Genomic DNA, 57,116 nt, shown 5'->3' on the forward strand with positions numbered 1-57,116 from the left:
GGACCCCCGAGTTCAACATTCGCGCACCCCTCCGGCCACGGCCCCGGGTACCTGAGCGTTGAACTCGGGGGTCCTGAGCGTTCGACACGGCGGTTCTGAACGTACGACTCGCGATGCCGGAGTGGAGGACACGTGATGCCTGAGCGGAGGACACGCGAGGGGCGGGGAGGGGGTGCGGGTAGGGTGCAGGGCCGTTCGGGGATGGGACTGCGGATCAGCCATACGGGTGACCAGTCAGCTTGCGTCGCTGGGGGCCAAGGCATAGGTTTACCCCTACATCTAGTGGTTGCACCGACGTAGTTAGTCCACAGGTTGGGTTATTCCCCCTCCCCAGGGCTAACGCGCTGAGTGCTGCGCTCAGGCAGGTTCGAGCAGGGGAGATCAGTCGTGCGGTGCCCGTTCTGCCGGAACTCGGACTCGCGCGTGGTCGACTCCCGCGAGGTGGACGAGGGCCAGGTGATCCGCCGCAGGCGGTCCTGCTCCAGCTGCGGCCGCCGGTTCACCACCGTCGAGGAGGCCGTGCTCGCGGTGGTGAAGCGCTCCGGCGTCACCGAGCCCTTCAGCCGTGACAAGGTCGTCAACGGCGTCCGCCGCGCCTGCCAGGGCCGCCCCGTCGACGAGGACGCCCTCCAGCACCTCGCGCACCGCGTGGAGGAGTCGATCCGCTCCGGCGGCGTCGCCGAGATCCCCAGCCACGAGGTGGGGCTCGCGATCCTCGGCCCGCTGCGCGAGCTGGACGAGGTCGCCTACCTGCGCTTCGCCAGCGTGTACCGCTCCTTCTCGTCCGTCGAGGACTTCGAGAAGGAGATCGCCGATCTCCGCGACGCCCAGCGCGACGACTAGCGCGACGACCGGCACGACGGACCGGCACGACGACCGGCGCCCGCCGCCGCGACCAGAACGCCGCGGCCCAGTACAGCCGCGACCAGAACACCACAGCGACCGCCTCGGACGGGGAGCCCGGACGTGGTCGCGCCACCACACACCTGATCGAGAGGGAACCCGGATGACCGAGACCGTCGGTGGCTCAGGGAAGAAGACCGCCACCCGCAACGGCGCGGGCGCCAAGAACGCCAAGCTGAAGGTGGAGCGCGTCCACACCACCGAAGGCGTGCACCCGTACGACGAGGTCACCTGGGAGCACCGGGACGTCGTGATGACGAACTGGCGCGACGGCTCGGTGAACTTCGAGCAGCGCGGCGTGGAGTTCCCCGACTTCTGGTCCGTCAACGCCACCAACATCGTGACCAGCAAGTACTTCCGCGGCGCGGTGGGCACGCCGCAGCGCGAGCACAGCCTCCGCCAGCTCATCGACCGCGTGGTGCTCACCTACGTCAAGGCGGGTGTCGAGCACGGCTACTTCGGCACCGACGCCGACGCCGAGCTCTTCGAGCACGAGCTGACGTGGATGCTGCTGCACCAGGTGTTCAGCTTCAACTCGCCGGTGTGGTTCAACGTCGGCACGAGCTCCCCGCAGCAGGTCAGCGCCTGCTTCATCCTGTCGGTCGACGACACGATGGAGTCGATCCTCAACTGGTACCGCGAGGAGGGCCTGATCTTCAAGGGCGGCTCCGGCGCGGGCCTGAACCTCTCGCGCATCCGCTCGTCCAAGGAGCTGCTGTCCTCCGGCGGCACGGCGTCCGGCCCGGTGTCGTTCATGCGCGGCGCCGACGCGTCCGCGGGCACCATCAAGTCCGGTGGCGCGACCCGCCGCGCGGCGAAGATGGTCGTGCTGGACGTGGACCACCCCGACGTCGAGGAGTTCATCGAGACGAAGGCGCGCGAGGAGGACAAGGTCCGCGCGCTGCGCGACGCCGGGTTCGACATGGACCTGGGCGGCAAGGACATCGTGTCCGTCCAGTACCAGAACGCCAACAACTCGATCCGCGTGTCCGACGAGTTCATGCACGCCTACGAGGACGGCGGCCAGTTCGGCCTGCGCGCCCGGATGACCGGCGAGGTCATCGAGCACGTCGACGCGAAGTCCCTGTTCCGCAAGCTCGCGAAGGCCGCCTGGGAGTGCGCCGACCCGGGCATCCAGTACGACGGCACGATCAACGACTGGCACACCACGCCGGAGTCGGGCCGGATCACCGCGTCCAACCCGTGCTCGGAGTACATGCACCTGGACAACTCCAGCTGCAACCTGGCGTCGCTGAACCTGATGAAGTTCCTGTCCGACGACGGCTCGTTCAACGCCGGGCTGTTCGCCAAGTCGGTCGAGCTGATCATCATCGCGATGGACATCTCCATCAGCTTCGCGGACTTCCCGACGCCCTCGATCGGCGAGACCACGCGCGACTTCCGCCAGCTGGGCATCGGTTACGCGAACCTGGGCGCGCTGCTCATGGCGACCGGCCACGCCTACGACTCCGAGGGCGGCCGCACCCTGGCGGCCTCGATCACGTCGCTGATGCAGGCCGTGGCGTACCGGCGTTCCGCGGAGCTGGCGGGCGTCGTCGGCCCGTACGCGGGTTACGCCCGCAACGCCGAGGCGCACCAGCGGGTCATCCGCAAGCACGCGGCGGCCAACGACTCGATCCGCGCGCTGCACGCCAACGACGCGGCGGTCCGCTCGCTGGCCACCAGGGAGTGGCAGCGCTGCCAGGAGGTCGGCGCCCGCCACGGCTGGCGCAACGCGCAGGCCAGCGTGCTCGCGCCCACCGGCACCATCGGCCTGATGATGGACTGCGACACGACCGGCATCGAGCCGGACCTGGCGCTGGTGAAGTTCAAGAAGCTGGTCGGCGGCGGCTCCATGCAGATCGTCAACCAGACCGTGCCGCGCGCGCTGCGCGCCCTGGGCTACCAGGAGGAGCAGGTCGAGGCGATCGTCGAGTACATCGGCGAGCACGGGCACGTGGTGGACGCGCCGGGCCTCAAGCTGGAGCACTACGAGGTGTTCGACTGCGCGATGGGCGACCGCTCGATCGCGCCGATGGGCCACGTGCGGATGATGGCCGCGGTGCAGCCGTTCCTGTCGGGCGCGATCTCCAAGACGGTGAACATGCCGGAGACGGCGACCGTCGAGGAGGTCGAGGAGATCTACTACCAGGGCTGGAAGATGGGCCTGAAGGCCCTGGCCATCTACCGCGACAACTGCAAGGTCGGCCAGCCGCTGTCGGCGGGCAAGTCGGCCAAGGCGTCGTCGGAGGCCAAGGCCGCCGAGCCGGTCATCGAGTACCGGCCGGTGCGCAAGCGGCTGCCGAAGAAGCGCCCGTCGCAGACGGTGTCGTTCACGGTCGGCGGCGCCGAGGGCTACCTGCACGCGGGCTCGTACCCGGACGACGGCCTCGGCGAGATCTTCGTCAAGCTCGGCAAGCAGGGTTCGACGCTGGCGGGCGTGATGGACGCGTTCTCCATGTCCATCTCGGTCGGCCTCCAGTACGGCATCCCGCTGGAGTTCTACGTCTCGAAGTTCCAGAACCTGCGCTTCGAGCCGGCCGGCATGACCGACGACCCGGACGTGCGGATCGCGACCAGCGTGCTGGACTACCTGTTCCGCCGGCTGGCGCTGGACTACCTGCCGTTCGAGAAGCGGGCCCAGCTGGGCATCTTCACCGCCGACGAGCGCACCGCGCAGGTGGCGTCGGACTACAACGGCGGTGACGTGGACCTGGAGGGCCTGCGCACCTCGGTGGGCTCGGCCGAGCAGTCGGCTCCCGCGAACGCGCCGGCGCCCGCGCCGGAGAAGAAGTCCAAGCCGCAGGACGTGAAGGTCGGCAGCTCCACGGAACTGCTCGAACTGCACCTGGGCAAGGCCGCCGACGCGCCGCTGTGCATGACGTGCGGCACGAAGATGCGCCCGGCGGGCTCCTGCTACCTGTGCGAGGGCTGCGGCTCCACCTCGGGTTGCAGCTGATCCTGAGCGCCTCCAGCGAGTGAAGTAGCCGGTCAGAGCCGGGGCAACGGATGTTGCCCCGGCTCTGGCGTTCCTGCTCGCGGTTGCTTTCGCTGATGGCGCGTCGTTCGACGAAGCGATCACCGAGATGATCGACGCCCTGCGGGGGTACGCGGAAGACTGGCAGGAGCGCCTGCTCAACACCCCGAACCACCGCGACAACTGGGGATTGGTGCAACTGATCAGTTTCAGCGACGACGAGCAACGGCAGGATCCTGCGCATCCGCGCCTCGCACCCGGCGGACTGCGACGGCTACGGGGCAGAGCACGTGGAAGCACATCCTCCGCGATCAACTCGAAGTCGACGGCGCACGATGAGGTGACGCACCAGCACCCCGAGGGGATCGCCGGCAGCGGGGTCAGCAGGGTCGGTTCAGCGGCGCGGGTTGCGCGTGACGGTCAGGCCGAGCACCTCGACCGCACCGGCGCGACGGGCCGCGTTCGCCACGCCCGCCATGGTGTAGCCGCTCTGGTGGGTGTCGTCCACGACCAGCACGGTCTGCCCGGCCAGGTCCTCGTCGACCCGGAACGCGCCGAGCAGGTCGACGCGCTCGCGCGGCGTCAGCAGGCGGGCCGGCTTGCGGACCCGGCCCGGTGACGTGACCGGGGTCAGGCCGAGACCCAGGTCGTGCGCCAGGGCGAGGCCGAGCAGCGCGCTCACCGCCGGGCGGTCGGGGTCGTGGCCCGGCACCGGCAGGACGCGGGTCGCGCGGGCGAACCACTCGTGCCTGATCACCACCTCCGCCAGCGCGGCGCACAGGGCCTGACCAGCGCGGTCGACCTCGGCCGGCGTACCGGTGCGGTGCTTGACCAGGTGCAGCCGCTCGGCCACCGCGGTGCGCGCGGTCCCGTCCGGTTCCAGGTGGTGGTCGAGCGCCACCAGGCAGTCCACGCTCTCGTGCTCCACGGGGACCACCAGCACCTCGCCGAGCAGCCGGAAGAAGTCCGCCAGGTCGGCGGGCGGCGGCGCGCCGAGCCGGACGCGGTAGGGCCAGCGGCGGTCGTTGCCGAGGTTGCGCACCGGCTCGCCACCGGGCAGGGCGCCGAGCACGTGGGCGGCGACCTCGGGCGGGCCGCGGAACCGGAGGAGCCAGGACGAGCCGGACGGTTCCAGCTCCCAGGCCACCGACCGGTCCGGGCGGGGCGACGTCGACGTGGGCAAGCGAGTACCCCCCAGGCGGAAAAGATACCGCCAGCGTGCCACAACCGACCCCGGTCGCGCGCGGCATTTCCCGCGCGCGACCGGGGTCGCCTCGGCCACACCCGCCTCGGCCGCGCCCGCCTCAGCGCCGCCGGAACAGCTTGTTGCCCAGCCACACCACCGGGTCGTACCGGCGGTCGGCCACGCGCTCCTTCATCGGGATCAGCGCGTTGTCGGTGATCTTGATGTGCTCGGGGCACACCTCGGTGCAGCACTTGGTGATGTTGCACAGCCCGAGCCCGTGCTCGGACTGCGCCTGCCCCACCCGGTCCGCCGAGTCCAGCGGGTGCATCTCCAGTTCGGCCACCCGCATCAGGAACCGCGGCCCGGCGAACGCCTCCTTGTTCTCCTCGTGGTCGCGGATCACGTGGCAGGTGTCGTTGCACAGGAAGCACTCGATGCACTTGCGGAACTCCTGCGAGCGCTGCACGTCCACCTGCTGCATCCGGTACTCGCCCGGCGCGACGCCCGCGGGCGGCCGGAACGCCGGGACCTCCCTGGCCTTCCGGTAGTTGTACGACACGTCCGTGACCAGGTCCCTGATCACCGGGAACGTGCGCATCGGCGTCACGGTCACCGTCTCGCCCTCCGCGAACACCGACATCCGCGTCATGCACAGCAGCCGCGGCCGGCCGTTGATCTCGGCCGAGCACGAGCCGCACTTGCCCGCCTTGCAGTTCCACCGCACCGCGAGGTCCGGCGCCTGCGTGGCCTGCAACCGGTGGATCACGTCGAGGACGACCTCGCCCTCGTTGACCTCCACGGTGAAGTCCTCCAGGCCGCCGCCCTCGGCGGAACCGCGCCACACCCGGAAGTGCCCCTGGTAACCCACCGTCACGCCTCCAGTTCGCCCGCGGTCAGGTACTTCTCCAGCTCGGTGCGCTCGAACAGGGCCAGCAGGTCCGGTCTGATCGGCGCCTGCGGCTCCTCGACCACCTCGACGTCGCCGCCGGGCGCCCGGCACACCAGCAGCTTGCGCCGCCACTCGGCGTCCATGCCCGGGTGGTCGTCGCGGGTGTGCCCGCCGCGGCTCTCGGTGCGCAGCAGCGCCGCCCGCGCCACGCACTCGCTGACCAGCAGCATGTTGCGCAGGTCGAGCGCGAGGTGCCAGCCGGGGTTGAACTGCCGGTGGCCCTCGACGACCACGGACGCCGCCCGCCGCTTCAGCTCGTCGAGCCGCTCGACCGCCCGCTCCATCTCCTCGGCCCGCCGGATGATGCCCACCAGGTCGTTCATGGCCTGCTGGAGCTCCATGTGCAGCGTGTACGGGTTCTCGCCGCCGTCGCCCGCGAACGGGGCCACCGCCGTGCGCTCGGCCCCGGTCACCGCCTCGTCGGAGCACACCGGCCGGTCGGCCAGCCCGGCCACGTAGGACGCGGCGCCCGCGCCCGCCCGCCTGCCGAACACCAGCAGGTCCGACAGCGAGTTGCCGCCGAGCCGGTTGGAGCCGTGCATGCCGCCGGAGACCTCGCCCGCGGCGAACAGGCCGGGCACCGAGGACGCGGCCGTGTCCGGGTCGACCTGCACGCCGCCCATCACGTAGTGGCAGGTCGGCCCGACCTCCATGGGCTGCGCGGTGATGTCGACGTCGGCCAGCTCCTTGAACTGGTGGTGCATCGACGGCAGCCGCCGGATGATCTCCTCGGCGGGCATCCGGGTGGACACGTCCAGGAACACGCCGCCGTGCTCGGACCCGCGGCCGGCCTTGACCTCGGAGTTGATCGCCCGCGCCACCTCGTCGCGCGGCAGCAGCTCCGGCGGCCGGCGGTTGGTGTCCGGGTCGGTGTACCAGCGGTCGGCCTCGGCCTCGTTGTCGGCGTACTTGTCCTTGAACACCTCGGGGACGTAGTCGAACATGAACCGCTTGCCGTCGGAGTTGCGCAGCACGCCGCCGTCGCCGCGCACCGACTCGGTGACCAGGATCCCCTTCACCGACGGCGGCCAGACCATGCCGGTCGGGTGGAACTGGACGAACTCCATGTTGATCAGCGACGCGCCCGCGCGCAGGGCCAGCGCGTGGCCGTCGCCGGTGTACTCCCACGAGTTCGAGGTGACCTTGAACGACTTGCCGATGCCGCCGGTCGCGAGCACCACGGCGGGCGCCTCGAACAGCACGAACCGGCCGGACTCGCGCCAGTAGCCGAACGCGCCGGCGACCCGGCCGGCGTCGAGCACCAGGTCGGTGACGGTGAACTCCTGGAACACCCGCAGCCTGGACTCGTAGTCGCCGGTCTCGGCCAGGTCGTCCTGCTGGAGGGACACGACCTTCTGCTGGAGACTGCGGATCAGCTCCAGCCCGGTCCGGTCGCCCACGTGCGCGAGCCGCGGGTACTCGTGGCCGCCGAAGTTGCGCTGGCTGATCCGGCCGTCCTCGGTCCGGTCGAACAGCGCGCCGTAGGTCTCCAGCTCCCACACCCGGTCGGGCGCCTCCTTGGCGTGCAGCTCGGCCATCCGCCAGTTGTTGAGGAACTTCCCGCCGCGCATGGTGTCGCGGAAGTGCACCTGCCAGTTGTCGTTGGAGTTGACGTTGCCCATGGCCGCGGCGACGCCGCCCTCGGCCATGACGGTGTGGGCCTTGCCGAACAACGACTTGCACAGCACCGCCGTGCGCATGCCGTGTTCCCTGGCCTCGATCGCGGCGCGCAGCCCGGCGCCGCCGGCACCGATCACGAGCACGTCGAACGAATGCCGTTCCAGCTCGGGCAAAACCACTCCTCAGTTGACGAATCGGAGGTCGGTGATCGTCCCGGAGGCGACCAGGGCGATGTAGAGGTCCGTGACGCAGACGAAGATCAACGACGCCCACGCCAGCTGCATGTGGCGGGCGTTGAGCTTGGAGATCTGCGTCCACGTCCAGTACCGCACCGGGTGCTTGGAGAAGTGCTTGAGCCGCCCGCCCGCGATGTGCCGGCACGAGTGGCACGACAGCGTGTAGGCGGCCAGCAGGCCCACGTTCACCAGCAGCACCAGGTTGCCCAGGCCCACGCCCGCGCTCAGCGCGTAGAAGGCGTCGTAGACGTTGATCAGCAGCAGGAGCGAGGCGGCGTAGAAGAAGTAGCGGTGCAGGTTCTGCATGACCAGCGGGAACCTGGTCTCGCCGGTGTACTTGGCGTGCGGCTCGGCCACCGCGCACGCGGGCGGGGACAGCCACGCCGCCCGGTAGTACGCCTTGCGGTAGTAGTAGCAGGTCAGCCGGAAGCCCAGCAGGAACGGGATGATGATCACCGGCGGGGTCAGGAACCCCGGGAACTCGGGCAGCGGCCGGCCGAAGTGGGCCGCGCCGGGCAGGCACTCCTGGCTCAGGCACGGGGAGTACATGGGCGTCAGGTAGCGGTGCTCGTCCACCCAGTAGTAGTCGCCCATGAACGTGCGCACGGCCGCGTAGATGGAGATTAAAAGCAGGCCGCCGAACGTGACCAGCGGCGGCAGCCACCACCGGTCGGTTCGCAGTGTGCGCCGGGCGATCTGCGCCCTCATACCTCACCTCGTTCCACTTCGTTGTGGTGGGGACAGTTCGGGTTCGGCCCCCGGGGCGTGCCGGGGACGTGGTGCGGAAAAACCGAACCGGCCCCCGCGTGGTGTCCGTTCACGCGGGGGCCGGTCGGGGGTCGGTCAGGTTCGGTGGCTGCGGTAGCCGCCGAGGCCTTCGTCGTCTGCGTCGTGCCAGAACTCCGGGTCGTAGGGCGTGTCCGGCACGACGACCACCTCTCGCTCGACCCGGGGCGCTTCCCGCTGCCGGGGCGTGCGGTCCAGGTCGACCAGCTCGGTCGCGTCGATGTCCATGCGCTCGACGTCGTTGGCCAGCCTCTGCACCGCGGCCACGTCGCCGTACCGCGCGCGCAGGCCGCCGACGCACTGGCGCAGCTGCCCCAGCGCCCGGCGCAGGGCCACGATCTCGGAAGACGTCATGGTCAGCACCTCCTTGGGTCCGGTGCCGACTCTGCCAAGTCGACGCGCCTGTGACAAGCACCACAGGTGGTGACGGCGCGTCTCAGCTGCTGAATCGTTTTTGTAAGGATCATGAGTCGTGACATAGTGTGCCTGTTGTCACGTCCGACCGTGCGACGCCAGCGCTGCCGTCCCACCGGGCCACACAGCCCGTGATCACCACCGGAGACAGCGAACATGAGCGTGCATCCCGTCGTCGCCGAAGTGACGGCTCGCATCGCCGCCCGTAGCGCCGCCGGCCGGGCCGCCTACCTCGACCGCGTCGCCCGAGCCCACCAAGAGGGCCCCGCCCGCCGCGACATGGCGTGCAGCAACCTCGCGCACGGCTTCGCCGGCATCACCGGCGGTGACAAAGACCTCCTCCGGGCGATGCGTCGCCCGAACGTGGCAATCGTGTCCTCGTACAACGACATGCTGTCGGCGCACCAGCCGATGGACGAGTACCCGGCGTGGATCAAGGACGCGGCGCGCGCGGTCGGCGGCGTGGCGCAGTTCGCGGGCGGCGTGCCCGCCATGTGCGACGGCATCACCCAGGGCCGCGCGGGCATGGAGCTGTCGCTGTTCAGCCGGGACGTGATCGCGATGTCGACCGCCATCGCGCTGTCCCACGAGATGTTCGACGCCGCCCTGCTGCTCGGCGTGTGCGACAAGATCGTGCCGGGCCTGCTGATCGGCGCGCTGTCGTTCGGGCACCTGCCCGCGATCCTGGTGCCCGCGGGCCCGATGAACTCCGGCCTGCCGAACTCGGAGAAGGCCCGGGTGCGGCAGCTGTACGCGGAGGGCAAGGCGACCCGCGAGGACCTGCTGGAGGCCGAGTCCGCCTCGTACCACAGCCCCGGGACCTGCACCTTCTACGGCACCGCGAACTCCAACCAGCTGGTCGTCGAGGTCATGGGCCTGCACCTGCCGGGCGCGAGCTTCGTGCCGCCGGGCACCCGGCTGCGCAGGGCGCTGACCGAGGAGGCCGCACACCGGGCCGTGGAGATCAGCCGCGGCGACGACTACACCCCGGTCGGGCACGTGGTGGACGAGAAGTCCGTGGTCAACGGCCTGATCGCGCTGCTGGCCACCGGCGGCTCGACCAACCACACGATGCACCTGGTCGCCATCGCCTCGGCCGCCGGCATCGAGCTGAGCTGGGACGACTTCGCCGAGCTGTCCACGGTGGCGCCGCTGCTGGCCCGCGTCTACCCCAACGGCTCGGCCGACATCAACCACTTCCAGGCGGCGGGCGGCGTGCAGTTCCTGGTGCACACGCTGCTGGAGGCCGGCCTGCTGCACGAGGACGTGCGGACCGTGGCCGGTCCCGGCCTGTCGCGCTACACGCGGGAGCCGGTGCTCGTCGAGGGCGCGCTGACCTGGCGCCCCGGCGCGGGCCGCTCGCTGGACACCGACGTGCTGCGGCCCGCGACCGACCCGTTCGCCGCCGACGGCGGCCTGCGGATGCTGGCGGGCAACCTCGGCCGCGCGGTGATCAAGGTGTCGGCGGTCAAGCCGCAGCACCGCGTCGTGGAGGCGCCCGCGCGGGTGTTCACCTCGCAGGAGGCGTTCAGCGAGGCGTTCAAGGCGGGCGAGCTGGAGCGCGACGTGGTGATCGTGGTGCGGCAGCAGGGCCCGCAGGCCAACGGCATGCCCGAGCTGCACAAGCTCATCCCGGCGCTGGGCGTGCTCCAGGACCGGGGGTTCCAGGTCGCGCTGGTCACCGACGGCCGGATGTCCGGCGCGTCGGGCAAGATCCCGGCGGCGATCCAGCTCACCCCGGAGGCGGCCGTGGGCGGACCCCTGGCACGCGTGCGCGACGGCGACGTGCTGCGGCTGGACGCCGAGACGGGCACCCTGGAGGTGTTCGTGGACCCGGCGGAGCTGACCTCGCGCGAGCTGGTGGACTTCCCCCCGGACGCGCAGGCGTGGACCGGCACGGGTCGCGAGCTGTTCGCCGCGCTGCGGCGGGCCGTGGGACCCGCGGACCGGGGCGCCAGCGTGTTCGGACCCATCGCGGCCTCGCACTTCGAAGGCCAGTTCAACCAGGAGGTTTCCCGGTGACCACCAGCTCTGACCTGCTGGAGCTGTCCCCCGTCATCCCGGTCGTCGTCGTGGACGACGCCGCGCACGCCGTGCCGCTGGCCCGGGCGCTGCTGCGCGGCGGCATCCGGGTGATCGAGCTGACGCTGCGCACCCCGGCCGCCCTGGCGGCCATCGAGCGGGTCGCGGCGGAGGTGCCGGACATCGTCATCGGCGCGGGCACGGTCACCCGGCCCGAGCACGCCGAGCAGGCCGCGAAGGCGGGCGCCGGGTTCCTGGTGACGCCCGGCTCCACCGACCGGGTGCTCGACGCGGCCGAGGACACCGGGCTGCCGTTCCTGCCGGGCGCGGCGACCGTGTCGGAGGCCATGAGGCTGGCCGAGCGGGGCCTGACGGCGCTCAAGTTCTTCCCCGCCGAGGCCGCGGGCGGGGTGGACTACCTGAAGTCCATCGGCGGCCCGCTGCCCGGCCTGCGGTTCTGCCCGACCGGCGGCATCACGCCGGGGACGGCGTCGCGCTACCTGGCCCTGCCCAACGTCGGCTGCGTCGGCGGGTCGTGGCTGGCGCCGAAGGACGCGCTGGTCGCGGGCGACTTCGACCGCGTCGAGGAGCTCGCCCGCGCGGCGGCTGCGCTGGGGTGAGACCGGACCCGGGGCGCCACCGCGCGCCCTGATCGGTGTCGACGGGGGCCTGGGGACAGGCCCCCGTTCGCCTCGGCGCCGACCGGCCGCCACCCGGGTCACGCCAGGTGGGCCAGCGGTCCGGGTCACGCCAGGTGGGCCAGCGCCTCCGGGATGGAGTCCGCGACCGGCACGCCCGTCCGCTCCAGGACCCGGCGCGAGCTGACCCCCGTGGCGACGAGCACGACCCGCGCTCCCACGTGGCGGGCGGCGTCGGCGTCGTCGACCACGTCGCCGATGACCACCACCTCGTCGGGGCGCAGCCGCTGGGCGTCGAGGTGCGCGGCCAGGTGCTCGGCCTTCGAGCCGCCGCCTACGTCGGCGCGGAGGCCGTCGACGCGGGTGAACAGGTCGTGCAGGCCGAGTTCGGTGATCTTCGGGACCAGCTCGTCGTGGAACCACATGGACAGCAGCGACTGGGTCTGGCGCAGGGCCCTGAGCCGGTCCGGCACGCCGTCGGCGAGGGCGCACTCGTGCAGCGCGGCCCGGTACTCCTCGTGGAAGGCGAGGTCGATGCGGGCCCAGTCCCCCGCGGTGAGGGTGCGCGCGAGCAGCCGCTCGTAGCAGTCCTTGAGGGGGCGGCTGTAGGTGTCGCGCCAGAGGTCGAGGGTGACGGCGTCGCGACCGAAGTCCCGGCAGATCCGGTTGACCGCGGCCAGCACGGCGTGGTTGTCGGCGAGCAGGGTGCCGTTCCAGTCCCAGACGACGTGGTCGGCCCTGATTCTCACTTGGTCAGGCTACGGCGATAAGTTGAGTTCTCACTTCGGGGGAGGTAAGTGGGGATGGATGCGCGGCGGAGCACCGTGGTCGCCGAACCTCGTTCACAGGTGGCGCTGGTGTGGGCCGGGTTCCCGGTGCTGGGCGCGGCGGTGCTGTTCGGGCTGAGGTCGATCGCCGGGTGGGTGGCGGGCCTGTCGTGGGCGCCGATGCAGGGACCGTTCCGGCTGGTGGCCTCGGTACCGGAGCCGTGGGCGATGATCGGGTCGCTGGGGATCGGCGCGGTGGGCGGCCTGGTGATCGCCGGGATGGCGGCCTACGAGCGGCTGTCGGTGGAGGTCTTCGACGAGGGCGTCGAGTTCAACCGGGGCGGGCGGCTGCGGAACTTCGACCGGACCCTGGTGTCGGGCGTCTTCGTGGACGGCAAGAAGCTCGTGCTGCTCGGGGTGGACACCGGCGAGCTGGCCAGGGAGAGCAGCGACCTGAAGACGGCGGACCTGGCCCGGGCCTTCCAGCGGCACGGTTACCAGTGGCTGGAGAAGGACCCCTACGAGGACCGGTACCGGCGGTGGGCGGCGGGGACGCCCGACCTGCCGCCCGGGGCGGACGCGTTGTTGAAGGTGCGGGCGGAGGCCCTGCGCAAGGGCGACCACGAGGACGCCGCCCAGCTGCGCGAGGAGCTGAGCCGGCTCGGGGTCGTGGTGCGGGAGGACAAGAAGCGCCAGTTCTGGCGCCTCACCCGCAGCCTCCCCTGAACCCCGACGCGCTCCCCGGCCCCGACGTGCTCCCTGAGCCCAGCCACCTGAGCCTGAGCCCGCCCACGCTTCGAGCCCGCGACCCGACGAACCGAGCCTGCCGCGCGTCGAGTCCGCACCAGGGCAGGCCGGTGTGGAGCAGATCGCTCGTAGGCGGTCGGTCGTGGAGCGGTCGACCGTGAAGCCGGTCAGTAGTGGGGCGGTCAGTCCTGGGTCAGGTCGTCCAGCGCGGCGGTTTCCTCGCCCGCGCGGCTCAGTTCGTCCCGGACCACCCGGTAGGCCAGGCCCTGCGAGTAGCCCTTGCGCGCGAGCGCGGAGACCAGGCGGCGGATCTTGGTGGTGTCGTCCAGGCCCGCCATGGGGCGCAGCTTCTTGCGCACCAGCTCCCGCGCCCGCTCCTCCTCCGCCTCGTCGTCGACCGCCGCGATCGCCTCGGCCGCGACCTCGTCCGCCACGCCCTTGCGCCGCAGCTCCACGGCCAGGGCACGCCGGCCCAGGCCCTGGTAGGTGTGGCGTGAGCGCACCCAGACCTCGGCGAACGCCGCGTCGTCGATCAGCCCCGCCCGGTCGAACTTGCCGAGCACCAGATCGGCCGTCTCCTCGCGGATGCCCTTGCGCAGCAAGGCATCGCGAAGCTCGACCTGGGTCCTCGCCCTGGCGGCGAGCAGCGCGTAGCAGAGGTCGGTCGCCTTGCGCTGTTCCTTCGCCGGGTCGACCGGGCGCGGCTCGTCGACGTGCGGGTCCGAGCCGGAAGCCCGGCCGAAGCCCGAAGCCCGGTCGAACTCCGAGGCCGGGTCGAACTCCGGGCCGAAGCCGGAACCCGCGCCGGAACTCGAACCCGCGCCCGAACCCGCGCCCGAACCCTCGTCCGAGCCCGACCCCGTGCCCGAACCGATGGCCCGGCCGAAGCGGGAGTTGCCGGTCGAGCGGTCGCGGGGCGCCCCGCGACCACGACCGCCTCGTCCTGCCACGTCCGCTTAGAACTCGACCGGCGCGGCGGCGGGCTCCTCGGTGTCGAGGGTCGCCCCGATGCCGAGCTTCTCCTTGATCCGCTTTTCGATCTCGTTCGCCACGTCCGGGTTCTCGCGCAGGAACTTCCGCGCGTTCTCCTTGCCCTGGCCCAGCTGGTCGCCCTCGTAGGTGTACCAGGCGCCGGACTTGCGCAGGATGCCCTGGTCGACGCCCATGTCGATGAGCGAGCCCTCACGGCTGATGCCGTGGCCGTAGAGGATGTCGAACTCGGCCTGCTTGAACGGCGGGGCCACCTTGTTCTTCACGACCTTGACGCGGGTGCGGTTGCCGACCGGCTCGCCACCGTCCTTCAGGGTCTCGATCCGCCGCACGTCGAGGCGCACGGAGGCGTAGAACTTCAGCGCCTTGCCACCGGTCGTGGTCTCGGGCGAGCCGAACATCACGCCGATCTTCTCGCGCAGCTGGTTGATGAAGATCGCCGTGGTGCCGGACGAGTTGAGCGCGCCGGTGATCTTCCGCAGCGCCTGGCTCATCAGGCGGGCCTGGAGACCCACGTGGTTGTCGCCCATCTCGCCCTCGATCTCGGCGCGCGGCACGAGCGCCGCCACCGAGTCGATGACCAGGATGTCGAGCGCGCCGGAGCGGACCAGCATGTCCGCGATCTCCAGCGCCTGCTCACCGGTGTCCGGCTGGGAGACCAGCAGGGCGTCGGTGTCGACGCCCAGCTTGCGCGCGTAGTCGGGGTCGAGCGCGTGCTCGGCGTCGATGAACGCGGCGATGCCGCCGTTGCGCTGGGCGTTGGCCACGGCGTGGAGGGCCACGGTCGTCTTACCGGACGACTCCGGGCCGTAGATCTCCACCACGCGGCCGCGGGGCAGGCCGCCGATGCCGAGCGCGACGTCGAGCGCGATCGCGCCGGTCGGGATGACCTCGATCGGGGCGCGGCCCTCCTCGCCGAGCCGCATGACCGAGCCCTTGCCGAACTGCTTGTCGATCTGGGCCAGGGCCAGTTCGAGGGCCTTGTCCCGGTCGGGAGCCTGGGGTGCCATCTGGGGTCCACCTCGGTTGTCTTGGGTCGCTGTGCGATGTCGGGGCCGACGTTACGGGTGGGGTCCGACATTTTTCGGCGGCGACCAGGTCACCAGCGGGGCGAGGTACCCGGTCGTGTCGGGCAGTGTAGCCGAACAGGTGTTCGACCGACCTGGTCGCCACGCCGGGTCACCGGCGTTGTTCGGGCACGTCGAACGCGTCGCAGACGGCGAGCCAGACCTCCTTGGCCGGGGTCCCCGCCTCCAACGCCTCGTCCGCGGTGCGCCCGCCGAGGACGGACATCACGTGGTCGCGGGCGATCATCTCCCCGCGGACCTGGCCGAACTCGTCCGCCATCAACTTGCGGAACACCGTGTTGCGCATCGCGCCCAGGCTAGCGCGCGGTCCACCGCGCCCCGTCAGCCCGCCGGGTGCGCCGCGCCGGCCCACCTCGCGAACCGGACGCGCAGGTCCCGGAACGCGGGCGCGTCGACGGCGGCCGGGTCGTCCAGGAAGCCGACCACCGCACCGCCGCCGGGCGTGCGGCGGACGGTCGTCCCGAGGTCCGCGGGCAGCGGCGGCAGGTCCCGGCGCAGGTCGGCGCCGAAGCAGGTCCACCACCCGGGCAGGTCGGGCCGGCGGCCGGGCGGCGGCGCGTCGTCCGAGGAGGGGTCGTCGACCAGGTCGCGGACCTGGAGGACCGACCAGTCGTCCTCGACCCGGCCGAACGCGGCGCCGGAGCGCTCCGCGAGGTCCGGCCACAGCGCGGTCAGGTCGCGGTGCAGCCGCCGGTGGGGCTCCGCCCCGGGGCGGGGCTGCCGCCAGGTGTGGCAGGAGTCCAGCGTCAACCTCAGGGACGCCGCCTCCCCCGCGCCACCGGGGTCGGCCGCCAGGAAGACGTCCACCTCGGGCGACGTCCACAGGTTCGTGGCGCAGGTCCCGGCGGCCAGCTCGGCCACCACCGCGCCGCGGTCCGGGACCCCCGGGTCGTGCTCCACCGGGTCGTCCGGGTGGAAGGCGTTGACCAGCCCGTCGAGCGCCCGGTGCGGCGAGAACCCGGCCCTCTCGGCCGTGGACAGCACCTCCTCGACCGCGTCGGCGGTCAGCGAACCCGGGGGCAGTTGCAGCGTCCGGCACCAGTCGGAGCCCACGACCGGGGGTCCTGGCACGCGGACGGGGGTCGCCACGAGCGAAAACCGGCGTGCGCGGGCTCACCGCCGGCGCGCTAACCTCGAACGGTGACCCTGCTCCAGGAGGACCCCACGGGCCTGTCGTCGCCGATCGGGACCGTCGTGGTGATCGCCGCCCTGGTCGCGGCGATCGTCGTGGGGCTGCGGGCGTACTGGCACAACCGCAAGCGCTGAGCTCGGCCCACCCGCCGCTCAGCCCACCCGCTGCGACGACGAGAACAGGCACGCGACCAGCAGCGGCAGCGCGGTGAACCCGACGAGCAGGCCCAGCGCGCCGTAGGACCACGTGCTCACCACCAGGCCCGCCGCGACGCCGCCGACCGCGCCACCGGCGTTCATGCACAGGTCCGACAGGCCCTGGGCGGCCGGCCGGTCGACCGCCGGCACCGACTCGGTGAGCAGCGCCGACCCCGCCACCAGGCCCGCCGACCAGCCGAAACCGAGCAGCGCGAGGCCGGCGGCCAACTGCGGCGCGTCGTGCGGGGGCGCCATGCCCGCGATGCCGGACGCGGCCACCACCAGCGCCACGCCGATCGTCAGCACGGGCACGCGGCCCAGCTCGTCCGCCATCCACCCGAACAGCGGGCCGGCCACGTACATCGCGGCCACGTGCGCGCTGATCACCAGGCCCACCACGCGCAGCGACGAGCCGGCGTGGTCCATGTGCACCGGGGTCATCGACATCAGCCCGACCATCGCGGTGTGGCACAGCGCCACACCGCTCAGCGCGAGCCTCGCGCCGGGCGTCAACGACCGCCACAGCGCCGCCGCGCCCCGCCTGTCGCCCACTTCGCGGGCACGGTCGCGCGCGGGTTCGGCGGCAGAGCGCGCGACGGTCAGCGGGTCGGGCCGGAGGAACAGCAGGACGACCACCGCGGCCAGCCCGAACAGCACGGCCGACAGCAGGTAGGGCCCCGCGCCGACGGGCAGGCCCAGCAGCGCGGCCACCCGCCCGGCGGGGTCGGCCAGGTTCGGCCCCAGCACCGCGCCCGCGGTCGCCGCCCACACCACCAGCGCCACCGAGCGCGCCCGGCGGTGCGGGTGGGCCAGGTCCGCGCCCGCGTACCGGGCGGCGAGGTTCGCGCCGGACGCCGCGCCGAACAGCACCAGGGCGCCCAGCAGCAGGTGCCACGAGCCGAGCACCACCGCGCCCGCCGCCACCACCGCGCCCGCCGCGCCGACGCCGTAGCCGAGCACCAGCGCCGGCCTGCGCCCGCTGCGGGCCGCCAGGCGCGCCGCGGGCAGGGCGAACGCGGCCGCGCCGAGCACGGCGGCGGTCTGCGCCAGGCCGCCGACCAGGTCGGAGTCGGCGAGCGCGGCCGCGATCAGCGTGCTCAACGCCAGGCCGATGGTGACGCCCGCCGCGCCCAGCACCTGGGCGGTCGCGAGCACCCGCAACACCCTGCGCTGCACGACCTCCAGGACGGTCACGATCTTGATCGTGCCAAAGGGCCGGCGGCCCGAACAGCCACCGACCGGGTCAGGTCCCCGGCTGCACGGTGCGCTCGAAGAAGTCCGCGACCGCGTCCGCGGTCAGCTCCTCGCCGCCGCTGCTCTTGGTCACGATGCCCAGCAGCGGGAGCCCGTCGGCGGTGAACACGAGCAGCCCCAGCCCGCCGTCCGCGGCGGCCCGGTACTCGCCGGACAGGCCGTTGCCCTCCCACCTCGCCTCGACGATGTCGCTCTTGAGCGACCGCACCACGGCCTCCGCGCCCTGGTCCGCGCCGGTGACCGTCTCGGTGAGCACGTACTGGACCGAGTAGTCGTCCTGGACGGAGCAGCTGACCGCGGTGCCCTTGATGCCGCTGACGCCGCCCACCCCCGGCGCGCCGCCCGACTTGCAGGTGCCGCTGTCCGGGACCGCGCCCGCGAGCAGGCGCATGCAGCCGGTGAAGCCCTTGTCGTCCAGCGCGACGTCGGTCTTGCAGTCCTGCGCGTCGGGCGTGCCCGGCCTGTTGAGCACGAAGATCCCGCCGGCCACGGCCAGCACGAGCGCCACGACCGCGCCCGCGGCGACCAGCACCTTCCGGTCCGGCCCCCGCTTCGCGGGCCGCTGCGGCGCGACGTTCGGGAAGTTGAACTGCTGCGGCCCGGTCTGCGGGTAGCCGACCTGGTACGGACCGCTGGTCGCCGGGTTGACCGGGTAGGACCCGCTCGTGCTCGGGTTGACCTGGTGCGCGCCGCTGGTGGCCGGGTTCTGCACCGGGTTGGGCCCGGTCACCGGCGTGCTGACCTGGTAGGGGCCGCTGACCGCGGGGTTCACCGGCTTCGTGACCACGGTGTCGGGCTCGCGGCCGGGCAGCGTCAGGTCCTGGGAGCGCGGGGTGATGCCGTCCTTGGGCACGTGGTGCGCGCCCAGCGCGACGGCGGTCTCCGGCTGGTCCAGGCTCGTCGGCACCACCCGCACGTGCTCGGCGATCATGTTCGCCACCAGCGGGATGCGGCTCGCGCCGCCGACCAGGTAGATGCCCGCGAGCTGGTTGGGCGCCATGCCGGTGGAGCGGATCGTCGAGGCCAGCAGCTCCACGCTGCGCAGCATGCTCGGCCGGACCAGCGCCTCCAGGTCGGATCGGTTGACCAGCACGTCCTCGAACGGCTCGGGCATCGGCACCTCGGTGTGCGCGTGCCGCGACAGGGACTCCTTCGCGGCCCGCACGTCCTCCTGGAGCGCGCGCCGGGCCCGCCGGTCGGCCGTGGACTCCGGGCGCAGCAGCCGCTGCCACGAGGCCGGGTCGCGGTGCGAGATCTGCCGGCCGACGTGCTCCAGCAGGGCCTGGTCGACGTCCAGGCCGCCCAGGTCGGGCAGGCCGGTCTCGGCGAGCACGGTGAAACCGCTCTGGGTGGCGGCGACGACGGCCACGTCGAACGTGCCCGCGCCCAGGTCGTACACGGCCAGCGCCTGGCCGACGGCCAGCGAGGCGTAGTGGGAGGCGGCGGCGACCGGTTCGGGGACCAGGACGACCTCACCGGTGACGCCCGCCAGCCTGGCCGCGGACAGCAGCACGTTGCGGCGGGTGAGGCCCCACTGGGCGGGGTGGGTGAGGCGGACCTCGTCCAGCGGCTCGCCGCCGAGCTGGCGGGCGGTCTCCTCGAACACGCGGCGCAGGACGGCGGCCAGCGCGTCGGTGACCGGGACGACGTTGTCGCCGAGCAGCAGCACGCCGTCGTCCACGCGGCGCTTGGGGTTGGGCTCGAAGCGGGCGGGGTCGAGGCGGGCCCGGCGCTCGGCGTCCCGGCCGACGACCAGGGTGCCGTCCTCCTCGCAGTAGACGGCCGACGGCATGGTGGCGGAGCCGTCCACCTCGACGACCCGGGGCGGCCTGCCGTGCGCGGCGAGGACCGCGACGGTGTTGGAAGTGCCCAGGTCAACGGACAGCAAGCGCACGTTTCACCCCTTCGGTTCCGACGGGCAGATCGTGCCACAGGCAACCACCACGCGAGGGCGCGTCGGTCGTTCGTGACTCATTTCCCGGCGATCACGCCCTTCGATCGTCGGGAAATCAGGCGTGAGCGGCCGACTTCCAGGCGCCCGAGCCGCGACGCCGGAGGCGGCGCCATGAAATTGTCGGTGCTGGGGTTCACGATGGTCTCCATGGACGTTCTCGACCGCTTCTCCCCCGCCACCCGGCAGTGGTTCACCGGGGCCTTCGCCGCGCCCACCGCGGCGCAGGCGGGCGCGTGGGAGGCGGCGGCCGCGGGCGAGCACGCGCTGGTCATCGCGCCCACCGGCTCGGGCAAGACGCTGGCCGCGTTCCTGTGGGCGCTGGACCGGCTGGCCTCCGCCACGCCGCCCGCCGACCCGAAGCGGCGGTGCCGGGTGCTCTACGTCTCCCCGCTCAAGGCCCTGGCGGTGGACGTGGAGCGGAACCTGCGCGCGCCCCTGGCGGGCATCCGGCAGGCCGCGCACCGGCTGTCGCTGCCCGAACCCGACATCACGGTGGGGATGCGCACCGGCGACACCCCGGCGGACGTGCGGCGGGCGTTCGCGAGGACGCCGCCGGACGTGCTGGTCACCACCCCCGAGTCGCTGTTCCTGGTGCTCACCTCGGCGGCGCGGGAGTCGCTGCGCGGCGTGGAGACCGTGATCGTCGACGAGGTGCACGCGGTGGCGGGCGCGAAGCGCGGCGCGCACCTGGCGCTGTCCCTGGAGCGGCTGGACGCGCTGCTGGAGCGGCCCGCCCAGCGGATCGGGCTGTCCGCGACGGTGCGCCCGGTCGAGGAGGTCGGCGCGTTCCTGGTGGGCGGGCGGCCCGTGACGGTCGTGCAGCCGAAGACGGCCAAGACCATCGAGGTCCGGGTCGAGGTGCCGGTCGAGGACATGTCGGTGCTGGGCGAGCCGACCGGCGAGGTGTCCGGTTCGGCGGCGGGCGCGGAGCAGCGGGCGTCGATCTGGCCGTCGGTGGAGCGGCGGGTGCTGGAGCTGGTGCGGGAGCACCGGTCGACGATCGTGTTCGCCAACTCGCGGCGGTTGGCCGAACGGCTGACCGCGCGGTTGAACGAGCTGGCCGAGGAGGAGGCGGGGGGCTTCCCCGGGGTGGACGACCCGGAGGTGGACGATCCTGGGGTGGACGCCCCCGGGGCGACCGCCGGACCGGCGCGGTTCCCGGCCGAGGCGCCCGCCCAGTCGGGCGTCACCACGCAGCGCTCGGCCGCCGTCGCCCGCGCCCACCACGGTTCGATGTCGCGCGAGCAGCGGGTCACCGTGGAGGAGGAGCTGAAGTCCGGGCGGCTGCCGTGCGTGGTGGCCACGTCGTCGCTGGAGCTGGGCATCGACATGGGCGCGGTCGACCTGGTGGTGCAGGTGGAGGCGCCGCCGACGGTCGCGTCCGGGCTCCAGCGGGTCGGTCGCGCCGGTCACCAGGTGGGCGCGGTGTCGCGCGGGGTGATGTTCCCGAAGTTCCGGGGCGACCTGGTGTCGTGCGCGGTGGTCGCGGAGCGGATGCGGGACGGCGCGATCGAGGCCGTGCGGTACCCGCGCAACCCGCTGGACGTGCTGGCGCAGCACGTGGTGGCCATGGTGGCGATGGAGACGTGGACGGTCGACGCGCTGGCCGGGCTGGTGCGGCGGGCGGCGCCCTTCGCGGCGCTGCCCGAGTCGGCGCTCCAGGCCGTGCTGGACATGCTGGCGGGCCGGTACCCGAGCGAGGAGTTCGGCGAGCTGCGGCCGCGCATCACGTGGGACCGGATCAACGGCGAGCTGCGCGGGCGGCCGGGCTCGCAGCGGCTGGCGGTGACCTCCGGCGGCACCATCCCCGACCGGGGCCTGTTCGCGGTGATGACGCCGGCGTCGGAGGACCGGCCCGGCTCGCGGGTGGGCGAGCTGGACGAGGAGATGGTCTACGAGTCGCGGGTGGGCGACACGTTCCTGCTCGGCACGTCGTCGTGGCGGGTGGAGGACATCACCCACGACCGGGTGATCGTGGTGCCCGCGCCGGGGCAGCCCGCGCGGATGCCGTTCTGGAAGGGCGACGCGCCGGGCCGCCCGCTGGAGCTGGGCCGGGCGCTGGGGAAGTTCCTGCGCGAGGTGTCCACCGCGGACGAGGCCGCGGCGCGGGAGCGCACCGCGGCGGCCGGGCTGGACGCGTGGGCCTCCACGAACCTGTTGACGTACCTGGGCGAGCAGCGCGAGGCCACGCGGCACGTGCCCAACGACCGGGTCGTGCTGGTGGAGCGGTTCCGGGACGAGCTGGGCGACTGGCGGCTGGTGGTGCACTCGCCGTTCGGCGCGCAGGTCAACGCGCCGTGGGCGCTGGCGGTGGCGGCGCGGCTGCGGGAGCGGCGCGGCATCGAGGTGCAGGCGGCGCACTCCGACGACGGGATCGTGGTGCGGCTGCCGGACGCCGTGGACGCCGACGGCGCGCCGGTGGTGGTCGGCGCGGAGGACGTGCTGCTCGACCCGGAGGAGGTCGAGCAGGTCGTGGTGGCCGAGGTCGGCGGGTCGGCGCTGTTCGCGGCGCGGTTCCGGGAGTGCGCGGCGCGGTCCCTGCTGCTGCCCCGGCGCGACCCGAGGCGGCGGACGCCGCTGTGGCAGCAGCGGCAGCGGGCGGCGCAGCTGCTGTCGGTGGCGGCGAAGTACGAGAGCTTCCCGGTGGTGCTGGAGGCGATGCGCGAGTGCCTCCAGGACGTGTACGACGTGCCCGGCCTGCGCGAGCTGATGACCGACGTGCGGGCGCGGCGCGTGCGGGTGGTGGAGGTGGAGACGCCGTCGCCGTCGCCGTTCGCGCGGAGCCTGCTGTTCGGGTACGTCGGCATGTTCCTGTACGAGGCGGACGCGCCGCTGGCCGAGCGGCGGGCGGCGGCGCTGTCGCTGGACTCGGCGCTGCTGGCCGAGCTGCTCGGCTCCGAGGCGATCCGCGAGCTGCTCGACCCCGAGGTCGTCGAGGAGGTCGAGCGCAACCTCCAGCGGCTCGCGCCGGACCGGCACGCGCGGGACGTCGAGGGCGCGGCCGACCTGCTGCGGTTCCTGGGCGACCTGTCCGAGGCCGAGGCGGCGGAGCGGGGCGTGCGGCCGGAGTGGCTGGCCGAGCTGGTGGCGCAGCGGCGGGCGATCCGGGTGCGGATCGCGGGCGCGGACCGCGTGCTCGCCATCGAGGACGCGGGCCGGGTGCGGGACGCGCTGGGCGTGGCGCTGCCGGTCGGCGTGCCGGAGGCGTTCACCGAGCCGGTGGCCGACCCGCTGGGCGACCTGCTGTCCCGGTACGCGCGCACCCGCGGCCCGTTCCCCGCGGCGCAGGCGGCGGAGCGGTTCGGCCTGGGCGTCGCGGTGGTGACGGCGGTGCTGGAGCGGATGTCGGGGGCCGGGAGGCTGGTGCGCGGCGAGCTGCGGCCGCTGGCGCTGAAACCGCAGCAGGGCGGCTCGCACACCGAGTACTGCGACGCCGAGGTGCTGCGCCGGCTGCGGCGGGCGTCGCTGGCGCGGCTGCGCGCCGAGGTCGAGCCGGTGGAGCCCGCGGCCCTGGGCCGCTTCCTGCCCGGCTGGCACGGCATCGGCAGGCGGCTGCGCGCCGCGCCGACCGTGGACGACGTGTACTCGGTGGTCGAGCAGCTGGCCGGCGCGCCGCTGCCCGCGAGCGCGGTGGAGTCGCTGCTGCTGCCCGCGCGGCTGCCCGGCTACAGCCCGGCGCTGCTGGACGAGCTGACCGCGTCCGGCGAGGTGACCTGGACCGGGTGCGGCTCCCTGGCGGGCGGCGACGGTTGGATCGCCCTGGCCCCGACCGACGTGGCCGACCTGCTGCTGCCGGACCTCGTGCCGGAGGCCGCGCCGGACTCGCCGCTGCACCGGGCCGTGGTCGAGTCGCTGGCGGGCGGCGCGCTGTTCTTCCGCCAGGTCGTCGACCGGGTCTCGCTCCAGGGGCCCACGACGGACGGCGAGGTGGTCGGCGCGCTGTGGGACCTGGTGTGGGCGGGCGTGGTCACCAACGACACGCTGGCGCCGCTGCGGGCGCTCGTCGCGGGCGGCGGCACGGCGCACAAACCCCGCCGGTCCGCGCCGCGCGGCCGCTACGCCCGGATGCGCGCGGGCCGCCCCGACGTGCCCAGCCGCACCGGGCCGCCGACGGTCGCGGGCCGCTGGTCCCTGGCCGTCGTGCCCGCGCCCGACCCGACGCGCCGGGCGCACGCGAGGGCGGAGGCGTTCCTGGAGCGGCACGGCGTGCTGACCAGGGGCGCGCTGGACACCGAACGCGTGACCGGCGGCTTCAGCGGCGTGTACCGGGTGCTGCGGGCGATGGAGGAGTCCGGGCAGGTCGTGCGCGGGTACGTGGTCGAGGGCCTGGGCGCGGCGCAGTTCGCGGCCCGGGGCGCGGTGGACCGCCTGCGCGCCCTGTCCCGGCCGGTGGGCCAGGACCACGCGGGCGCGCCCGAGGCGGTGGTGCTGGCGGCCGCCGACCCGGCTCAACCCCACGGCGCGGCCCTGGACTGGCCGGAGCCGCTGGGCGAGGGCAGGCACCGGCCGGGGCGGAAGGCCGGCGCGCTGGTCGTCCTGGTGGACGGGGTGGTCGTGCTGTACGTGGAGCGGGGTGGTCGGTCGCTGCTGTCGTTCACCGAGGAGGAGGTGCCGCTGCGGGCCGCCGCGCAGGCGTTGAGCCGGGCGGTTCGCGACGGGTGGCTGGGGCAGTTGGCGGTGCAGCGGGCGGACGGGGAGGTGGCGCTGGGTTCGAGGCTCGCGGGCGTGCTCCAGGAGGCGGGGTTCCGCGCGACGCCGAAGGGTTTGCGGTTGCGGGCCTAGGGTTCCGGGTTCGGCGACCGGGCACGGCACCGGCGGACACGCGGGGAGCCGCGGGACCGCGGGGCTCACCCGGCGCGAGGGTGGGACCCGCGGCTGCCCGCGGCGGTCTGTGGCGATCACCCGGTCCCGCGTGATCGGCGGTCAGGAGTTGGGGGAGGTGGCCAGGAACTGCGGGGCAGGCCGGTGCGACGCACCCATCCCCTGCGACTCCTACCGCCGCGGCCCGGGTTCTCCTCGCTCGCCGGAGTGCCGGCATCGCTCGCTCCTCGCTGTCGCACGGGACGTGAGGATCATCTTTCGAGGCCGGCGGCACGGCGGTCTTCGTGACTTCGCGCAAAGCGCCGGTTGCGGATTTGTCAGCAGCGGCAGTTCGGCCCGGGACCCAGGGCTCGGGAACTCAGGAATTCGGGGCTTCAGCGGAACAGGGCGCTGTAGGCGTTGAGCGCGGGCTGGCCGCCCAGGTGGGCGTAGAGGACGTTGGAGTCGCGCGGGATCTCGCCGGTGGACACCAGCTCCACCAGGCCCGCCAAGGACTTGCCCTCGTAGACCGGGTCGGTGATCATGCCCTCCAAACGGGCGCCGAGCCTCATGGCCTCCAGGGTCGCGTCACCGGGCACGCCGTAGACGCCCTCGTGGAAGCGGTCGTCCAGCTCCACGTCCGCGTCGGTCACCTCGACGCCCAACAACCCGGCCGTCCCCCGCGCGATCCGGAGCACCTGGTCGCGCGTGGCGTCCGGCTTCGCCGAGGCGTCGACGCCGAGCACCCGCCGCCCGCCGCCCGCGAAGCCCGCGACCATCCCGGCCTGCGTGCTGCCGGTCACCGAGCACACCACGACCGTGTCGAACCGGACGCCCAGCTCGACCTCCTGCCGCTCGACCTCGGCCGCCCAGCCCGCGAAGCCCAGGCCGCCCAGCGGGTGGTCCGACCCGCCCGCCGGGATCGCGTACGGCTTGCCGCCCGCCGCGCGGACGTCCTCGACCGCCCGCTCCCACGCGGGCTTCACGCCGATGTCGAAGCCCGCCTCCACGAGCCGCACCTCGGCGCCCATCAGGCGGCTCAGCAGGATGTTGCCCACCCGGTCGTACACCGCGTCCGGCCAGTCCACCCAGCTCTCCTGCACCAGCACGCAACCCAGCCCGGCGCGCGCGGCCGCGGCGGCGACCTGGCGGGTGTGGTTGGACTGCACGCCGCCGATGGAGACCAGGGTGTCGCAGCCCTGCGCCAGGGCGTCGGCGACCAGGTACTCCAGCTTGCGGGTCTTGTTGCCGCCGTAGGCCAGCCCGGAGTTGCAGTCCTCGCGCTTGGCCCACACGCGGGCGCCGCCGAGGTGCCCGCTCAGGCGCTCCAGCGGGTGCACCGGCGACGGGCCGAACAGCAGCGGGAATCGGGGGAAGTCAGCCAGTGCCACGTCGGTTCTCCTCCAGCAGGTCGGCCAGCGTCGCCCAGTTGCGCTCGACGAGCCGGGCCACCAGGTCGGCGTCGGCCGCCGCGCACGCGGCGATGATCTCTTCGTGCATCGCCACCGAGTGGCGTCCCACCGGCGCGGCGAAGCGCAGTCGCTCCAGGCGGCGGACCAGCGGCGTGTAGCGCTCGATGGTGGCGATCACGGCGAAGTTCGCGCTGCGCCGCACCGCCACCGCGTGGAACGCGTCGTCGGCGGCCAGCGCGGCGGGCACGTCACCGCCCGCCAACGCCTGCGCGAAGGCCGCGTTGGCCTCGCGCATGGCGTCCAGGTCGGCGGGCTCCAACAGGGGCACGGCCAACCGCGCGGCCAGGGCGTGCACGGTCTGGACCAGCACGTGCGCGTCGCGGACCGCGGCGGTGTCGAGCGGCGTGACACGGGTGTAGCTGTGCGGCTTGGTCTCGACCAGGCCCTCGTCGGTGAGCCGGGCCAGCGCCTCGCGCACGGGGGTGCGCGACAGGCCCAGCCGCTCGGCCAGCTCGACGTCCTTGATCGGCTCACCGGGCGCGAGGTCGCCGCCCAGGATCGCCTCGCGGATCGCGGTCAGCGCCTGGTCGCGGTACAGCGCCCGGCTAATATATTGCATATCGGCACTGTAGACGACGGGGTGCCACAGCCACCAGGGCGTGTTCGTCCTGCCCGGACGAACCTTGCGAAGTCCGGACCTGCCTTGCGAAGCCGTTGCGAGCGTCCGGACTCAGGTCTGCGGTGGTCGTCGACGACGGGCCGGCACGTCGGGTTCGAGTCGTGGCTGGAGCGCGCCGGCATTGGTGAGCCGTGTCGGATGTCGATGGGCGCCATCGCCGAAGGCCCCTAATACCAGACTTGCCTTATATAAGTCTGAGCCGGTAGATTCCAGGGCGTGCACGCGTTCGACGTCCTCGGCGACCCGGTGCGCCGGCGCATTCTCGAGCTGCTCGCCGACGGCGAGCAGACCTCGGGCGCGATCACGGACGTGATCCGGGCCGAGTTCGCACTGTCGCAACCGGCGGTCTCCCAGCACCTTCGCGTTCTGCGCGAGAGCGGATTCGCGTCGGTCCGGGCTGAGGGGACTCGCCGGTTCTACGCCGTCGACCCCTCGCCGCTGAGCGAGGTCGACGTGTGGCTGGACCGGTTCCGCGGCTTCTGGGACCAGCGGCTCGATGCCCTGGGCACCGAGTTGGCCCGCGGCAGACGCGCGTCCCGGACCTCAGGCGCCGACAAGGCCGATCCGCCGGAGAAGAGGAAGACGACATGAAGGACGTGCTGGACGAACTGGCCGCCGCGCGCCGGACGATGGGAACAGCGGCCTTGCCCGCCGGCGACGCGTACACGATGGAGTTGCGGCGGCGCTACGACGCACCGGTCGAGGACGTGTGGAACGCCATCACCGACCCCGAGCGGCTGGGCCGTTGGCTGAAGTCGGTCACCGGGGACCTTCGGCTGGGCGGGTCGTTCGAGTTGGACGGCGGTGAGCACGGGGAGGTCCTCGAGTGTGACCCGCCGCGGCTGCTGCGGGTGTCCTGGCTCTTCGGGCCGGAAGCCGATGAGTGGCCGGGCACGAGCGAGGTCGAGGTGCGGCTGTTCCCAGGCCCTGCCGGGGACACCGGGTTCGAACTGGTCCACGCGGCGGCCGTCGGCGAGCCCATGTTCCCGACCTACGGCCCCGGTGCCGGCGGCGTGGGCTGGGACCTGCACCTGCTCACCCTGGCCCGCTTCCTGGCAGACGGCGAGACCCTCGACCACGACGAGTTCCGGACCTCGCCCGAGGGCCGCGAGTTCGTTCGGCGCAGCGCCGCGGCATGGGGCGAAGCCCACCTGTCCGGCGGCGGCGATCCGGATCACGTGGCGGCCGCGGTAGGAGCCACCACCGCGTTCTACGCCCCCGAGCCGAACGCGCGATGAAGTGCACCGACTCGATCGGGATCGTCCTGCCACGCGCAAAGTCCGACCGGAACGGACAGTTGCCGTTGTCTCGTCCGACTGAAGTCGTCGGTGCTCGGACCTGGTTGGCGGACCGCGGGTCAGCGGCCTGCCCGACCGCCAACTTCAGCCGGTCGGCCGTTGTGGCGGTCGCGGGCCGGTCTGCCCGGTCGTCGGTGTCCGGCGGGTGATCTGCGATGCCGCTGTTGCGGCGCTTTCCTCGGCGGTTGCGGCACGGGAGCCGGCGGACCGCCGGTCCTGCTGATATCAGGGACGGGTGGACCAGGAGCGGATCACAGCGGTCACCAGGCCGGCTCTGGTGCGCAGCGCCCACATCGGCGGACAGGCCGATTTCGAGGAAGCGGTGATCGCCAACAGCGGCGACGGACCGCTGATCGTCCTGGCCGACGCGCAGGTGGACGGGCTGTTGTTCCTGCCGGCCACGGTGGTGTGTCCGCAGGGGCTGGTGGAGGCCGGGCCGACCCTGCGTGGCCGGCGCCGGCCGGCAGGTCATGGTGCGGGGCCTGGTGTTCTCCCGTCTGGGGGGTGTGTCGTGGCGGCAGTGGTTGCACCTGCTGGTCCACCACACCCCGGAGTACCTGCCCCAGCCGTACCAGCAGTTGGCCGCCGTGGAGCGGGCCGCCGGGCACGACGGCAACGCCCGCCAGGTGCTCATCGTCCAGCAGGAGGACCTGCGCCGCCGCGCACCCGAAGCGTTGGGCGGGCGACTCGCGCGCCTGCGGCACCGGCTGTGGGGGTGGCTGGGCCGCTACGGCTACCGCGCGCACCGCCTGGTGCTCGCCCTCGTCGTGGCCCTGGCCCTGGCCGGCGGCACCGGCTACACCGCCGGCCAGATCACCACCGGTACCGACCATCACGCCGCCGAACGCGTCCGGCCCCTCGCGCACCCCGGCGCCGCGATCCCGGCCGGGACACCGTGTTCCACCACCGAGCTGATCGGCCTGGGCATCGACCGCGGCCTGCCGCTGGGGGTCACCGGGGTGCGCGCCCGCTGCGACCTCGCCACCTCCACCACCCCCGGCCAGGTGTTCACCGTCGCGCTGTGGGTGTTGCAGGCGCTGTTATGGGCACTGGCCACCCTCACCGTCGCCGCCTACACCGGCCTATCCGCAAACCCGCCTGAACCCGAACCGGCCGTGCAGGCCCGTGTCAAGCAGAGCTCCACTGATCAGAGTGATCGAGCCAGGACAGCGCTCGTCCCGGCTCGGCCACAACCGGGTGGGGCTCGCGACCGCGGACGGCCACGAGCCCCACCCGGTTCGTCGATCAGCGGATCGGCCGCCGCCCCGGCGCTCGGCAACCCGGCGGGAACGCCCGCCGCGCACCACCGATCAGCACCCCGCGAGGCTGCCGGGTTCCTTCAGGGACTTGTTGGGGACCCAGCCCGCGATGCCCCAGTCGAAAGCGGACACGTAGGTCCACCACTGACCGTCGTTCCCCTGGGTGTGGCAGTAGTAGTCCAGCCTGTCGTAGTGGAGGATGAGGCCGAGGTCGCCGCACGAGTAAGCCGAACCGCTCTCGGCGACCATGTCCCTGATCGCCCTCGGCCACACGCCGTCGGAACCCTGCGTGTCGCGATTCGGCGGCCTCGAACTGCCGCAGGAGTAGTGCCGAGCCCCGACGTCACCCTCCTGGGCCCCGGCGGCCGGTGCGACCGCCAGCACCCCGCTGAACGCCATGAGCGCCGCGGCTCCACCCGCCACCATGGTCTTGGCCCTGCGCATACGTCCCCCTGGATTCGAATCGGAAGATGATCATTCACGCCGCACGGAGCAGCCGACGAACCGGAAGTACCGAAGAAAGCGCCGATGATGCGAGAAGGAGAATTACCCGCATTCGACGAGAGGTCAGCCCACCACGATCGACACAACACCCTCCCCGGTGTTCCGTCGCGATTCCAGCTCGTGCCCCGCAGACCCAAAATACCGCTGTCGCTAGATCAAGTAAATGATTTCCAACCCAGGGCGTTAACACGATGGGGTGACACATCCCATGACCACGAACACCGCAAGAGTGGCGCCGCGAAGTGGGCCCCCGGGGACGGCGGAGGCCTCGACGACGTCTACCAAGCGGGGTCGGCGCGGGGTCACCGAGGCGTCAGCACGCAGAACTCGTTGCCCTCCGGGTCCGCCAGCACCACCCACGTCACACTGCGCTGCCCGACGTCCACGCGCACCGCGCCGCACGCCTCCAACCGCGCCACCTCGGCCGCCAGGTCGCCGTCGGCGGGCGGCGCGACGTCGAGGTGCACCCGGTTCTTGCCGCGCTTCGGTTCGGCGACCCGGACGAACTCCAGCGACGGCCCCGCCTCCTGCCGCAGCGACGCGTAGTCGGCGTGCTCGCGCGTGACCGGCAGCCCGGTCGCCGCCGACCAGAACACCGCCTGCGCCACCGGGTCCGCCGCGTCGACCACGACCGCCGCCACCGGACCGGTGTGCGCGTACTCGTCGCGCTGCTCCAGCACGCAGAACTCGTTGCCCTCCGGGTCCGCCAGCACCACCCACGGCACGTCGCCCTGCCCGACGTCGACCCGCCGCGCGCCCAGCTCCTCCGCGCGGGCCACCAGTTCCACCTGGTGGTCGGCCGAGTTCGAGGCCAGGTCGAGGTGCACGCGGTTCTTGCCGGTCCCGGGGTCGTCGACCGACACGAACGTCAGGTCCAGGCCGTCGACCACTGTGACCCACGCCTCGTCCTCGCGCTCCTCGGTGATCTCCGTGCCCAGCAGGGCCGACCAGAACCGGGCCTGTGCGGCGGGGCTCGCGGCGTCCACGACCAGGTCGTCCAACCTCGTTGCCATGGGCCGAAGGTAACGTCTGCGCCATGGCGGAGTTGGTCCTTGGTCCTGTGCTCAGGCACGTCGACCCCACATCGGCCACGGTGTGGGTCGAAACGGACGCGTCGTGCGAGGTCACCGTGGCGGGGCACACCGCGCGGACGTTCCAGGTGGGCGAGCAGCACTTCGCCCTGGTGGTCGTCGAAGGGCTGGGGCCCGGCACGACCACGACCTACGACGTGCGGCTGGACGACGAGGTGGTGTGGCCCCAGCCGGACTCGGGGTTCCCGCCTTCGGTCATCCGCACCGCCCCCGTGCGCACGCTGGTGTTCGGGTCGTGCCGGGCGGCCAAGGAGGTCGGCGACCCGCAGAAGCCCGACAAGCTCGGCGTGGACGCGCTGGACTCCTTCGCGCTGCGCATGAAGGACGAGCCGCCGGAGCGGTGGCCGGACGCGCTCATGCTGCTGGGCGACCAGGTCTACGCCGACGAGCCGACGAAGCGGATCACCCGGTGGCTGGCGGAACGGCGGCCGGAGCCCGCCGGCGAGGTCGTGTCGTTCCGGGAGTACGCCGAGCTGTACCACGAGTCGTGGGCCGACCCGGAGATCCGCTGGCTGATGTCGGTGGTGCCGACGTCGATGATCTTCGACGACCACGACGTGCGCGACGACTGGAACACGTCGCGGACGTGGCGCGAGCAGATGGCGCAGAAGCAGTGGTGGCCCGAGCGGATCCGGGCGGGCCTGGCGTCGTACTGGGTGTACCAGCACCTGGGCAACCTGAGCCCGGGAGAGCTGGCGCGCGACCCGCTGTACGAGAAGGTCCGGTCGGCGGGCGGCGACGTGCAGCCGCTGCTGGAGGACTTCGCCGAGCAGGCGGACCAGGAGGTCGACGGCGGCAAGTCGACGCGGTGGAGCTACCTGCGCGACTTCGGCCGCATCCGGCTGCTGGTGGTCGACACGCGCTGCGGTCGCATCCTGTCCGGGCCGGAGCGGCTGATGGTCGGCGAGGAGGAGTTCCGGTGGATCGAGGAGAACTCGGTCGGTGATTTCGACCACCTGCTGATCGGCTCGTCGCTGCCGTGGCTGATGCCGCACTCGCTGAGCCACCTCCAGTCGCTCAACGAGCGGATGGCCGGCCTGCCCGGGTGGCGCGGCCGGGTGGGCGAGAAGGTGCGGCAGGTGGCGGACCTGGAGCACTGGCCCGCGTTCCGCGCGTCGTACGAGCGGTTGGCGCGGCTGATCGAGCGGGTCATGAAGGACGAGCGGGCGCCGGGGACGGTGTGCGTGCTGTCCGGGGACGTGCACCACAGCTACGCGGCACGGGCGTCGTTCGCCACGCGGGTGGAGGCCAAGGTCTACCAACTCGTGTGCTCACCGGTGCACAACGATCCGCCGTGGGTGTTCCGGCCCGCGTTCCGCGCGTCGTGGTCGCGGCCGATCGCGAGGTTCATGCGGTGGTGGGCGGACCGGCGCGGGATCTCGCCGGACCCGGTGGCGTGGCGCAAGCTCAGCGGGCCGCACTTCGGGAACTCGGTGGGGGTGCTGGAGTTCGAGGGCCGCGAGGTCCGCTTCCGCCTGGAGACGGCGAACGAGGACGGGCTCCACGAGGTCGCCTCGATCCCGCTGTGACCTGAGCGCGCCGGGGCACTTCCGACGGAACGGATCCGGAAGTGCCCCGGCGCGCGGACGACGAGTGCTCGGTCAGCGGGTCGGCGCGGCCTGGAGGAAGGCACGCCAGGCGGCGGGGCTGAAGGCCAACTGCGGGGCGGTGTACTTGGAGTCCCGCACACCTACGGCCACCGGCTCGAAGGCCACCTCCACGCAGTTGGTGTTCTCGCCACCGCTGTAGCTGCTCTTACGCCACTGCATCGCCACTTCAACGCAGTTCGTGTTCGCCCCTTCGCTGTAGCTGCTCTTACGCCACTGCCTCGCCTCCGGGTGCACTCTGTTCCTCCCGCAGTCGGTCGTAACGGTCCGCCCACTTGGCGAACACCAACCGCGATTCTTCCTCACTCAGAGCCACCCGGTCGAGGTCGTTGCAGCATCGACGGAACCGGCCCGTGGTGGCGAAATCATCCGAGAACAGGGCCACCGGACCACAGTCGACGTAGGAGACCGGCGGGTGGTCGGCGAAGGTCATGAAGCTGAAGGCGGAGTTCAGCGACGCCGGCAGCGCGGCCGCGAACGTCACCAACCTCACGCCACCCCGGAACAGCAGTTGCAGCATCTGCTCGTACATCACCTGGGGGCCACCCGCCGCACGCATCAGGGCCGCCTCGTGGATGAAGAACCGACCCCGTGGCGGTAGGGGCTTGTCGAAGATCTCCTGCCGGACCATCCGCTCAGCCACGCAGCGCTCACCTTCCGGTGTGCTCATCATGCCGCGCGCGTAATCCGCAGTCTGGAGCAGTCCGGGGATGGTGATGATCTCGTACGACCAGATCGTCTTGGCGGTCTGCTCGTGGAGGAGCAGGGCGCGCAGGGCGTCGGGCATCGCGAGTTCGTGTTCGCGGACCAGGTGGCCTGCGTTCGACTCCTCGGCCAGGGACATGATGTGGTCGTAGGTGGGCTGGTCGGTGCGGAGGTGGCCGACGTAGCGGGCGATGTCGATCGAGCTGGTGCCCCGCGTGCCCCGTTCCAATTTGGATATCTTCCCGGCCGACCATCCCAATTCCTCGACCAGGGCACCGAACTTCACCTCTGACTCGTAGCGGGCGCGCCGAAGGGCGTCACCCAGTTCGCGGCTGAGCGCATTCGACATGCGTGAATCCATGCGGGCACGCTAGGACTGTCCCGCCGGTCTCTACCAGCCTCAACCGGTTTTTCCACCCCATGGGGCCACAGTTGTACCCGAGGGGCGGCTCGTTTCCGCTCGCTTTTGTTGCGCGGGCGCAACAAAAGCGAGCGGAAACGACGCGCCACTACTTGGTGGCCAACCTCAGCAGCGCCCACAGCTGGGCGATCGCGTCGTGGTCACCGGTGGTCGGCCTCAGGTCCCGGTCCGGGATCCGGCCCCACAGCCAGCGGTACAGCTGCATGGGCGTGCCGCGCACCTCGGCGTCCGCGGTGGGACCTTCGTCGGGCAGCAGCAGGTGCGCGGCGGCCGGTTCTGGGCCCGTGGCGGCGATCCAGGTGCGGCCCGGCGTGCCGATGGCCACCGAGCCCAGCCGGGTGCCGCGGACGCCCATGAGGTCCAGCCGGTGCCCGAGCCAGAGCGACAGGATCTCGTCGATGCCGTCCTCGGCCACGTCGTCGTCCACGGGGTCGACCGGCAGCCCGGCCGCGCCCTGGACGTCCATCCGGTGCACGGTCGACTCGTGCGCCAGCCGCCGCGCCCAGAAGTTGTGGTTGCGCTCGGCGGGCCACCACGTCTCGCACGGGTCGTCCGGTTCGCGGGCCCGCAGCGCGCGCACGAGGTCCCGGACCCCTCCGCGCACGTACTCCGGCAGTTCCTGCCCCTCCTCGGGGTCCTGCTGCCACACCAGGGGTTGGCTGCCCTCCCTCAGCCACGTCGACACCATCCGGTACGTGCTGCCCACGTGCCTCGCGGTCTCCCCGAGGTTGAGCCCGGGACAGGCGGGCACCTGCCGTTCGGGTCGCTGCCCCTCCGCGGCGGCGGCCAGGCGTTCGGCTTCCAGCTCCACAACGTCGATCAGGCGGTCGTAGGCGACCAGTCCCCTGCTCACAGTCCGTCCTCGTACGTGATCTCGTCGACCGAATAGGTGAACCGCGCCGCTGGGCGCGTCAGGTCGTCCGCCGTGCGGGAGGCGGGCCGGGCGCCGGGTGCGGGCGGGCCGGACCACCGGCGCCGGGGGGGATCGGGAGGGGGAAGGTCGATGACACCCTCGCGGCCTCCTCGCGGCGTCGGACGGCGACGACCGCCGCGGGGAGACGGCGGCACTTGGCGGTGGGGCGCTTCCCCCGCCCCACCGCCAAGGCATAGCTCGAACAAACGTTCGAGCAGCACCAGCCTAGCCTGCGAGCCCGGCAGTCCTCAACCCGGAGCCGCGTGGTCTCATGAACGGGTGAGCGCACTCGACCACCCCGGCATCCGCAAGGTGGCCGCCGCCCTGGCCGAAGCGGGGCATCCTCAGGCGGCGGACGGGATCCGCGTGCTGGCCGACGCCGTCCGCACCGCCGCCGAGGCGGCCGCCGCGGTGGGCGTGCCGGTGGGCGCGATCGCCAACAGCCTCGTGTTCGCGGCGGTCCGCGGCGGCGTCACCGAGCCCCTGCTCGTGCTCACCTCCGGCGCGCACCGCGCGGACCAGGACCTGCTGGCCGCGCTGGCGGGCGCGGACCGCGTCGAACGGGCCACGCCCGCGTTCGTGCGCGAGCACACCGGCCAGGTGATCGGCGGTGTCTCGCCGATCGGGCACCCGACGCCCGTGCGGACCTTCGTCGACACCGCGCTGGAGCGCCACGAGGTGGTGTGGGCCGCCGCGGGTCACCCGCACGCGCTCTTCCCGACCACGTGCGCGGAACTGGTCGAGCTGACCGGTGGCACGCCGGCGGAGGTCGCCCAGTGACCGCCGCGCCGGCCTGGCGGCTGGTCGAGCTGTCCGCGCGCGAGCTGAACGCCCGCCTCGGCGAAGCGCTGGAGCTGTACGTCAGCGCGATGAACTACCCGCCCGGCACGGCCGAGCAGCGCGCGCCCATGTGGCTGGCGCACATGCTGCGCGACGGCTGGCGGTGCGTGGTGGCGCTCGGCGACGAGGACGAGCTGATCGGCATCGGCTACGGCTACCGCGGCGCGGTGGGCCAGTGGTGGCACGAGCAGGTGCGGCAGGGGCTGACCATGGTGGCCGGGCTCGACGCGGTCGAGGAGTGGATGCGCGACTACTTCGAGCTGACCGAGCTGCACGTGCTGCCGGGCGCGCAGGGCCGCGGCATCGGGGAGCAGCTGCTGCGCAGCCTGCTGGCGGGCGTGCCGAACTCGCGGGTGCTGCTGTCCACACCGGAGGGACCGAGCAAGGCGTGGCGGCTGTACCGGCGGGTGGGGTTCGCGGACGTGCTGCGGCACTACCAGTTCACCGGCGACCCGAGGCCGTTCGCGGTGCTCGGCCGCACGCTGCCGGTCGACTGACCGATAAAAGCTGACAGATAACAGCTGACAACTGGCAGACGACAACTGACAGATGACAGATGACAGCGAATGTCAGTCGATCGGGGCCGTGGAACGACGAACGCGGGTGGCCCCTCAAGGGACCACCCGCGTCCGGTGAACCTGCCTAGAAGGGCGAGACGAAGCCCGTCGCCTTCAGGTACCTGCCCGCGTTGAGCCCTTCGATCGGGCGCAGCTTGGAGTACACGACCCGCTCGCCGAAGTTGCCCTCGACCGTGCGGACGTGGGTGGCCTTGCGGCCGGTCCGGTCGTACTTCACCTCGACCACGAGGGCCACGTGCGCGTGCATGTCCGGGTAGTTGCCGTAGACCACGGCGTCACCGGGCGCCACGTCCCGCTCGGCGATGTCCTTCCAGCGGCCGTTGGCCCTGCCCCACTTCTGCCAGTACGTCGCCCAGTGGCCCTGGTCGAGCACCGACCCGCCGGGCGCCGGGCGCATGGACGGCCGGTCCGGCACGCCCGCGGCGGTCCACGCCCAGTTGACGAACACGCCGCACCACTCGGCCGGGCGCAGGATCCCCTGGCCGGGCAGCTGGTACTTCTCCGGGTAGTAGTTGCCCCGGCCCTCGCGCTGACCGACCTCGCGCAGGGCGTGGTCCACGATGTCCTGCCGGACCCGCCACTGCGCCTGGTCCGAGACCGCGCCGGGCTGCGCGTGCGCCGGGGCCGCGCCGAACAGCAGCGCGCCGGCCAGCACGACGCCGAGCGCCGCGCGCATGGGACGTCTGCTCATGCCTCCCCCCTCTCCTCGCCCGCACATCCAACACCGGATCGGGTGACCTCGTCGTGAGGTCCAGGTCACCTCACACCCGTTGGGGTCAGAGCTCGGCGAGCCGCTCACGAAGAGTGTCCAGCCCCATGGCGCCCATTTCCAAGGCGCGCGAGTGAAAACCCTTGAGGTCGAAAGTGCCGGCGTGGCGCGCGCGGGCGTCGTCGCGGGCCGCGAGCCAGAGCCGCTCGCCCAGCTTGTAGGACGGGGCCTGGCCCGGCCAGCCGAGGTAGCGGTCGATCTCGTCGTGCACGTGGGCCGCGTCGGTGATGGTGCGGGTCAGCATGAACTCCAGGCCCAGGTCCGGGGTCCAGCGCTCGCCCTCGTGGAAGCCGGTGCCGCGCGGGATCTCCAGCTCCAGGTGCATGCCGATGTCGACGATCACGCGCGCGGCGCGGAACAGGTGCGCGTCGAGCATCCCCAGCAGGTCGCCGTCGTCCTCCAGGTAGCCCAGCTCGCGCATCAGCCGCTCCGCGTAGAGCGCCCAGCCCTCGCCGTGCCCGGACACCCAGCACATCAGGCGCTGGAACTCGTTGAGCTGCTCGGCCTGGTAGACGGCCGTGGCGACCTGGAGGTGGTGGCCCGGCACGCCCTCGTGGTAGACGGTGGAGACCTCGCGCCAGGTGGAGAACTCCTGCTTGTCGTCCGGCACGGACCACCACATGCGGCCGGGCCGGGAGAAGTCCGGGGTGGGGGCGGTGTAGTAGGCGCCGACGCCGCCGCCGGGCGGCGCGATGCGGCACTCCAGCCTCATCAGCTCGTCGGGCAGCTCGAAGTGCACGTCGCGCACCTCTTCGAGGGCCTTGTCCGACAGCTCCTGCATCCACGACCGGAGCCCGTCCTTGCCCCGCACCAGGTAGCGGGGGTCGGCGTCGAGCGCGGCGGCGGCCTCGGCGAGCGTGGCGCCCGGCTTGATCCGGTCCGCGACCTGCTTCATCTCGGTCTCGATCCGGGTGAACTCCTCCCAGCCCCACTGGTAGGCCTCGGCCAGGTCGAGGCGGGAGCCGGTGAAGTAGCGGGACTGGAGGCGGTAGACGTCCTCGCCGACCGCGTCCTTGGCCGGGGCCCTCGGCGCGAGGTCGGCGCGCAGGAACTCGGCGAAGTCGCCGTACGCCTCGGCGGCGGCCCTCGCGCCCGCCTCCAGGTCGGTGCGCAGCGCGCCGTCCGCGGTCGCGCCGGCGATCATCTTCGCGAAGAACGACGCGTCACCGGTGCGGCCCGCCCACGTGTCGCACTGCGCGGCGACCTTGGTGACCTGCCGCAGGGCCGCCACGCGGCCGGAGTCGGCGGCGCCCGCGAGGCCCGCGCGCAGGTTGGCCAGCGCGTCCGGCACCGCGGTCAGGCGCTTGGCGATCACCGCCCAGTCGTCGGCGGTGTCGGTCGGCATGAGGTCGAACACCTCGCGCATCGACTGCACGGGGCTCGCGATGACGTTGAGGTTGCTCTGCGACAGGCCCGCCTCGTGCAGCTCGACCTCCAGGCCGATCCGCTCCTGGAACACCGCCTTCGCGTCGGCCTCGGACTTGTCCGCGGGCTCGGCGGCGTCGACCGCGGCGAGCGCCTCCTTCGACAGCTCGTAGCGGGCGGCGTGACCCTCCGGCGAGAAGTCGGTGAGCCGGTCGTCGTGGCCGGGCTTGCCCATGAAGGTCGCGGTCAACGGGTCAGCTGCCGCGTAATCGGCGACGAACTGGTTGCTGATGCCGTGCACGCCGGCCGAGGAGGTTGCCATGCGCCGCACGTTACCCGCGGGTCAGGTCACCCCGACAGGTATTTAGCCACGCGTACGATCGTGTCCCAGCGGTCAACTTTTGACGACTGCCGGCAGGATGGCCGGGTGCCAAGGGCCTCCGCGCTCCTCCTGCCCGTGATCCTCCTCGCGGCGTTCGCGCTGACGGGGTGCGTCCGGCTGCACGCCGCGATGGCGGTGTCGCAGGACGACCGCGTGTCCGGCGAGATCACCGCCGCGACCCCGCCCGCCCGGGACAACGACCCCGGCCCGCAGCTGAAGGTGCCGGAGGAGCTGGCCGCCCGGGTCACCACCAAGCCCTACCAGCAGGACGACTACGTCGGGACCCGGGTGTACTTCAGCGCGCTGACCTTCGACGAGGTCAGGGTGCTGGCGGCGGCCACCAGCGCGTCGTCCAGCCGGTACCAGCTCGCCTTCCGGCGCTCGGGCGACCTGGTGACGCTGTCCGGCTCGGTCGACCTGACCCAGGTGCCGCCGGAACGGGCGGACGTCCAGGTGAAGATCGCCTTCCCGGGTGAGGTGATCGACACGAACGGGCGAGAAGAGGACAACGCCACGATCGCGTGGGCGCCGAAACCGGGCCAGGCGTCGATGCTCACCGCGACCGTCCGGTACGCCGGGGCCAACGCCGTGTCCTACTTCGGGTGGACCATGCTGGTGGCCGGGTTGACCGGTGGGGCGGCGCTGATCGTGCTGGTCCTGGCCCTGGTGTCGCACCGGCGGAACCTGGTCGCCTGACCGGGTGTCACACCCCGGGCGGCCGCGCCGTCCTGGTGGCATGAGGATGAACTTCGCCGCGGCGGCCCCCGAGGCCTACCGGCTGATGATCGAGCTGAACTCCTACGCCGCCGAGAACGTCGACCACACCCTGCTGGAACTGGTGAAGCTCCGCGCCTCGGTGCTCAACGGGTGCGCGTTCTGCGTCGACATGCACACCACCGACGCGGTGAAGGCGGGCGAGAACCCGCAACGGCTGTTCGCGGTGTCCGTGTGGCGGGAGTCGAGGTTCTTCAGCGAGACCGAGCGGGTGGCCCTGGAGCTGACCGACGCCGTGACGCGGCTCGGCGAGCACGGCGTGCCGGAGGAGCTGTGGGAGCGGGCGGCCGGGACCTTCGGCGAGAAGGAGCTGGCCGACCTGCTGGCGCTGGTCATCAGCATCAACGGCCTCAACCGGCTGGCGGTGACGCTGGACTCGGCGACGGAGCGGAAGTTGAGGAGCTGAGGGGTGTCGAGGGGCCGTCCCGACGGCCCCGTTCAGCTCGGCACGCGAGCCGGGACCAGGCCGAGCCTGCCGACCACCTCGCGCGTCGCCTTCGAGCGGTTGAACGTGTAGAAGTGCAGGCCCGGCACGCCCTCCGCGAGCAGCCGCTCCCCCATTTCGGTCACCAGGTCCACGCCCGCCGCGCGGAACGCCGCCGGGTCGTCGACCAGCGGCTCCAGCCGGCGCGCCACCGAGGGCGGCACCGGCGCGCCGGACAGCTCCACCGACTTGGCCAGCGTCCGGGGCGTGGTCAGCGGCATCAGGCCGGGCAGCAGCACCGTCTCGCAGCCCGTCGCCGCCACCCGGTCGCGCAGCCGCAGGAAGTCGTCCGGGTCGAGGAACAGCTGGGCGATCGCGAAGTCCGCGCCCGCGCGCAGCTTGCGCACCAGGTGCTCGGTGTCCTGGTCCAGGTCCCGCGACCGCGGGTGGCCGTAGGGGAACGCCGCCACGCCCACGCAGAAGTCGCCCAGCTCGCGGCACAGCCGGACCAGCTCCTCGGCGTAGGTCAGGCCCTCCGGGTGGGCCACCCACTCGCCGTCGGGGTCGCCGGGCGGGTCGCCCCGGACCGCGAGGATGTTGCGCACCCCGACGGCCGCGTACCAGCCGATGACGTTGCGCAGCTCGGCCACCGAGTGGTCGATCGCGGTGAGGTGCGCCATCGGCACGAGGGTCGTCTCCTGGACGACGCGGGCGGTGGTCCGAACGGTCCGGTCGCGCGTGGAGCCGCCCGCACCGTAGGTGATGGACACGAACGCCGGGTCGAGGGCCTCCAGCTCGCGGATCGCCCGCCACAGCACGGCCTCGTCCGCCGTGTCGCGCGGCGGGAAGAACTCGACGGAGAAGACGGGGCTTCCCCCGCTCAGGCGCTCGATGACGGACGTCATGGGACCAGCGTAGATGCCCGCTCGCAGCGTGGGACAGTCCTTCCACCTGCTGGACCACCCCCCGGTTGGGCGGCCGAGCGGCGCAGAGGTGACGATAGGGGCGTGCCGCCCCACCCTTTGGACCTCGAACTGCCCAAGCACGTCGACGCCGCCCTGACCGGCTACCTCGCCGAGCGGCGGTCACTGGGTGAGCGCATGGAGGCGAACTTCACCGGCGTGGTGGACGCGCTGGCCGACTTCGTCCTCGGCGGCGGCAAGCGCGTCCGGCCCACCTTCGCGTGGTGGGGCTGGCGCGCGGCGGGCGGCGACCCGGACACCGAGCTGGCGGGCCGCGTGCTCATCGCGGTCAGCTCGCTGGAGCTGATCCAGGCGTGCGCCCTGGTGCACGACGACCTGATGGACGCCTCCGAGACCCGCCGCGGGATGCCGACCGTGCACGTCAGGTTCGCCGGGCGGCACCGCGCCGAGGGCTGGCTCGGCGAGCCCGAGCGGTTCGGCCTGGCCGCGGCCGTGCTGATCGGCGACATCGCCCTGGCCTGGGCGGACGACATGCTGTTCGCCGCCGGGCTGCCCACCGACGCGCTCCAGCGGCTGAGCCTGCCGTGGCGGGACATGCGCACCGAGATGCTGGCCGGCCAGTACCTGGACGTGCTGACCCAGGCGCGCGGCGACGCCTCGCCGGACGCCGCGCTGCGCATCGACCGGCTCAAGACCGCCGCCTACACCGTGGAGCGACCGCTGCACATGGGCGCGGCCATCGGCGGCGGCTCGCCCGAGCTGGTGGCCGGGCTGCGCTCGTTCGGCGCGGACATCGGCGTGGCGTTCCAGCTGCGCGACGACCTGCTCGGCGTGTTCGGCGACCCCGCGGTGACCGGCAAGCCCGCGGGCGACGACCTGCGCGAGGGCAAGCGGACGCTGCTGGTCGCGCTGGGCATGGAGTACGGCGCGGACGTGCTGCACGACGCGCTGGGCCGCCCCGACCTGGACGAGGTCACGGTGGCCGCGGCGCGGGCGCAGCTGGAGGAGGTGGGCGCGGTGGCCGCCGTCGAGGCGCGGATCGCCGAGCTGACCGAGTCGGCGCTGCTGGCCCTCGACCGGGCCCCGGTGGCGGAACCGGCGGCGGAGCGGCTGGCCGAGCTGGCGGTCAGCGCCACGAAGCGGGCCTACTGACGATGCGGGAGGTCTCGGGTCGCACCGACCACGTCGTCGTGGTCGGCGCGGGGCTGGCCGGGCTGTCCGCGGCGCTGCACCTGCTCGGCGCGGGCAGGCGGGTCACCGTGGTCGAGCGGGACGACGTGCCCGGCGGCCGGGCCGGGCGGCTGGACCTGGGCGGGTACCGGTTCGACACCGGCCCGACCGTGCTGACCATGCCGGAGCTGGTGGACGAGGCGCTGAACGCGGTCGGCGAGTCGCTGGCCGACCGGCTGGAGCTGCTGCCCGTCGAACCCGCCTACCGGGCCCGGTTCGCCGACGGGGCCACGCTGGACGTGCACGCCGACGCCGCGGCGATGGAGGCCGAGGTGCGCCGGTTCGCCGGTCCCCGCGAGGCCTCCGGGTACCGGGCGCTGCGCCGCTGGCTGACCGAGCTGTACCGGGTGGAGCGCGACGAGTTCATCGGCGCGAACTTCGACTCGCCGCTGGACCTGCTCACGCCGCGGCTGGCCCGGCTGACCGCGCTGCGCGGGTTCGCCCGGCTCGAACCGGCGGTGGCGCGGTTCATCTCCGACGAGCGGCTGCGGCGCGTGTTCACCTTCCAGTCCCTGTACGCCGGGGTGCCGCCGCGGCGGGCCCTGGCCGCGTACGCGGTGATCGCCTACATGGACACCGTGGCGGGCGTGTACCACCCGCGCGGCGGGATGAGGGCGCTGCCGGACGCGCTCGCGGCGGCGGCCGGCGACGCCGGCGCGGAGTTCCGCTACGGGACCAGGGTGGCGTGGCTGGAGCGGATCGGCGGCCGGGTCACCGCCGTGCGCACCGGGCACGGCGAGCGCATCCCGTGCGACGCGGTCGTGCTCACCCCGGACCTGCCGACCTCCTACCGCCTGCTCGGCCACCGCCCGCGCCGCCCGCTGCCGGTGACCTGGTCGCCGTCGGCGGTGGTGCTGCACGCGGGCGTGACGCGCACCTGGCCGGAACTGGCGCACCACACCCTCTTCTTCGGGGACGCGTGGGAGCGGACCTTCGCTGAGCTGACCCGCCGCGGCACCCTGATGAGCGACCCGTCGCTGCTGGTCACCGCCCCTCCCGGGCAGGGGATGTTCGTGCTGGCCCCCGCGCCGAACCTGCGGCGGTCGGCGATCGACTGGGAACGCGTCGGCCCCGCCTACCGCGACGAGCTGGTGCGCACGCTGGAGGCGCGCGGCCTGACCGGGTTCGGCGACTCGATCGAGGTCGAGCACCTGGTCACGCCGCGCGACTGGGCCGCCATGGGCCTGGCCGCGGGCACCCCGTTCTCCGCCGCGCACACGTTCGCGCAGACCGGGCCGTTCCGGCCGCGCAACCTCGTGCTGGACAACGCGGTGCTGGCGGGCTGCGGCACCACGCCGGGCGTGGGCGTGCCGCCGGTGCTGATCTCCGGCAGGCTCGCCGCCCAGCGGATCACCGGCGCGGGCGCGCGGCGGCGGGCGGTCGCGCGCACGTGACGGACCTCGCCGCCGCGCGCACCGCCGAGGTGACCGCCGGGGCGCCCCGGGAGCACGACGTCCGGGCAACCCGCGAGGGCTGCCCGGACGTGGGGCCGGTGGTTCTCGGGTGGTGCGGCTCAGAAACCCATCGACTGCGCCCGCCTCTTGACCTCGCGGCCGCGGTCGCCGCGCAGCGCCTCGATCGGCGTACCCGGCAGGGTCTCGTCGTCGGTGAACAGCCAACGCAGGATCTCATCGGTCGAGTAGCCGGAGTCGCGCAGCACCGTGATGGTGCCGGGCAGTCCCTTGACCACGCCTCCGGCGGCGAGGAACTGGGAGGGGACGACCAGCACGCCGTCGCGGCGCTCGGCGAGCAGTTGACCGTCGCGCAGCAGCTGGTGGACTCGGGTGACGGGCAGGCCGAGGCGCTCGGCGACCTCCGGCAGGTTCAGGACTTCCAGGTCGGGAGCCAGCACGTCGGCAGCGGCAGGAATCGCACTCACGTGCGTCACGATGCCACAACGCCGAGAGCGACGCCCTGCGCCAACCGGGTGGTGGCCTTACACCTCCGGGTCACCCCTCGGACACCCCCCGTTCCGCCCGACTTTGACACGGAGCCCACACGCGCGCGTGGGACCATCCAGCGCACGGCAATCGGTCGGCACCACCCACCGTACGATCCACGGCTGTGGAAAGGTCGGCGACGAACGTGATCGGCGGGCTGCTCGAACAACGCTACCGGGTAGGCGCCCTGGTGGCGCGGGGCGGCATGTCCGCCGTCTACCGGGGCGTGGACACGCGCCTGGAGCGGGACGTGGCCATCAAGGTCATGGACCCCAGGTTCTCCGCGGACCCGCAGTTCGTCGCGCGGTTCGAGCGCGAGGCGCGAGCCGCGGCGAAGCTGCACCACCCCGGCGTGGTGCAGGTGCACGACCAGGGCGTCGACGAGGACCGCGTGTTCCTCGTCATGGAGCTGGTCGAGGGCGGCACGCTGCGCGACCTGCTGAACGAGCGCGGCACGCTCGACGTGCCGCTCGCCCTGACGGTCCTGGAGAAGGTGCTCGCGGCGCTGGCCGCGGCGCACCGGGCGGACCTCGTCCACCGGGACGTCAAGCCGGAGAACGTGCTGATCGGGCGCGGCGGCGCGGTGAAGGTCGCGGACTTCGGCCTGGTCCGGGCGATGTCGGCGGCGGGCGTCACCAGCGACTCGGTGATCCTGGGCACGGTCGCCTACCTCTCACCCGAGCAGGTGACCACGGGCAACACCGACGCGCGCAGCGACGTGTACTCGGCGGGCGTGCTGCTGTACGAGGTGCTGACCGGCGCGCCGCCCTACGTGGGCGACAATGCCATCTCCGTGGCCTACCGGCACGTGAACGACGAGGTGCCGCCGGTGACGGGCGTGCCGGCCGAGGTGGCCGAGCTGGTGCGCCGGGCCACGCGCAAGGAGCCGTTCCTGCGACCGGCCGACGCCGACTCGTTCCTGTCCGAGGTGGAGGCGGTCCGGGCCAAGCTCGGCCTCATGACCGCGGACGTGCCCACGCCCGTCGCCGCGCCGGTCCGGCAGCCCGCCGGCACGCCGCCGGGCGGGGTGCCGCTGGGCGGGCCGCCCTCGGGTGGGACGCCGGCGGGGGCGCCTCTGGCGGGAGCGCCTCTGGCCGGGGCGCCTCTGGCCGGGGTGCCTTTGACCGGGACTCCGTCGGGCGGGGTCCCGCTGCCCGGCGCTCCGCTGTCCGGGGTCCCGATGTCCGGTGTCCCGCTGCCCGGCTCTCCCCTGCCCGGCGTTGCGCTGCCCGGCGCCGCGCTGTCCGTCTCCCCGCTACCCGGCGGTCCGCTGCCCGGTGCGGTGCTGCCCGGTGCGGTGCTGCCCGGCGCTCCGCTGCCCGGTGCGGCGCCGGTCGCCGCGGGTGACCCGACCGCCCAGCACGCCGCCGTCGCCGGGGAGCCGCTGACCCAGCGGGTCGTCCTCGACGACCCGACCGCGCGGCAGGTGCCCGCCCCCACCGCGATGGAGCAGACCGTGCGCGTCGCGCCGGTGGGCGTGGGCGCGCCCGCCGCGTTCGCCGAACCGACCGTGCCGGTGCACCGCCCGAACCCGCTCGCCACGCCCGTCGCGGGTCCCCAGGGCACCCGGGCGATCCCCCGCGCCGCCCTCGTCCCGCCGCCCGAGGCGCCGCTCACCGCGCCCAGGCCCAGACCGCGGCGCCCACCGCGCAAGAAGAAGACGCCCGAGCAGCTCCAGGAGGAGCTGCGGGCGCGCGGCAAGCGGCAGTTCATCACCTGGCTCAGCGTCGTGGTCGTGGCGGCCGTGCTGATCGGCGTCACCACCTGGTGGTTCTCCATCGGCCGGGTCACCAGGGTGCCCGAGCTGGTCGGCAAGGACGAGGCCACGGCCGTCGCCCTGATCGAGGGCGCCTCGCTCAAGTACACGCAGACCATCGAGAAGAGCGACACGGTCCCCGCGGGCCAGGTGATCAGCGTCGACCCGCCGGCGGGCACCGAGGCCAACATCGACGACCTGGTGCGGCTCGTGGTGTCCGGCGGCAAGCCCGTGGTGCCCCAGGTCCAGCCGGGCGTCGACACCGCGGCGGCGGAGCGCGAGATCACGTCGGTCGGGCTGAAACCGCAGGTCAACCCCGCCCAGGACCAGTTCAGCGACCGCGTGCCCAAGGGCAAGGTGGTCACCCTGGACCCCTCGCCCGGCACGCCCGTGCCCATCGGCTCGACGGTGACGATCGTGCTCAGCAAGGGCGTCGAGCCCAAGCCCGTGCCGAGCGTGACCGGCAAGTCCAAGGACGAGGCGTTCGCCGAGCTGTCCGCGGCCGGGTTCGAGCCGGTCGAGGGGCCCGAGGAGTTCTCCGAGTCCGTGGACGCGGGCAAGGTGGTGCGCACCGACCCGGCGGCCGGCTCGAACGTGACCGGCAACGACCGGCGCGTGACCGTGTTCACGTCCAACGCGGTGACCGTGCCGCAGGTCGAGGGCAAGCGGGTCGACGAGGCCAAGCGCGAGCTGGAGCAGGCCGGGCTGAAGGTGGACGTGCAGTTCAACGACCGGGGCCGGGCGCGGGTGGTCAACCAGTCCGTGCGCGCCGGGCAGCGCGTGCCCAAGGACACCCGGATCGTGTTGATCGCGCTGTGACCCGGTAGTGGAACGGCCCCCCACCTCCGCGGAGGTGGGGGGCCGTTCTGCACGAGGAGCGCTCAGGGCCGCTCAGGGTCGCCCGGAACCGCTCAGCCGCGGAGCATCTCGGCGACGAGGAAGGCCAGCTCCAGGGACTGCTGGGTGTTCAGGCGGGGGTCGCAGGCGGTCTCGTAGCGGCCGGCCAGGTCGGTGTCGGAGATCTCCTGGGCGCCGCCCAGGCACTCGGTGACGTCCTCGCCGGTCAGCTCGATGTGGATGCCGCCGGGGTGCGTGCCCAGCCGGCGGTGCACCTCGAAGAAGCCCTGCACCTCGTCCACGATCCGGTCGAAGTGCCGGGTCTTGTAGCCGGTGGAGGACTCGTGGGTGTTGCCGTGCATCGGGTCGCACTGCCAGATCACCTGGTGCCCGGAGGCGGTGACCTTCTCCACGATCGGGGGCAGCACGTCGCGGACCTTGCCGTTGCCCATGCGGCTGATCAGGGTCAACCGGCCGGCCTGGTTGTGCGGGTCCAGGCGCTCGACGTACTCCACCGCCATCTCCGGCGTGGTCGACGGGCCGATCTTCAGGCCGATCGGGTTGGCCAGCAGCTCGGCGAAGGCGATGTGCGCGCCGTCCAGCTGGCGGGTCCGCTCCCCGATCCACAGGAAGTGCGAGGACAGGTCGTACAGCTTCGCCTGGTCACCGCCGGTGTCGAGGCGCAGCAGGGCCCGCTCGTAGTCCAGCAGCAGGGCCTCGTGCGAGGCGAAGATCTCCGTGGTGTGCAACGACACGTCGTTGACGCCGCACGCCGACATGAACCGCAGGCCCCGGTCGATCTCGCCGGCCAGCGCCTCGTACCGCTCGCCGGCCGGCGAGGTGCGCACGAAGTCCTTGTTCCAGTCGTGCAGGCGGTGCAGGTCGGCCATGCCGGCCGAGGTCATCGCCCGCAGCAGGTTCATCGCCGCGCCCGCGTTGGCGTAGGCGCGGATCATCCGCGACGGGTCCGGCACCCGCGCCTCGGGCGTGGGGACCAGCGAGTTCACGATGTCGCCCCGGTAGGACGGCAGGCCCAGCGCGTCGATGCCCGACGAGCGCGGCTTGGCGTACTGCCCGGCGATGCGCCCGATCTTGACCACCGGCAGGCTCGCGCCGTAGGTCAGCACCACCGCCATCTGGAGCAGGGTCCGGACGTTGGCGCGGATGTGCGGCTCCGTGTTGTCCGCGAACGTCTCCGCGCAGTCACCGCCCTGGAGCAGGAACGCCTCGCCCCGCGCCACCTCGGCCAGGTTCTCGCGCAGGCGGTCGACCTCGGCGGGCACGGTGATCGGCGGCACGCTCTCCAGCACCGCGCGCACGCGGCGCACCTGCTCGGGATCCGGCCACTCCGGCTGCTGGGCGGCCGGGCGGGTGAGCGCGTCGTCCAACCGGTCGCGCAGCTCGGGCGGGAGGGGCGGAAGCTCGGGAAGCGTGTCCACGGGCACGTCCACGGTCCAGTTCACACGTTAAAGATAGCTGTCCACACTCCAGGACGGACGCGGGTCCGCCTCGGCATGATGTGGCTCATGCCTGACACCCGGTTGGATGATCGGACGGCCGCCCGGTTGCTGTCGGTGGCGGTGGAGAACCTCCTGCGGGACCACCCCGCGCACTGGACGCACGTGATCGCGGACGATGCCGAGCTCGTGCCGCAGCGGCAGCTGCACCCGATCTTCGCCGGGTCGTTCGACTGGCACTCGTGCGTGCACCAGACGTGGCTGGCGGTCCGCCTGCTGCGGTTGCGGCCGGGGCTGCCGGGCGCGGACGAGGCGCGCCGCGTGCTCGACTCGCTGATCACCGCCGAGCACGCGCGGGTCGAGGCGGCGTTCTTCGACGGGCCGAGCGGCGGGTTCTGGGAGCGGCCCTACGGGTGGGCGTGGCTGCTGGTGCTGGACGCGGAGCTGCGCACGTGGGGCTCGCCGTGGGCGGAGGAGCTGCGACCGCTGAGCGAGGTGCTGCGCGACCGGTACCTCGCCAAGGTGGTCGGTTCGCGGCTGCCGGTCCGCACCGGGACGCACGGCAACACGGCCTTCTCCACCGGCCTCGTGCTCGACGCGGCGCGTGCCGCCGGTGACGAGGAGCTGGCGGCGGCCTGCGCGGCGGCGGCGCTGCGCTGGCACCGGGAGGACGCCGGGTACGGCGGGTTCGAGCCGAGCGCGGGCGACTTCCTGTCCCCCGGCCTGACCGAGGCCGACCTGATGCGCCGGGTGCTGTCCCCGGCCGACTTCGCCGACTGGTTCGAGGCCTTCCTGCCGGACCTGGAGGAGGCGCGCTGGAAGTCGCTGCGCGAGCCCGTGCCGGTGGACGAGCCCGGCGACCCCTACGGCTCGCACCTGGTGGGCCTGGCCCTGTCCCGGGCGAGGCAGTGGCGACAAATCGCCGCCGCCCTCCCCCCTCTCCACCGCTACACCGCCCTGGCCGGGGACGCCGCCGAGTCGCACCGCGAACTGGGCCTGCACCACGTCTTCGGCCACGGCTACTACGCCGAGCACTGGCTGGGCACCTTCGCCGCCCACCTGGACCTGAACGCCTTCTAACCCCGCGTGTCCTCCACTCCGGCATCGCGTGTCCTCCGGTCGGACACCGCGAGTTGCGCATTCGGGACCGGCGGCGCGGACCCGAAGGTGCGGCATGAAGTGCCGGAGCGGAGGACACGCGATGTCCGAGTGGACGACACGCGATGCCCGAGTGGACGACACGCGATGCCCGAGTGGACGACACGCGATGCCCGAGTGGACGACACGCGGATGTGGAAAGGCACCCCGGACCTCGTCCGGGGTGCCTTGGCCGGGTGGATCAGCCGAAGAAGACTTCGGCTTCCTGGTAGCGCTCCAGGGGGACGGTCTTCAGCTCCGCCGTCGCCTCCGACAGCTTCACGCGCACGATGTCGGTGCCCTTCAGCGCCACCATGACGCCGAAGTCGCCCTCGGCGACCGCGTCCACGGCGTGCAGGCCGAACCGGGTGGCGAGCACGCGGTCGTAGGCGGTCGGGATGCCGCCGCGCTGCACGTGGCCCAGCACGACCGCGCGCGACTCCTTGCCGGTCCGCCCGGCGATCTCCTCGGCCAGCCAGGTGCCGACGCCGCCCAGGCGCACGTGGCCGAACGCGTCCTTCTCACCGGAGTGCAGCACCTCGGCGCCGCCCTCGGGGATCGCGCCCTCCGCGACCACGATGATCGGGGCGAACTGGCGCTCGAACCGCCGCTCCACCCACTGGACGACCTTCTCGACGCTGAACGGCCGCTCGGGCACCAGGATCACGTTCGCGCCGCCCGCGAGGCCCGAGTGCAGCGCGATCCAACCCGCGTGCCGCCCCATGACCTCGACGACCAGGGCCCGGTGGTGCGACTCGGCCGTGGTGCGGAGCCGGTCGATCGCCTCGGTGGCGATGTGCACGGCGGTGTCGAAGCCGAACGTGTAGTCGGTGGCGCCCAGGTCGTTGTCGATGGTCTTCGGCACGCCCACGACGCCGATGCCGTCGTCGGTGAGCCGCTTCGCGACGCCCAGGGTGTCCTCGCCGCCGATGGCGATCAGCGCGTCGACACCGTTGTCCTTGAGCACCTGGCGGATCTTGTCGACACCGCCCTCGACCTTGTACGGGTTGGTGCGCGACGAGCCGAGGATGGTGCCGCCCCGGGTCAGGATGTCCTCGACGTCGGCGAGGCCGATCGGCTTGGTCAGGTTCTCGATCGGGCCCTGCCAGCCGTTGCGGAACCCGAGGACCTCCCAGCCGTGGACCTCGACGCCCTTGCGGACGACGCCGCGGATGACGGCGTTGAGGCCGGGGCAGTCGCCACCGCCGGTGAGCACACCAATGCGCATTTGCTTAGCCAATCTCTTCTCGTGGCGTGGGTCACCCAAGACTGACACGTGCTGGATCGGTGCAGCAAGCGAGGGTCCACCAACCGGACGGAGAACACACCGCGACGGTTGGGGAAAACCTCGGTTACGGCGTTCGGAACCGATCTACGGCCGCGTGGAGAAGCCCCGCTTGAGCCGTTCGACCTCGATCACCTTCCACCGCTCCAGGTTGTGCCGGGCGTCGGCCAGCGCGTCGTGCGCGTCGGCGGGCGGCTGCGGCAGGCGGGGCTTGCCCACGTCCTCCCAGCGCTGCCGCAGGTCGCGGGTGAACCGGGGCAGGCAGCGCGGCAGCGCGGGCATCGGGCCCCACAGCTGCGCCAGCGCGACGTGGTCGTAGGCGGCGAACCACGCCCACAGCTCGACGTCGTCCCGCTGGGCCTTCGGGCCGCCGAGGAAGTCCAGCAGGTCGTTCCTGATGCGCTCCCGGCTGCGCCACGCCCGGTCGGCGGGAGGCGGCAGCTGGTTCAGCACGTTGGCCCGCACCCACGGCCCGGCCTTGGCCGGGTCGAACTCCGTGGAGACGGCGTAGAACTCGCGACCCTCCTCGTCGACCACGCCGATGGAGACGAGGTCGATGGTGACCCCGTCCTCGATGAACTCACAGTCGTAGAAGAACCGCACCGCACCACCCTAGGTGGCGATCAACCGGCCTTCGCCTCGGGCAGGCGATCGGGCCGCTCCGGGGTCGTCCCGTCGGCCTGGACCTCCTTGGCCTTGGCCGCGTAGACGTCCACGTACTCCTGGCCGGACAGCTCCATCAGCGCGTACATGATCTCGTCGGTGATCGAGCGCAGCACGAACCGGTCGCCGGACAGGCCCTCGTACCGGGAGAAGTCGAGCGGCTTGCCGATCTTGATCCGGATGGGGTACGGCCGCCACATCTTCGAGCCGATGGGGTTGGCCTTGTCCGTGCCGAACATCGCCACGGGGATCACCGGGGCGCCGGACTCCAGGGCGATCCACGCGACGCCGACCTTGCCCTTGTAGAGGCGGCCGTCGGGGCTGCGGGTGCCCTCGGGGTAGATGCCGAGCAGCTTGCCCTCGCGCACGATCCGCACGCCCGTGTCGAGCGCGCTCTGGGCCGCCGACGCGCTGGACCGGTCGATCGGCACCTGGCCGACGCCGGAGAAGAACCAGCGCTTGAACGTCCCCTTGAGCCCCTTCCCGGTGAAGTACTCGATCTTGGCCGGGAAGGTCATCCGGCGCGAGAGCTTCAGCGGGAGGAAGAACGAGTCGGAGACCGCGAGGTGGTTGCTCGCCAGGATCGCGCCACCCTCCGCGGGGATGTTCTCGGCACCCTCGATGATCTTGGGCCGGAAGAACAGGTTCAGGAGCGGCCCGAGAAAGATGTGTTTCATCAACCAGTAGAGCACCGCTGGGAGCGCCTCCTCGACGAGCTTGATCCCCGACGTCAGCCTACGGAGCCGACGGCCCAAACCACAACGAAGCCCGGTGCGCACGCGGTACGGTCGAAGTCGTCGCCCGGCTGTCGTACCCGCAACGCGGCGGGCACGTGGGACGATGGAACTCCTGGACCCGCCTGTCACGGCTTCGGAGGGTGGAGCACGCCGATGAACTCCCGACGCGACTCTACCGACGGCCCCGAGGACGTCGACGCCACCTTCGCCGAGATCGTGGCCGGGCTGGAACGCGAGGGCGTCGGCAAGCGCGCCTGGTTCGACGGCGAGGACGACCACGACGAGTCGGAGGACGAGGCCGAGCCCGCCCGCCCGGTGCGGCCCGAGGGGCAGCCGGCCGTGGCCACGGTCGAGGACGACCCCGCGGACGCCGACGACGACCCGGACGACCCCGACAACCACTACATGCCGCCCGACCCGCCGCCGCTGCCCGCGCTGCGACCCGGCACGGTCGCCGCGCTGCTGGTGATCCTGCTGGGCGTGGTGGTGCTGCTGTTCCCCGGCCTGTTCGGGCTGAGCGGCGCGCTCGGGACGCCGCTGGCGCTGATCGTCATCTGCGCCGGCGCGGGGTGGCTGGTGCTGCGGATGCGCAGCGGCCCGCCGCCGGACTCCGGGTGGGACGACGGGGCCGTGCTCTGAGCGGGAACGCCTGAGCGGAACCCGTCGAGCCGAATCCGTCGAGCGGAACCCGCTGAGCAGGGCCCGCCGAGTGAAGACCCGGGCGGACTTAAGTGGAGCCGCCGACGACCATCCGGATGGTGAAGCCGTCCGCGTCCCGGCTCAGGGACACGTCGCGGCACGTCCGGTGGGTCAGCCACAGGCCGAGGCCCGCGGTCGTGGTGCGCTCGGTGGGCACCAGGCCCGCGGTCGGCGAGGCCGGGCCCTCGCCCCGGTCGGCGACGGCCACCACGACGTGCGCGTCGTCCGCCCAGACGCGCAGCCGCGCCGGCGGCTTGCCGTGGGTGAGGGCGTTGGTCACGGCCTCGCTCGCGGCGTAGACGACGTCGTCCAGCTCGTCCCTGGTCAGGCGGGTGGCCACGCAGGCGGCCGACACGGCGCGCCGCGCCTCGGCCGGGCTCGGGTCCAGCAGGTCGACCAGCGGGTGCTCGACCTCCAGCGGGTCCCGGTCCGGCTCCGGCCAGGTCCAGGACCCGAGGTAGTCGGGGTTGGCGAGGTGCCGGCCGCCCGCGCCGGCCACCCTGGGGTGGGCGCGCAGGACGTCGGCCAGCACGTCGGCGGGCGTGGTCCGCAGGTCGTAGGGGCACAGGCCCCACAAGGGGACCTCGGCGAAGATGTCGTTGACCGCGGCCTCGTAGCGGGACCACCAGTCCCACGAGGCGCCCGTGCCGGTGTGCGGCACGTCGCCCACCACGCGGATCTGCGCGACCCCGGCGTACTCGGCGAAGACCTTCCGGTACTCCAGGATCGTGTCGGTGGGCCGGGAGTACTGGTCGGAGCCGGGCAGGAAGCGGAGGGCCGAGGGGTCGGCGACCCGGTCGCGGAGGAGGCGCTCGTTGGCCGCGCCGCACGCGACGAGGACAGGCTCGCCGGCCGACACGCCCTCGTCGAGGAACGGCACGACCAGGGCCTGGAAGTCGGCGTCGCTGCCGTAGAACGCGGTCTCGTGGAAGTAGCCCTCGTGCCCGCGGGCCGCTCCGGTCCTCATTCGGCCTCCACCCTCAGTCCGGGCACCCCCACCAGCGCGGCCAGCCGTGCCGGGGCCGAGCGCCGCGTGCGCAGCACCACGTCGCCGTCCGCGGCGCGGGACAGGGCGAACAGCGCGTGGTGGTCGATGAACTCCAGGGACGACCCGTCCACGACGACCGGGCCGCCGCCGGCGCGCAGGTCGGCGCGGTCCAGGGCGCGGGTGAAGTCGTCGCGGCTCTCCAGGTCCAGCTCACCGTCCAGGGCGACCCGCGCGTGGGGCACCGCGTAGAGCCGGAACGGCGAGCCGCCCGTGCCGCTGGCCGGGTGCAGGCAGGCCAGCTGGCCGATGGCCGACGCGGGCAGCTCGGTCCGGTCGTAGGCGCACATCGCCGCGAACGGCTCGCCCGCCATGTACCGGTCGACCAGGTGCTCGTACCGGCAGAACGCGTCCAGCGCCTCGTCGCCGCGGACCATCGGGGTGGCCTCGGCGGCCACGCGCAGGCCCGAGAAGCCGTCGGCCAGCGCGGCCCGGGTCGCGGCGGCGTAGGTGGCGACCTGCTCGGCCGGGGTCACCGCGCCGCCGTCGCCGTAGGTGTCGTCGATCGACACGACGCGCAGCGCGCCGGAGTCCAGGGCCGCGCCCAGCTCGGCGACGTGGGAGAGCAGCTCTTCGGTCGGGCCTTCGGAGACGTACCAGCACCGCTGGCCCAGGGCCAGCCCGTCGGCCAGGAACTCGACGGCGCGCCGGCGGAACTCCGCGGGGTCGTCGTAGGGCCAGCAGATGTGGTCGTGCAGCCCGAGCCCCCTGGTGGCGTGGAGGACGCCAGAGGTGCGCATTCCGCGATGCTACGCCGCGCGGCGCGTCAGCGGACCCGCCCGTTGCGCGAAGTCAGCGGCGCCACCTCGCGCGCGAGGGTGGCCACGCCGACGATGCCCGCGTCGTCGCCGAGCTGGGCCGTGCGGAGGCGGGCCAGCGGGCGGTGGCCCGCGCCGGTCACCACCTCGGCGTAGCGCTCGCGGGCGTCGTCGAGGAACAGCGGCGCGGACTCGGACACGCCACCGCCGATGACCACCACCTCGGGGTCGTACACGTCGGCGACCAGGGCCAGCCCGTCACCCAGCCACCGGGCCAGGTCGGCGACGGCGCGCTGCGCCAGCGGGTCGCCGTCGCGGGCCGCGCCGGCCACCCGGCGGCCGGTCACCTTGCGCGGGTCGTCCGCGGCCTCCCGTGCCAGCACGGTGGACAGGCCGGGGTGGCGGGCCAGCAGCTCCACGGCCGTGGCGCCCAGGGCGGTGCCGCTGCAATAGCGCTCCCAGCAGCCGCTCTTGCCGCACGGGCAGGGCCTGCCGTCCGGCACGAGCCGCAGGTGGCCCAGCTCGGGCGCGACGCCGTGCGCGCCGCGGAACACCTCGCCGTCGACCAGCAGCGCCCCGCCGATGCCGGTGCCCAGGGCCACCAGGGCGGCGACCCGGGCGCCGCGCGCCGCGCCGAAGCGGTGCTCGGCCAGGGCGGCGGCGTTCGCGTCGTGCTCCAGGACCACGGGCAGGCCCACGCGCCGGGCGATCCGCTCCGCGACCGGGGCCCGCCGCCACGCCAGGTGCGGCGCGAACAGCACGGTGCGCCGGTCGGGCGCGACGAAGCCCGCGACGGCCAGGCCGACCGCCGACACGGGGTGCCGGGACGCCAGCTCGGCGACCGCCGCGCCGATCGCCTCCTCCAACGCCTCCTCGCCGGCGGGCGTGCCCGCGCGGGCCGTGTCGAGGACCGAGCCGTCGCCGTCCACGACGCCCGCGCGCACGCTGGTGCCGCCGACGTCGACGCCGACGGTCAGCACCGGTCCGCCCGGCCCCGACCCGCCTAGCACCGGTTCCGCCGGACGACCCGGATGTGCTGGACGCGCGGCCTGGCGGGGCCCTCGGGCTGCTCGGGCCGCTCGTCCGCCGCCGGCGCGGCGGGCGGTTCGGCCAGCGCGGCCCGCAGCACGGCGATCAGGCCCGCCACGTGCTCGGCGGCCTTGGCGGCCAGCTCCGAGCGGTCGCCGCGCGCCAGCGCCACCGCGTTGCACAGCGGGCACCAGCCGCAGCCGCCCGCGTCGTGCCCGCCCTGCTCGGCCACCCGGTGCAGCCAGGGCTGCGCCCGTTCGGCGGCGGCGTCGAGCAGCAGGCGCAGCTCCTCGACGAGCGTCGGGTCGGCAGGCTTCCGGTCCACGCGCCTCACCGCATCCACAGGTCGGGGTCGGGTGCGAACCGCACCGCCAACCCGGTGTCGTCCAGCTCCGCGCCGGTCACCGCGCAGCGCTTGAGCAGCGACGGCAGCGCGATCAGCTTGCGCCTGCCGTCCACGGTGACGGCCAGCTCGTCGCCCACCCGGGCCAGGTCCAGGTCCGAGTCGCCCACGCGCAGCGCGAGGCGCAGCGTGTACTCCAGGTCGCCGGTGCGCTCCACCTCCAGCAGCGGCACGTCCGGCGCGCCGCCCTCCAGCGGGTCGCGGCCGCCGTAAAGGCCCTCGGCCACGTCCAGCAGGGCGTCGGGGCCGACCGGTTCGACCGCCCGGTGCTCGACGGTGCGCACCTCGCCCAGGTCGGCGAGCCCGTCCAGCACGGCGTCCTGCTCGGCGCGGCGGGTGCGCAGCCAGGTCGCCGCCGCGCCGGTGTCCGCGCCGGGGTGCGGCACGACCCGGTTGGCGACCACGCCGTCGACCCGGATGCCCTGGAGGGCGAGCGCGGTGACGGTGCGGCGGGTCTCGGCGGCGACCACCCGCTCGGGGGTCAGCACGAGCCGGACGCCGGTGGTCGGCGAGGTCAGCAGGTCGCGCAGCTGCTCCAGGCCCTCCGCGAGCCTGCCGAGCGCGTCGGCGGTGTCGTCCCAGCGCTCCACCGAGCCGCTGCCCGCGACACCGGCCAGCAGGCCGCGCACCACGCGCCGGTGGGCGGGGAACAGCCGCTCCAGGTAGGAGGCGAACGCCTCGGGCAGGGCCAGCAGGCGCAGGGTCTCGGCGGTGGGGCCGCAGTCGACCACCACCACGTCCCACGTGCCGCCGCGGGCCAGGCGCCGCACCTCCGAGAGCGCGAGCAGCTCCTCCACGCCGGGCAGCACGGTCAGCTCCTCGGCGTCCAGCTCGTCCACGCCCGCGCCGGCGAGCACGGTCCGCAGGTGGCCGCGCAGGTCGCGCCACGCGTCGTCGACGAGGGCGCGGGGGTCGACCTGCGCGGCGTGCAGGCCGTGGTCGACCTCGGTGGCGTGCGCGGGCAGCGGCGCGCCGAGCGCGTCGCCCAGCGAGTGGGCCGGGTCGGTGGACACGACCAGGGTCTTGCGGCCGCCGGCGGCGAGCGCGACGGCGGTGGCGGCGGCGAGGGTGGTCTTGCCGACCCCGCCCTTGCCGGTGAACAGCAGCAGCCGGGCGGTCACCGCGCGTTTTCCACCCGCCGCTTGAGCTCCTTGAGCGCCGTGTCCATGATCATTTTCTCGGCCTTGCGGCGGAACAGGCCGATCATCGGCACCACCAGCTGGACCGACAGCGTGTAGGTCACCTCGGTCGAGCCGCCCTTGGGGCTCAACGCGTAGGCGCCCTCCTGCGACTTCTGCATCTGGCCCCGCACCAGGTGCCACGAGATGCGGTTCGCCGACCACTCGTCGTAGGCGAGCACGTACTCGTCCTTGATCGGACCCTGGTCGATGTTGAACTTCACCTGGGCCGCGCGGCCGTCCGCCCCGTCCTCCAGCACCTCGGTGCGCTTCACGCCGTTGGCCCACTCCGGGTAGGCGTCGAAGTCGGCGATGACCGCCACGATCTCCTCGGGCGTCGCGTCGATGACGATGGACT

General features: G+C 73.1%; 53 protein-coding genes (1 of these 53 running past the window's edge). 19 read left to right on the top strand and 34 right to left on the bottom strand.

Annotated elements, in window-relative coordinates; genetic code table 11:
- Positions 1-387 precede the first annotated feature (387 nt).
- On the top strand, positions 388-843 hold the full coding sequence (nrdR, locus tag ABD223_RS29185) for a transcriptional regulator NrdR (protein ID WP_344039795.1): 456 nt from the start codon (positions 388-390) through the stop codon (positions 841-843).
- A gap of 163 nt (positions 844-1,006) precedes the next feature.
- Complete coding sequence (locus ABD223_RS29190) at positions 1,007-3,862, top strand: vitamin B12-dependent ribonucleotide reductase (protein WP_344039796.1); 2,856 nt, start codon at positions 1,007-1,009, stop codon at positions 3,860-3,862.
- Positions 3,863-4,274: 412 nt separating this feature from the next.
- Here ABD223_RS29190 and ABD223_RS29195 read toward each other — a convergent pair whose 3' ends face one another.
- The 5 genes from ABD223_RS29195 to ABD223_RS29215 all read right to left on the bottom strand — a co-directional run bounded on the left by ABD223_RS29195 (position 4,275) and on the right by ABD223_RS29215 (position 9,011).
- Complete coding sequence (locus ABD223_RS29195) at positions 4,275-5,063, bottom strand: phosphoribosyltransferase (protein WP_344039797.1); 789 nt, start codon at positions 5,061-5,063, stop codon at positions 4,275-4,277.
- A 121-nt stretch (positions 5,064-5,184) separates the two neighbouring features.
- A complete protein-coding gene (locus ABD223_RS29200; RefSeq protein ID WP_344039958.1) occupies positions 5,185-5,934 on the bottom strand; it encodes a succinate dehydrogenase/fumarate reductase iron-sulfur subunit in 750 nt (249 codons plus the stop codon).
- A gap of 2 nt (positions 5,935-5,936) precedes the next feature.
- Entirely contained in the window at positions 5,937-7,808 is a 1,872-nt protein-coding gene (locus tag ABD223_RS29205) for a fumarate reductase/succinate dehydrogenase flavoprotein subunit (protein ID WP_344039798.1), read from the bottom strand.
- A 9-nt stretch (positions 7,809-7,817) separates the two neighbouring features.
- Entirely contained in the window at positions 7,818-8,579 is a 762-nt protein-coding gene (locus ABD223_RS29210) for a hypothetical protein (RefSeq protein WP_344039799.1), read from the bottom strand.
- 135 nt (positions 8,580-8,714) lie between these two features.
- Entirely contained in the window at positions 8,715-9,011 is a 297-nt protein-coding gene (locus ABD223_RS29215) for a hypothetical protein (RefSeq protein WP_344039800.1), read from the bottom strand.
- 216 nt (positions 9,012-9,227) lie between these two features.
- On the opposite strand from ABD223_RS29215, the gene edd reads away from it, so the two are divergent.
- Positions 9,228-11,093 carry a phosphogluconate dehydratase gene (edd, locus tag ABD223_RS29220; protein ID WP_344039801.1) on the top strand — a complete coding sequence of 622 codons (1,866 nt, stop codon included), beginning with the start codon at positions 9,228-9,230 and terminating at the stop codon, positions 11,091-11,093.
- The gene (gene eda, locus ABD223_RS29225) at positions 11,090-11,713 is read left to right on the top strand and encodes a bifunctional 4-hydroxy-2-oxoglutarate aldolase/2-dehydro-3-deoxy-phosphogluconate aldolase (protein ID WP_344039802.1); all 624 of its coding nucleotides are present in this window, start codon (positions 11,090-11,092) and stop codon (positions 11,711-11,713) included. The genes edd and eda overlap by 4 nt, the downstream gene beginning before the upstream one ends.
- 125 nt (positions 11,714-11,838) lie before the next feature.
- Here the strand turns inward: eda and ABD223_RS29230 are convergent, their stop codons facing one another.
- Positions 11,839-12,480 carry an HAD family hydrolase gene (locus tag ABD223_RS29230; RefSeq protein ID WP_344039803.1) on the bottom strand — a complete coding sequence of 214 codons (642 nt, stop codon included), beginning with the start codon at positions 12,478-12,480 and terminating at the stop codon, positions 11,839-11,841.
- Between the two features lie 54 nt (positions 12,481-12,534).
- On the opposite strand from ABD223_RS29230, the gene ABD223_RS29235 reads away from it, so the two are divergent.
- On the top strand, positions 12,535-13,224 hold the full coding sequence (locus ABD223_RS29235; protein ID WP_344039804.1) for a YqeB family protein: 690 nt from the start codon (positions 12,535-12,537) through the stop codon (positions 13,222-13,224).
- Positions 13,225-13,427: 203 nt separating this feature from the next.
- Here ABD223_RS29235 and ABD223_RS29240 read toward each other — a convergent pair whose 3' ends face one another.
- The 4 genes from ABD223_RS29240 to ABD223_RS29255 form a co-directional block, all read right to left on the bottom strand.
- Entirely contained in the window at positions 13,428-14,120 is a 693-nt protein-coding gene (locus ABD223_RS29240; protein ID WP_380648432.1) for a regulatory protein RecX, read from the bottom strand.
- Positions 14,121-14,201: 81 nt separating this feature from the next.
- The gene (gene recA, locus ABD223_RS29245) at positions 14,202-15,245 is read right to left on the bottom strand and encodes a recombinase RecA (protein WP_344039805.1); all 1,044 of its coding nucleotides are present in this window, start codon (positions 15,243-15,245) and stop codon (positions 14,202-14,204) included.
- 169 nt (positions 15,246-15,414) lie between these two features.
- The gene (locus ABD223_RS29250) at positions 15,415-15,609 is read right to left on the bottom strand and encodes a DUF3046 domain-containing protein (protein WP_344039806.1); all 195 of its coding nucleotides are present in this window, start codon (positions 15,607-15,609) and stop codon (positions 15,415-15,417) included.
- 35 nt (positions 15,610-15,644) lie between these two features.
- Positions 15,645-16,376, bottom strand: coding sequence for a hypothetical protein (locus ABD223_RS29255; protein ID WP_344039807.1), 732 nt, complete (start codon positions 16,374-16,376; stop codon positions 15,645-15,647).
- An 87-nt stretch (positions 16,377-16,463) separates the two neighbouring features.
- Here ABD223_RS29255 and ABD223_RS29260 point away from each other — a divergent pair, with 87 nt between their 5' ends.
- Positions 16,464-16,589 carry a hypothetical protein gene (locus tag ABD223_RS29260; RefSeq protein WP_344039808.1) on the top strand — a complete coding sequence of 42 codons (126 nt, stop codon included), beginning with the start codon at positions 16,464-16,466 and terminating at the stop codon, positions 16,587-16,589.
- Between the two features lie 18 nt (positions 16,590-16,607).
- On the opposite strand, the gene ABD223_RS29265 is transcribed toward ABD223_RS29260, so the two are convergent.
- The 3 genes from ABD223_RS29265 to ABD223_RS29275 form a co-directional block, all read right to left on the bottom strand.
- Positions 16,608-17,846: an MFS transporter gene (locus ABD223_RS29265; RefSeq protein ID WP_344039809.1), complete on the bottom strand. Its 1,239-nt coding sequence runs from the start codon at positions 17,844-17,846 to the stop codon at positions 16,608-16,610.
- Between the two features lie 49 nt (positions 17,847-17,895).
- Positions 17,896-19,800 carry an Hsp70 family protein gene (locus ABD223_RS29270; protein WP_344039810.1) on the bottom strand — a complete coding sequence of 635 codons (1,905 nt, stop codon included), beginning with the start codon at positions 19,798-19,800 and terminating at the stop codon, positions 17,896-17,898.
- A gap of 77 nt (positions 19,801-19,877) precedes the next feature.
- Positions 19,878-20,009: a hypothetical protein gene (locus tag ABD223_RS29275; RefSeq protein ID WP_344039970.1), complete on the bottom strand. Its 132-nt coding sequence runs from the start codon at positions 20,007-20,009 to the stop codon at positions 19,878-19,880.
- On the opposite strand from ABD223_RS29275, the gene ABD223_RS29280 reads away from it, so the two are divergent.
- Positions 19,999-24,642: an ATP-dependent helicase gene (locus tag ABD223_RS29280; RefSeq protein ID WP_344039961.1), complete on the top strand. Its 4,644-nt coding sequence runs from the start codon at positions 19,999-20,001 to the stop codon at positions 24,640-24,642. The two genes, ABD223_RS29275 and ABD223_RS29280, sit on opposite strands and share 11 nt — an antisense overlap.
- Before the next feature lie 413 nt (positions 24,643-25,055).
- Here the strand turns inward: ABD223_RS29280 and ABD223_RS29285 are convergent, their stop codons facing one another.
- Both ABD223_RS29285 and ABD223_RS29290 read right to left on the bottom strand, forming a co-directional pair.
- Positions 25,056-26,051 (bottom strand): 1-aminocyclopropane-1-carboxylate deaminase, encoded by a 996-nt coding sequence (locus tag ABD223_RS29285; RefSeq protein WP_344039811.1) that lies wholly within the window; start codon positions 26,049-26,051, stop codon positions 25,056-25,058.
- Positions 26,038-26,691 (bottom strand): GntR family transcriptional regulator, encoded by a 654-nt coding sequence (locus ABD223_RS29290; RefSeq protein WP_344039812.1) that lies wholly within the window; start codon positions 26,689-26,691, stop codon positions 26,038-26,040. Before ABD223_RS29290 ends, ABD223_RS29285 begins: the two co-directional genes overlap by 14 nt.
- Positions 26,692-26,967: 276 nt before the next feature.
- On the opposite strand from ABD223_RS29290, the gene ABD223_RS29295 reads away from it, so the two are divergent.
- Together ABD223_RS29295 and ABD223_RS29300 are read left to right on the top strand one after the other, a co-directional pair.
- Entirely contained in the window at positions 26,968-27,342 is a 375-nt protein-coding gene (locus ABD223_RS29295) for an ArsR/SmtB family transcription factor (RefSeq protein WP_344039813.1), read from the top strand.
- Positions 27,339-27,989 carry an SRPBCC family protein gene (locus ABD223_RS29300; RefSeq protein WP_344039814.1) on the top strand — a complete coding sequence of 217 codons (651 nt, stop codon included), beginning with the start codon at positions 27,339-27,341 and terminating at the stop codon, positions 27,987-27,989. The genes ABD223_RS29295 and ABD223_RS29300 overlap by 4 nt, the downstream gene beginning before the upstream one ends.
- A gap of 1,370 nt (positions 27,990-29,359) precedes the next feature.
- On the opposite strand, the gene ABD223_RS29305 is transcribed toward ABD223_RS29300, so the two are convergent.
- Together ABD223_RS29305 and ABD223_RS29310 are read right to left on the bottom strand one after the other, a co-directional pair.
- Positions 29,360-29,752, bottom strand: coding sequence for a hypothetical protein (locus ABD223_RS29305; RefSeq protein ID WP_344039815.1), 393 nt, complete (start codon positions 29,750-29,752; stop codon positions 29,360-29,362).
- A 362-nt stretch (positions 29,753-30,114) separates the two neighbouring features.
- Entirely contained in the window at positions 30,115-30,825 is a 711-nt protein-coding gene (locus ABD223_RS29310) for a VOC family protein (protein WP_344039816.1), read from the bottom strand.
- Positions 30,826-30,848: 23 nt separating this feature from the next.
- Between ABD223_RS29310 and ABD223_RS29315 the strand changes: the two genes are divergently transcribed.
- Positions 30,849-32,432: an alkaline phosphatase D family protein gene (locus ABD223_RS29315; protein ID WP_344039817.1), complete on the top strand. Its 1,584-nt coding sequence runs from the start codon at positions 30,849-30,851 to the stop codon at positions 32,430-32,432.
- Between the two features lie 72 nt (positions 32,433-32,504).
- Here ABD223_RS29315 and ABD223_RS29320 read toward each other — a convergent pair whose 3' ends face one another.
- From ABD223_RS29320 to ABD223_RS29330, 3 genes are all read right to left on the bottom strand, one after another.
- Positions 32,505-32,672, bottom strand: a complete 168-nt coding sequence (locus ABD223_RS29320; protein WP_344039962.1) for a DUF397 domain-containing protein — start codon at positions 32,670-32,672, stop codon at positions 32,505-32,507.
- Positions 32,673-32,718: 46 nt separating this feature from the next.
- Positions 32,719-33,576 (bottom strand): helix-turn-helix domain-containing protein, encoded by an 858-nt coding sequence (locus tag ABD223_RS29325; RefSeq protein ID WP_344039818.1) that lies wholly within the window; start codon positions 33,574-33,576, stop codon positions 32,719-32,721.
- 148 nt (positions 33,577-33,724) lie between these two features.
- Complete coding sequence (locus ABD223_RS29330; RefSeq protein ID WP_344039819.1) at positions 33,725-34,489, bottom strand: maleylpyruvate isomerase family mycothiol-dependent enzyme; 765 nt, start codon at positions 34,487-34,489, stop codon at positions 33,725-33,727.
- Positions 34,490-34,828: 339 nt separating this feature from the next.
- Between ABD223_RS29330 and ABD223_RS29335 the strand changes: the two genes are divergently transcribed.
- Both ABD223_RS29335 and ABD223_RS29340 read left to right on the top strand, forming a co-directional pair.
- Entirely contained in the window at positions 34,829-35,329 is a 501-nt protein-coding gene (locus ABD223_RS29335) for a YbaK/EbsC family protein (protein WP_344039820.1), read from the top strand.
- The gene (locus ABD223_RS29340) at positions 35,326-35,886 is read left to right on the top strand and encodes a GNAT family N-acetyltransferase (RefSeq protein WP_344039821.1); all 561 of its coding nucleotides are present in this window, start codon (positions 35,326-35,328) and stop codon (positions 35,884-35,886) included. Before ABD223_RS29335 ends, ABD223_RS29340 begins: the two co-directional genes overlap by 4 nt.
- A gap of 145 nt (positions 35,887-36,031) precedes the next feature.
- On the opposite strand, the gene ABD223_RS29345 is transcribed toward ABD223_RS29340, so the two are convergent.
- Positions 36,032-36,658, bottom strand: a complete 627-nt coding sequence (locus ABD223_RS29345; protein WP_344039822.1) for a CHAP domain-containing protein — start codon at positions 36,656-36,658, stop codon at positions 36,032-36,034.
- Positions 36,659-36,743: 85 nt separating this feature from the next.
- Positions 36,744-38,423: a DUF885 domain-containing protein gene (locus ABD223_RS29350; RefSeq protein ID WP_344039823.1), complete on the bottom strand. Its 1,680-nt coding sequence runs from the start codon at positions 38,421-38,423 to the stop codon at positions 36,744-36,746.
- A 105-nt stretch (positions 38,424-38,528) separates the two neighbouring features.
- Between ABD223_RS29350 and ABD223_RS29355 the strand changes: the two genes are divergently transcribed.
- Positions 38,529-39,179, top strand: a complete 651-nt coding sequence (locus ABD223_RS29355) for a DUF3153 domain-containing protein (protein WP_344039824.1) — start codon at positions 38,529-38,531, stop codon at positions 39,177-39,179.
- A gap of 40 nt (positions 39,180-39,219) precedes the next feature.
- Positions 39,220-39,663 carry a carboxymuconolactone decarboxylase family protein gene (locus tag ABD223_RS29360; RefSeq protein WP_344039825.1) on the top strand — a complete coding sequence of 148 codons (444 nt, stop codon included), beginning with the start codon at positions 39,220-39,222 and terminating at the stop codon, positions 39,661-39,663.
- A gap of 32 nt (positions 39,664-39,695) precedes the next feature.
- Here ABD223_RS29360 and ABD223_RS29365 read toward each other — a convergent pair whose 3' ends face one another.
- Positions 39,696-40,586: a methylenetetrahydrofolate reductase gene (locus ABD223_RS29365; RefSeq protein WP_344039826.1), complete on the bottom strand. Its 891-nt coding sequence runs from the start codon at positions 40,584-40,586 to the stop codon at positions 39,696-39,698.
- Positions 40,587-40,688: 102 nt separating this feature from the next.
- On the opposite strand from ABD223_RS29365, the gene ABD223_RS29370 reads away from it, so the two are divergent.
- Both ABD223_RS29370 and crtI read left to right on the top strand, forming a co-directional pair.
- Positions 40,689-41,756, top strand: a complete 1,068-nt coding sequence (locus ABD223_RS29370) for a polyprenyl synthetase family protein (RefSeq protein WP_344039827.1) — start codon at positions 40,689-40,691, stop codon at positions 41,754-41,756.
- Positions 41,757-41,758: 2 nt separating this feature from the next.
- Positions 41,759-43,228, top strand: coding sequence for a phytoene desaturase family protein (gene crtI / locus ABD223_RS29375; protein ID WP_344039828.1), 1,470 nt, complete (start codon positions 41,759-41,761; stop codon positions 43,226-43,228).
- 119 nt (positions 43,229-43,347) lie between these two features.
- On the opposite strand, the gene ABD223_RS29380 is transcribed toward crtI, so the two are convergent.
- On the bottom strand, positions 43,348-43,713 hold the full coding sequence (locus tag ABD223_RS29380; protein WP_344039829.1) for an Rv2175c family DNA-binding protein: 366 nt from the start codon (positions 43,711-43,713) through the stop codon (positions 43,348-43,350).
- Positions 43,714-43,898: 185 nt separating this feature from the next.
- Here ABD223_RS29380 and ABD223_RS29385 point away from each other — a divergent pair, with 185 nt between their 5' ends.
- Positions 43,899-46,349, top strand: coding sequence for a Stk1 family PASTA domain-containing Ser/Thr kinase (locus tag ABD223_RS29385; protein WP_344039830.1), 2,451 nt, complete (start codon positions 43,899-43,901; stop codon positions 46,347-46,349).
- 92 nt (positions 46,350-46,441) lie between these two features.
- On the opposite strand, the gene ABD223_RS29390 is transcribed toward ABD223_RS29385, so the two are convergent.
- Positions 46,442-47,830: a class II 3-deoxy-7-phosphoheptulonate synthase gene (locus ABD223_RS29390; protein WP_344039831.1), complete on the bottom strand. Its 1,389-nt coding sequence runs from the start codon at positions 47,828-47,830 to the stop codon at positions 46,442-46,444.
- Positions 47,831-47,893: 63 nt separating this feature from the next.
- On the opposite strand from ABD223_RS29390, the gene ABD223_RS29395 reads away from it, so the two are divergent.
- A complete protein-coding gene (locus tag ABD223_RS29395) occupies positions 47,894-48,904 on the top strand; it encodes a DUF2891 domain-containing protein (RefSeq protein WP_344039832.1) in 1,011 nt (336 codons plus the stop codon).
- A gap of 259 nt (positions 48,905-49,163) precedes the next feature.
- On the opposite strand, the gene ABD223_RS29400 is transcribed toward ABD223_RS29395, so the two are convergent.
- From ABD223_RS29400 to ABD223_RS29410, 3 genes are all read right to left on the bottom strand, one after another.
- On the bottom strand, positions 49,164-50,189 hold the full coding sequence (locus tag ABD223_RS29400; RefSeq protein ID WP_344039833.1) for a 6-phosphofructokinase: 1,026 nt from the start codon (positions 50,187-50,189) through the stop codon (positions 49,164-49,166).
- 144 nt (positions 50,190-50,333) lie between these two features.
- Entirely contained in the window at positions 50,334-50,849 is a 516-nt protein-coding gene (locus tag ABD223_RS29405; protein WP_344039834.1) for a polyadenylate-specific 3'-exoribonuclease AS, read from the bottom strand.
- A gap of 20 nt (positions 50,850-50,869) precedes the next feature.
- Entirely contained in the window at positions 50,870-51,601 is a 732-nt protein-coding gene (locus ABD223_RS29410; protein WP_344039835.1) for a lysophospholipid acyltransferase family protein, read from the bottom strand.
- Between the two features lie 198 nt (positions 51,602-51,799).
- Here ABD223_RS29410 and ABD223_RS29415 point away from each other — a divergent pair, with 198 nt between their 5' ends.
- Complete coding sequence (locus ABD223_RS29415) at positions 51,800-52,285, top strand: hypothetical protein (protein ID WP_344039836.1); 486 nt, start codon at positions 51,800-51,802, stop codon at positions 52,283-52,285.
- A gap of 88 nt (positions 52,286-52,373) precedes the next feature.
- Here the strand turns inward: ABD223_RS29415 and ABD223_RS29420 are convergent, their stop codons facing one another.
- The 6 genes in view from ABD223_RS29420 to ABD223_RS29445 are tightly spaced (at most 26 nt apart) and all read right to left on the bottom strand, a layout consistent with a single transcriptional unit that may run on beyond the window.
- The gene (locus ABD223_RS29420) at positions 52,374-53,312 is read right to left on the bottom strand and encodes an anti-sigma factor RsbA family regulatory protein (protein ID WP_344039837.1); all 939 of its coding nucleotides are present in this window, start codon (positions 53,310-53,312) and stop codon (positions 52,374-52,376) included.
- On the bottom strand, positions 53,309-54,130 hold the full coding sequence (locus tag ABD223_RS29425; RefSeq protein ID WP_344039838.1) for an MEDS domain-containing protein: 822 nt from the start codon (positions 54,128-54,130) through the stop codon (positions 53,309-53,311). The genes ABD223_RS29420 and ABD223_RS29425 overlap by 4 nt, the downstream gene beginning before the upstream one ends.
- Positions 54,131-54,156: 26 nt before the next feature.
- Positions 54,157-55,128, bottom strand: a complete 972-nt coding sequence (locus ABD223_RS29430) for an ROK family protein (RefSeq protein ID WP_344039840.1) — start codon at positions 55,126-55,128, stop codon at positions 54,157-54,159.
- A gap of 23 nt (positions 55,129-55,151) precedes the next feature.
- Positions 55,152-55,502, bottom strand: coding sequence for a hypothetical protein (locus ABD223_RS29435; RefSeq protein WP_344039842.1), 351 nt, complete (start codon positions 55,500-55,502; stop codon positions 55,152-55,154).
- 5 nt (positions 55,503-55,507) lie between these two features.
- Positions 55,508-56,701, bottom strand: coding sequence for an ArsA family ATPase (locus tag ABD223_RS29440; protein WP_344039843.1), 1,194 nt, complete (start codon positions 56,699-56,701; stop codon positions 55,508-55,510).
- Positions 56,698-57,116: the 3' portion of an SRPBCC family protein gene (locus tag ABD223_RS29445; protein WP_344039844.1), read on the bottom strand. It continues 19 nt past the right edge of the window; only the last 419 of its 438 coding nucleotides appear in the window; the start codon falls outside the window, past its right edge — the gene reads right to left on this strand; it ends in the stop codon at positions 56,698-56,700. Before ABD223_RS29445 ends, ABD223_RS29440 begins: the two co-directional genes overlap by 4 nt.

The sequence above is a fragment of the Saccharothrix xinjiangensis genome, from assembly GCF_039527585.1.
In the GTDB taxonomy this organism is placed as follows: Bacteria; Actinomycetota; Actinomycetes; order Mycobacteriales; family Pseudonocardiaceae; genus Actinosynnema; species Actinosynnema xinjiangensis.

Coding starts and splice junctions, on each gene's coding strand:
- recA (WP_344039805.1), bottom strand. CDS start 15,245: ATGGCACCCCAGGCTCCCGACCGGGACAAGGCCCTCGAACTGGCCCTG.
- edd (WP_344039801.1), top strand. CDS start 9,228: ATGAGCGTGCATCCCGTCGTCGCCGAAGTGACGGCTCGCATCGCCGCC.
- ABD223_RS29210 (WP_344039799.1), bottom strand. CDS start 8,579: ATGAGGGCGCAGATCGCCCGGCGCACACTGCGAACCGACCGGTGGTGG.
- ABD223_RS29425 (WP_344039838.1), bottom strand. CDS start 54,130: ATGCGCACCTCTGGCGTCCTCCACGCCACCAGGGGGCTCGGGCTGCAC.
- ABD223_RS29325 (WP_344039818.1), bottom strand. CDS start 33,576: ATGGATTCACGCATGTCGAATGCGCTCAGCCGCGAACTGGGTGACGCC.
- ABD223_RS29300 (WP_344039814.1), top strand. CDS start 27,339: ATGAAGGACGTGCTGGACGAACTGGCCGCCGCGCGCCGGACGATGGGA.
- ABD223_RS29290 (WP_344039812.1), bottom strand. CDS start 26,691: ATGCAATATATTAGCCGGGCGCTGTACCGCGACCAGGCGCTGACCGCG.
- ABD223_RS29345 (WP_344039822.1), bottom strand. CDS start 36,658: ATGAGCAGACGTCCCATGCGCGCGGCGCTCGGCGTCGTGCTGGCCGGC.
- ABD223_RS29315 (WP_344039817.1), top strand. CDS start 30,849: ATGGCGGAGTTGGTCCTTGGTCCTGTGCTCAGGCACGTCGACCCCACA.
- ABD223_RS29280 (WP_344039961.1), top strand. CDS start 19,999: ATGGTCTCCATGGACGTTCTCGACCGCTTCTCCCCCGCCACCCGGCAG.
- crtI (WP_344039828.1), top strand. CDS start 41,759: ATGCGGGAGGTCTCGGGTCGCACCGACCACGTCGTCGTGGTCGGCGCG.
- ABD223_RS29420 (WP_344039837.1), bottom strand. CDS start 53,312: ATGAGGACCGGAGCGGCCCGCGGGCACGAGGGCTACTTCCACGAGACC.
- ABD223_RS29235 (WP_344039804.1), top strand. CDS start 12,535: ATGGATGCGCGGCGGAGCACCGTGGTCGCCGAACCTCGTTCACAGGTG.
- ABD223_RS29350 (WP_344039823.1), bottom strand. CDS start 38,423: ATGGCAACCTCCTCGGCCGGCGTGCACGGCATCAGCAACCAGTTCGTC.
- ABD223_RS29365 (WP_344039826.1), bottom strand. CDS start 40,586: ATGACGTCCGTCATCGAGCGCCTGAGCGGGGGAAGCCCCGTCTTCTCC.
- ABD223_RS29305 (WP_344039815.1), bottom strand. CDS start 29,752: ATGCGCAGGGCCAAGACCATGGTGGCGGGTGGAGCCGCGGCGCTCATG.
- ABD223_RS29215 (WP_344039800.1), bottom strand. CDS start 9,011: ATGACGTCTTCCGAGATCGTGGCCCTGCGCCGGGCGCTGGGGCAGCTG.
- ABD223_RS29395 (WP_344039832.1), top strand. CDS start 47,894: ATGCCTGACACCCGGTTGGATGATCGGACGGCCGCCCGGTTGCTGTCG.
- ABD223_RS29320 (WP_344039962.1), bottom strand. CDS start 32,672: ATGCAGTGGCGTAAGAGCAGCTACAGCGGTGGCGAGAACACCAACTGC.
- ABD223_RS29415 (WP_344039836.1), top strand. CDS start 51,800: ATGAACTCCCGACGCGACTCTACCGACGGCCCCGAGGACGTCGACGCC.
- ABD223_RS29250 (WP_344039806.1), bottom strand. CDS start 15,609: ATGCGCAACACGGTGTTCCGCAAGTTGATGGCGGACGAGTTCGGCCAG.
- ABD223_RS29360 (WP_344039825.1), top strand. CDS start 39,220: ATGAGGATGAACTTCGCCGCGGCGGCCCCCGAGGCCTACCGGCTGATG.
- ABD223_RS29190 (WP_344039796.1), top strand. CDS start 1,007: ATGACCGAGACCGTCGGTGGCTCAGGGAAGAAGACCGCCACCCGCAAC.
- ABD223_RS29400 (WP_344039833.1), bottom strand. CDS start 50,189: ATGCGCATTGGTGTGCTCACCGGCGGTGGCGACTGCCCCGGCCTCAAC.
- ABD223_RS29310 (WP_344039816.1), bottom strand. CDS start 30,825: ATGGCAACGAGGTTGGACGACCTGGTCGTGGACGCCGCGAGCCCCGCC.
- ABD223_RS29275 (WP_344039970.1), bottom strand. CDS start 20,009: ATGGAGACCATCGTGAACCCCAGCACCGACAATTTCATGGCGCCGCCT.